The sequence below is a fragment of the Paraburkholderia aromaticivorans genome (assembly GCF_012689525.1).
GTDB lineage: Bacteria > Pseudomonadota > Gammaproteobacteria > Burkholderiales > Burkholderiaceae > Paraburkholderia > Paraburkholderia aromaticivorans_A.
On record NZ_CP051515.1, the window covers coordinates 3,276,390 to 3,334,060 of the forward strand.

At 60.3% G+C, this 57,671-nt stretch carries 49 protein-coding genes, 5 pseudogenes and 1 riboswitch (2 of these 55 cut by a window edge); of the genes and pseudogenes, 26 read left to right on the forward strand and 28 right to left on the reverse strand.

All coding sequences use genetic code 11. From position 1 onward, the window contains the following. A protein-coding gene (locus HF916_RS26475) for an efflux transporter outer membrane subunit (RefSeq protein WP_168791695.1) crosses the window boundary here: on the forward strand, positions 1-129 show its 3' end. 1,395 nt of this gene lie to the left of the window's left edge; 129 of the gene's 1,524 nt are visible here — the last part of the coding sequence; its start codon lies beyond the left edge, outside the window; it ends in the stop codon at positions 127-129. A gap of 83 nt (positions 130-212) precedes the next feature. Here the strand turns inward: HF916_RS26475 and speD are convergent, their stop codons facing one another. Next, on the reverse strand, positions 213-587 hold the full coding sequence (speD, locus tag HF916_RS26480) for an adenosylmethionine decarboxylase (RefSeq protein WP_168791696.1): 375 nt from the start codon (positions 585-587) through the stop codon (positions 213-215). 14 nt (positions 588-601) lie between these two features. Next, positions 602-745, reverse strand: a complete 144-nt coding sequence (locus tag HF916_RS26485; protein ID WP_168791697.1) for a hypothetical protein — start codon at positions 743-745, stop codon at positions 602-604. 21 nt (positions 746-766) lie between these two features. On the opposite strand from HF916_RS26485, the pseudogene HF916_RS26490 reads away from it, so the two are divergent. Continuing rightward, positions 767-1,015 (forward strand): annotated as a pseudogene (locus HF916_RS26490) (hypothetical protein); the annotation flags it as partial. A 235-nt stretch (positions 1,016-1,250) separates the two neighbouring features. Here HF916_RS26490 and HF916_RS26495 read toward each other — a convergent pair. Further along, complete coding sequence (locus HF916_RS26495) at positions 1,251-1,712, reverse strand: (2Fe-2S)-binding protein (protein WP_168791698.1); 462 nt, start codon at positions 1,710-1,712, stop codon at positions 1,251-1,253. A gap of 49 nt (positions 1,713-1,761) precedes the next feature. Continuing rightward, positions 1,762-4,032, reverse strand: coding sequence for a xanthine dehydrogenase family protein molybdopterin-binding subunit (locus HF916_RS26500; RefSeq protein WP_168791699.1), 2,271 nt, complete (start codon positions 4,030-4,032; stop codon positions 1,762-1,764). Between the two features lie 378 nt (positions 4,033-4,410). Here HF916_RS26500 and HF916_RS26505 point away from each other — a divergent pair, with 378 nt between their 5' ends. Both HF916_RS26505 and HF916_RS51035 read left to right on the forward strand, forming a co-directional pair. Then, positions 4,411-4,746, forward strand: coding sequence for a type II toxin-antitoxin system RelE/ParE family toxin (locus tag HF916_RS26505; RefSeq protein ID WP_168791700.1), 336 nt, complete (start codon positions 4,411-4,413; stop codon positions 4,744-4,746). Further along, positions 4,743-5,018, forward strand: a pseudogene (locus HF916_RS51035) (helix-turn-helix domain-containing protein); the annotation flags it as partial. The gene HF916_RS26505 and the pseudogene HF916_RS51035, both read left to right, overlap by 4 nt. Before the next feature lie 215 nt (positions 5,019-5,233). Here HF916_RS51035 and HF916_RS26515 read toward each other — a convergent pair. The 4 genes from HF916_RS26515 to xylA form a co-directional block, all read right to left on the reverse strand. After that, entirely contained in the window at positions 5,234-6,433 is a 1,200-nt protein-coding gene (locus HF916_RS26515) for a sugar ABC transporter permease (RefSeq protein ID WP_168791702.1), read from the reverse strand. Further along, positions 6,430-7,989, reverse strand: coding sequence for a D-xylose ABC transporter ATP-binding protein (xylG, locus tag HF916_RS26520; protein ID WP_168791703.1), 1,560 nt, complete (start codon positions 7,987-7,989; stop codon positions 6,430-6,432). Before xylG ends, HF916_RS26515 begins: the two co-directional genes overlap by 4 nt. A gap of 79 nt (positions 7,990-8,068) precedes the next feature. After that, entirely contained in the window at positions 8,069-9,097 is a 1,029-nt protein-coding gene (gene xylF / locus HF916_RS26525) for a D-xylose ABC transporter substrate-binding protein (RefSeq protein ID WP_168791704.1), read from the reverse strand. Positions 9,098-9,268: 171 nt separating this feature from the next. Continuing rightward, positions 9,269-10,591 (reverse strand): xylose isomerase, encoded by a 1,323-nt coding sequence (gene xylA, locus HF916_RS26530; protein ID WP_168791705.1) that lies wholly within the window; start codon positions 10,589-10,591, stop codon positions 9,269-9,271. Positions 10,592-10,863: 272 nt separating this feature from the next. On the opposite strand from xylA, the gene HF916_RS26535 reads away from it, so the two are divergent. The 6 genes and pseudogenes from HF916_RS26535 to HF916_RS26560 all read left to right on the forward strand — a co-directional run. Then, positions 10,864-12,081 carry a XylR family transcriptional regulator gene (locus HF916_RS26535; protein ID WP_168791706.1) on the forward strand — a complete coding sequence of 406 codons (1,218 nt, stop codon included), beginning with the start codon at positions 10,864-10,866 and terminating at the stop codon, positions 12,079-12,081. 33 nt (positions 12,082-12,114) lie between these two features. After that, entirely contained in the window at positions 12,115-13,200 is a 1,086-nt protein-coding gene (locus HF916_RS26540; protein ID WP_168791707.1) for an aldose epimerase family protein, read from the forward strand. 170 nt (positions 13,201-13,370) lie between these two features. Continuing rightward, positions 13,371-13,673, forward strand: a complete 303-nt coding sequence (locus tag HF916_RS26545; protein WP_168791708.1) for a DUF4148 domain-containing protein — start codon at positions 13,371-13,373, stop codon at positions 13,671-13,673. A 776-nt stretch (positions 13,674-14,449) separates the two neighbouring features. Next, on the forward strand, positions 14,450-15,526 hold the full coding sequence (locus tag HF916_RS26550) for a polyamine ABC transporter substrate-binding protein (RefSeq protein ID WP_240975630.1): 1,077 nt from the start codon (positions 14,450-14,452) through the stop codon (positions 15,524-15,526). A gap of 24 nt (positions 15,527-15,550) precedes the next feature. Next, on the forward strand, positions 15,551-16,006 hold the full coding sequence (locus tag HF916_RS26555) for a cupin domain-containing protein (RefSeq protein ID WP_240975509.1): 456 nt from the start codon (positions 15,551-15,553) through the stop codon (positions 16,004-16,006). Positions 16,007-16,323: 317 nt separating this feature from the next. Next, a pseudogene (locus tag HF916_RS26560) lies at positions 16,324-16,822 on the forward strand (DDE-type integrase/transposase/recombinase); the annotation flags it as partial. A 53-nt stretch (positions 16,823-16,875) separates the two neighbouring features. Here the strand turns inward: HF916_RS26560 and HF916_RS26565 are convergent. Further along, the gene (locus HF916_RS26565) at positions 16,876-17,799 is read right to left on the reverse strand and encodes a LysR family transcriptional regulator (protein WP_168791710.1); all 924 of its coding nucleotides are present in this window, start codon (positions 17,797-17,799) and stop codon (positions 16,876-16,878) included. A 429-nt stretch (positions 17,800-18,228) separates the two neighbouring features. On the opposite strand from HF916_RS26565, the gene HF916_RS26570 reads away from it, so the two are divergent. The 3 genes and pseudogenes from HF916_RS26570 to HF916_RS26580 all read left to right on the forward strand — a co-directional run bounded on the left by HF916_RS26570 (position 18,229) and on the right by HF916_RS26580 (position 20,969). Continuing rightward, entirely contained in the window at positions 18,229-18,939 is a 711-nt protein-coding gene (locus HF916_RS26570) for an SDR family NAD(P)-dependent oxidoreductase (RefSeq protein ID WP_168791711.1), read from the forward strand. Positions 18,940-19,105: 166 nt separating this feature from the next. Further along, positions 19,106-19,651, forward strand: a pseudogene (locus tag HF916_RS26575) (DUF4863 family protein). After that, positions 19,608-20,969 (forward strand): MFS transporter, encoded by a 1,362-nt coding sequence (locus HF916_RS26580; RefSeq protein WP_240975510.1) that lies wholly within the window; start codon positions 19,608-19,610, stop codon positions 20,967-20,969. Before HF916_RS26575 ends, HF916_RS26580 begins: the two are co-directional and overlap by 44 nt. 219 nt (positions 20,970-21,188) lie before the next feature. On the opposite strand, the gene HF916_RS26585 is transcribed toward HF916_RS26580, so the two are convergent. Further along, positions 21,189-22,082: a LysR family transcriptional regulator gene (locus HF916_RS26585; protein WP_168791712.1), complete on the reverse strand. Its 894-nt coding sequence runs from the start codon at positions 22,080-22,082 to the stop codon at positions 21,189-21,191. A gap of 149 nt (positions 22,083-22,231) precedes the next feature. Between HF916_RS26585 and HF916_RS26590 the strand changes: the two genes are divergently transcribed. The 5 genes from HF916_RS26590 to HF916_RS26610 all read left to right on the forward strand — a co-directional run bounded on the left by HF916_RS26590 (position 22,232) and on the right by HF916_RS26610 (position 27,708). Further along, complete coding sequence (locus tag HF916_RS26590; protein WP_168791713.1) at positions 22,232-23,005, forward strand: glucose 1-dehydrogenase; 774 nt, start codon at positions 22,232-22,234, stop codon at positions 23,003-23,005. 51 nt (positions 23,006-23,056) lie between these two features. Beyond that, positions 23,057-24,247 (forward strand): YncE family protein, encoded by a 1,191-nt coding sequence (locus tag HF916_RS26595; protein WP_168791714.1) that lies wholly within the window; start codon positions 23,057-23,059, stop codon positions 24,245-24,247. A 32-nt stretch (positions 24,248-24,279) separates the two neighbouring features. Next, a complete protein-coding gene (locus tag HF916_RS26600; RefSeq protein WP_168791715.1) occupies positions 24,280-25,272 on the forward strand; it encodes a 2-hydroxyacid dehydrogenase in 993 nt (330 codons plus the stop codon). Positions 25,273-25,279: 7 nt separating this feature from the next. Further along, positions 25,280-26,107, forward strand: coding sequence for a shikimate dehydrogenase (aroE, locus tag HF916_RS26605; protein WP_168791716.1), 828 nt, complete (start codon positions 25,280-25,282; stop codon positions 26,105-26,107). 167 nt (positions 26,108-26,274) lie between these two features. Continuing rightward, entirely contained in the window at positions 26,275-27,708 is a 1,434-nt protein-coding gene (locus tag HF916_RS26610) for an MFS transporter (RefSeq protein ID WP_240975511.1), read from the forward strand. Positions 27,709-27,778: 70 nt separating this feature from the next. Here the strand turns inward: HF916_RS26610 and HF916_RS51040 are convergent. Next, positions 27,779-27,943 (reverse strand): annotated as a pseudogene (locus HF916_RS51040) (tyrosine-type recombinase/integrase); the annotation flags it as partial. A gap of 259 nt (positions 27,944-28,202) precedes the next feature. Between HF916_RS51040 and HF916_RS26615 the strand changes: the two are divergent. Beyond that, complete coding sequence (locus HF916_RS26615; RefSeq protein WP_168791717.1) at positions 28,203-29,330, forward strand: aminotransferase class V-fold PLP-dependent enzyme; 1,128 nt, start codon at positions 28,203-28,205, stop codon at positions 29,328-29,330. Here the strand turns inward: HF916_RS26615 and HF916_RS52090 are convergent. The 10 genes from HF916_RS52090 to HF916_RS26665 form a co-directional block, all read right to left on the reverse strand. After that, the gene (locus HF916_RS52090; protein WP_431311417.1) at positions 29,233-29,760 is read right to left on the reverse strand and encodes a hypothetical protein; all 528 of its coding nucleotides are present in this window, start codon (positions 29,758-29,760) and stop codon (positions 29,233-29,235) included. The two genes, HF916_RS26615 and HF916_RS52090, sit on opposite strands and share 98 nt — an antisense overlap. 295 nt (positions 29,761-30,055) lie before the next feature. Next, positions 30,056-30,829, reverse strand: coding sequence for a hypothetical protein (locus HF916_RS26625; RefSeq protein WP_168791719.1), 774 nt, complete (start codon positions 30,827-30,829; stop codon positions 30,056-30,058). After that, positions 30,826-31,569, reverse strand: coding sequence for a tetratricopeptide repeat protein (locus tag HF916_RS26630; protein ID WP_168791720.1), 744 nt, complete (start codon positions 31,567-31,569; stop codon positions 30,826-30,828). The genes HF916_RS26625 and HF916_RS26630 overlap by 4 nt, the downstream gene beginning before the upstream one ends. 32 nt (positions 31,570-31,601) lie before the next feature. Further along, complete coding sequence (locus tag HF916_RS26635) at positions 31,602-34,607, reverse strand: tubulin-like doman-containing protein (RefSeq protein WP_168791721.1); 3,006 nt, start codon at positions 34,605-34,607, stop codon at positions 31,602-31,604. A 64-nt stretch (positions 34,608-34,671) separates the two neighbouring features. Continuing rightward, the gene (locus tag HF916_RS26640; RefSeq protein ID WP_168791722.1) at positions 34,672-35,658 is read right to left on the reverse strand and encodes a DUF4384 domain-containing protein; all 987 of its coding nucleotides are present in this window, start codon (positions 35,656-35,658) and stop codon (positions 34,672-34,674) included. A 43-nt stretch (positions 35,659-35,701) separates the two neighbouring features. Then, complete coding sequence (locus HF916_RS26645) at positions 35,702-37,027, reverse strand: caspase family protein (protein WP_168791723.1); 1,326 nt, start codon at positions 37,025-37,027, stop codon at positions 35,702-35,704. Between the two features lie 116 nt (positions 37,028-37,143). After that, positions 37,144-37,884: a hypothetical protein gene (locus HF916_RS26650; RefSeq protein WP_206001862.1), complete on the reverse strand. Its 741-nt coding sequence runs from the start codon at positions 37,882-37,884 to the stop codon at positions 37,144-37,146. 410 nt (positions 37,885-38,294) lie between these two features. Continuing rightward, positions 38,295-38,444 (reverse strand): hypothetical protein, encoded by a 150-nt coding sequence (locus HF916_RS26655; RefSeq protein ID WP_168791725.1) that lies wholly within the window; start codon positions 38,442-38,444, stop codon positions 38,295-38,297. A 166-nt stretch (positions 38,445-38,610) separates the two neighbouring features. After that, positions 38,611-40,071, reverse strand: a complete 1,461-nt coding sequence (locus HF916_RS26660) for an amino acid permease (RefSeq protein ID WP_168791726.1) — start codon at positions 40,069-40,071, stop codon at positions 38,611-38,613. A gap of 210 nt (positions 40,072-40,281) precedes the next feature. Next, complete coding sequence (locus HF916_RS26665; protein WP_168791727.1) at positions 40,282-42,207, reverse strand: potassium transporter Kup; 1,926 nt, start codon at positions 42,205-42,207, stop codon at positions 40,282-40,284. A gap of 398 nt (positions 42,208-42,605) precedes the next feature. Further along, positions 42,606-42,772, forward strand: a riboswitch (yybP-ykoY riboswitch). Positions 42,773-42,781: 9 nt separating this feature from the next. Here HF916_RS26665 and mntP point away from each other — a divergent pair. Continuing rightward, on the forward strand, positions 42,782-43,351 hold the full coding sequence (gene mntP / locus HF916_RS26670) for a manganese efflux pump MntP (protein ID WP_168791728.1): 570 nt from the start codon (positions 42,782-42,784) through the stop codon (positions 43,349-43,351). Positions 43,352-43,498: 147 nt separating this feature from the next. Beyond that, on the forward strand, positions 43,499-43,819 hold the full coding sequence (locus HF916_RS26675) for a pyrimidine/purine nucleoside phosphorylase (RefSeq protein ID WP_168791729.1): 321 nt from the start codon (positions 43,499-43,501) through the stop codon (positions 43,817-43,819). A 127-nt stretch (positions 43,820-43,946) separates the two neighbouring features. Here the strand turns inward: HF916_RS26675 and HF916_RS26680 are convergent, their stop codons facing one another. The 3 genes from HF916_RS26680 to HF916_RS26690 all read right to left on the reverse strand — a co-directional run bounded on the left by HF916_RS26680 (position 43,947) and on the right by HF916_RS26690 (position 48,711). Further along, complete coding sequence (locus HF916_RS26680; protein ID WP_168791730.1) at positions 43,947-44,318, reverse strand: DUF6697 family protein; 372 nt, start codon at positions 44,316-44,318, stop codon at positions 43,947-43,949. 491 nt (positions 44,319-44,809) lie between these two features. Further along, complete coding sequence (locus HF916_RS26685) at positions 44,810-47,920, reverse strand: bifunctional diguanylate cyclase/phosphodiesterase (protein WP_168791731.1); 3,111 nt, start codon at positions 47,918-47,920, stop codon at positions 44,810-44,812. Next, a complete protein-coding gene (locus tag HF916_RS26690; protein ID WP_168791732.1) occupies positions 47,917-48,711 on the reverse strand; it encodes a substrate-binding periplasmic protein in 795 nt (264 codons plus the stop codon). The genes HF916_RS26685 and HF916_RS26690 overlap by 4 nt, the downstream gene beginning before the upstream one ends. Before the next feature lie 270 nt (positions 48,712-48,981). On the opposite strand from HF916_RS26690, the gene HF916_RS26695 reads away from it, so the two are divergent. The 4 genes from HF916_RS26695 (at position 48,982) to HF916_RS26710 (ending at position 53,302) form a co-directional block, all read left to right on the forward strand. Next, complete coding sequence (locus tag HF916_RS26695; protein ID WP_168791733.1) at positions 48,982-49,458, forward strand: YybH family protein; 477 nt, start codon at positions 48,982-48,984, stop codon at positions 49,456-49,458. An 81-nt stretch (positions 49,459-49,539) separates the two neighbouring features. Next, positions 49,540-50,601, forward strand: a complete 1,062-nt coding sequence (locus HF916_RS26700) for a catalase family peroxidase (protein ID WP_168791734.1) — start codon at positions 49,540-49,542, stop codon at positions 50,599-50,601. Next, on the forward strand, positions 50,598-51,134 hold the full coding sequence (locus HF916_RS26705; protein ID WP_168791735.1) for a cytochrome b: 537 nt from the start codon (positions 50,598-50,600) through the stop codon (positions 51,132-51,134). The genes HF916_RS26700 and HF916_RS26705 overlap by 4 nt, the downstream gene beginning before the upstream one ends. 269 nt (positions 51,135-51,403) lie before the next feature. Next, positions 51,404-53,302: a S9 family peptidase gene (locus tag HF916_RS26710; protein ID WP_168791736.1), complete on the forward strand. Its 1,899-nt coding sequence runs from the start codon at positions 51,404-51,406 to the stop codon at positions 53,300-53,302. Positions 53,303-53,346: 44 nt separating this feature from the next. Here the strand turns inward: HF916_RS26710 and HF916_RS26715 are convergent, their stop codons facing one another. Next, positions 53,347-53,877 (reverse strand): MarR family winged helix-turn-helix transcriptional regulator, encoded by a 531-nt coding sequence (locus tag HF916_RS26715; protein ID WP_168791737.1) that lies wholly within the window; start codon positions 53,875-53,877, stop codon positions 53,347-53,349. Between the two features lie 106 nt (positions 53,878-53,983). Here HF916_RS26715 and HF916_RS26720 point away from each other — a divergent pair, with 106 nt between their 5' ends. Continuing rightward, on the forward strand, positions 53,984-54,778 hold the full coding sequence (locus tag HF916_RS26720; protein ID WP_168791738.1) for an SDR family NAD(P)-dependent oxidoreductase: 795 nt from the start codon (positions 53,984-53,986) through the stop codon (positions 54,776-54,778). 118 nt (positions 54,779-54,896) lie between these two features. Here HF916_RS26720 and HF916_RS26725 read toward each other — a convergent pair whose 3' ends face one another. The 3 genes from HF916_RS26725 to HF916_RS26735 form a co-directional block, all read right to left on the reverse strand. After that, positions 54,897-55,856: an alpha/beta fold hydrolase gene (locus HF916_RS26725; protein WP_240975513.1), complete on the reverse strand. Its 960-nt coding sequence runs from the start codon at positions 55,854-55,856 to the stop codon at positions 54,897-54,899. Positions 55,857-55,873: 17 nt separating this feature from the next. Further along, positions 55,874-57,286 carry an NAD(P)-binding protein gene (locus HF916_RS26730; RefSeq protein WP_168791739.1) on the reverse strand — a complete coding sequence of 471 codons (1,413 nt, stop codon included), beginning with the start codon at positions 57,284-57,286 and terminating at the stop codon, positions 55,874-55,876. A gap of 131 nt (positions 57,287-57,417) precedes the next feature. Continuing rightward, positions 57,418-57,671 carry the final stretch of a glutathione S-transferase C-terminal domain-containing protein gene (locus HF916_RS26735; protein WP_168791740.1) on the reverse strand. Its footprint extends 463 nt past the window's final position, so the window shows 254 of its 717 coding nt (coding positions 464-717); its start codon lies off the right edge, out of view — the gene reads right to left on this strand; it ends in the stop codon at positions 57,418-57,420.

The window sequence follows — 57,671 nt, forward strand, 5'->3', positions numbered from 1 at the left end:
GTCAACCTGTTCCTTGCGCTCGGCGGCGGGTGGGAAGTTGATCCGCAGAACGCGTCTGGTGGTTCCACGCCTGTGGTTGCGGTGCCGGTCAAGACAACGCCAACGGCGGCTGCAGCGAAAGCGCCTTAAAGCGGCTGTTGATTTTGATTTTGATTGTCTAATGCGAGCCGCTTATCAAGCGGCCGCTTTAGACAATCCGCTTGCCGATCTATCTACCGCAGCGGCACAACCCCACGCTCACACGTGCGCACATTCCGCACTTCCGCCTTTAGCTCGCGAGCGATCTGCGCGACCGCGTCTTCAGCACGCGCCTTGCCGCACATGAAAATATCGAGCGCGGCGAAGCGATGCTCCGGCCACGTATGAATCGTGACGTGCGACTCCGCGAGCAACACGATACCCGTCACACCATGCTCGCCACCAAAGTAATGAAAGTGCGCCGAGAGTACGTTGGCGCCCGCAGCTTTAGCTGCGTACACGAGAATCGCCTTGAGCGCCGCGGCATCAGGCAGCATGTCCACCGCAATACCGCCGAGATCGGCCAACACATGCGTGCCATGGGCATCGCACGGCGTGTGCACGGACATGGCCGAAACCGCGCTCACTTGTGCGACCCGTACGACGAATAACCGCTGCGCGCGGAGGTCCCGCCATAACCGCCGCCACCACCGCTTCCGGTCATCGACGTGCAACTGAACATGACGATCACGACGAGCACGTAAAGCACGTATAAGAATTGCCTCACGCTCACCTCGACTCTTCGTGGAAGGCCGCGATCGATCTGCTGCCCGCGTACGGCCGCGATCTGTGGCGTCATGCCGCGGCCCTGGAAATCACCGTGCGCGGTCACGCCATGGCCACGCCGGATGTCGGCTTCCTGAGCCGTCCGGGGTTGCTCGCCTTGCGCGACGTGGACGGCCCGATCCTGTTCGCGCATGCCGATTTGTCAGGCATGTCGCTGTTCGAAGAGGCGTCTTATTGGGGCGTGCTGGCCGCAAACCGCGTCTTGCGATGATGCACACAGAGCTTACGAATTATTTTTGGTTAGCTTTCTTTTACCTTTCATTTCGGGTTAAATACCTGTCACCAACCACTCATTACGGGGACATGTATGTCGCAATTCATGAAAAGCGCAGCCACATTAGGCGGCTGCATTGGCATTTTCACGGCGGTCGTCGCCGTGGTGGAATTGCTGGCAGGTTGAGCGTGCGCGGCGGGTTCTTTCGTTAGCGCGAAATGCGTCGGCGGCGTTACGCGGGGCGGCGCTTTGCCGCCGCCTGGTGGATTGCCGCCCGTACCCGGGGGTAGGTGCCGCAACGGCACACGATGTGCGACATCGCCGCGTCGATGTCGGCGTCGGTCGGCTTGGGAGTGTGCCTGAGCAGCGCACAGGCCGCCATCAATTGCGCGCTCTGGCAATAGCCGCACTGCACCACGTCGAGATCGATCCACGCGGTCTTCAATGCTTGTGCTTCAGGACCCTGCAAACCCTCAATGGTCGTGATCTTCTGCGTGTGCAGGCTCGACATGAGCGTCTGGCAGGCGAAGCCCGGTTCGCCGTCCACATGAATCGTGCACGCGCCGCAAATCCCCACGCCGCAGCCGAACTTGGTGCCGGTCATGCCGAGTTCACAACGCAGCACCCACAGAAGCGGCATGTCCGGCTCGCTCTGTACCGCCACCGCCCGGCCGTTGATGTTCAGTGATCCCATCGGCTGTCTCCTTCGTTCTTACTACCTGCGTTTTTTGATTCGGCGTGCTTTACGCGAGCTTCAACGGCAACGAGCGCAAGCGCTGGCCGGTCAGCTTGAACACCGCATTGGCCACTGCCGGCGCGACCGGCGGCACGCCCGCTTCGCCCACGCCTTGCGGATGCAGTTGGCTCGGCACGATGTCCGTGTCGATCACCGGGCAATCGTCGATCCGCACGACCGGGAAATCCAGAAAGTTTTTCTGCTGCACCTGGCCATCGACGAGCGTGATCTCGTCCTGCAACGCGGTGGATAAACCGAAGACGACCGCGCTCTCCATCTGCTGACGGATCAGATTCGGATTCACTGGCAGACCGCAATCGATCACGCAGACCACCCGATGCACACGAATCTTCTTACCCGGCCCGATCGACACCTCCGCGACCTGCGCAACCACGCTGCCGAACGCCTCGTGCAGCGCGACGCCCCGCGCGCGCGGCGCGCCGTCGGCGGCATGTGTCAGCGGATGCTCCCAGTCCGACAAAGCCGCCACGCGTTTTAACACCGCGAGATGCCGCGGATGCTGCTCGAGCAGCGCGGCGCGAAACGCAATCGGGTCTTTACCGGTCGCTACCGCGAGTTCATCGGTAAAGCCCTCGGTGAAAAACGCCTGATGCGAGTGACCCACCGAACGCCAGAACCCGACCGGCACCGGCAATTCGACGATCTTGTGCGCGACGCGCGCAGCGGGCCATTCGTAGGGCTGATCGAACGCGCCTTCGCAGGTGGTCTTGTCGATGGGAATGCGCGGCGCGCCGTAGTAGCGCGCGAGCGCTTCCGGCACGATCGCCTGACTCGCCGATGTGGCCTGCCACGCCACCAGTTTGCCGTCGTTGTCGAAACCGGCCTTCAGCCGCGACAGGCACGCCGGACGATAGAAGTCGTGGGTGAAATCCTGGGCTCGCGACCAAAGGGTTTGCACCGGGCGGCCGCCGCCCTCGCGCGCAATCGCCGCGGCCTGGGCGATGAAATCCAGTTCCAGGCGACGTCCGAACGCGCCGCCGAGCAGAAGCGTTTGCACGTCGACTTTGTCCGCGTCGAGGTCCAGCACTTTCGCCACATGGTGCCGCGCGAGGCCGGGCATTTGCGTGGAGACCCAGACGGTGGCCGCGCCGTCCGCGACCTGCACAGTGCAGTTAAGCGGCTCGACTGCGCCATGCGCGAGATACGGCGCGCGATATTCGGCGCTGACAGTGCGCACCGCGCGGCTCAACGCGGCGTCGACGTCGCCCAAGTGGTAGTAGGCGTGGCCGCCGCTGTCGTCGAGTGCTTGCGCAAGGCGGCGGTCCACGTCCGCGTTCGAGAGCTTCGCTGCCGGGCCGTCATGCCAGGTCACGTCGATGGCGGCGACCGCGTTGATCGCGCGAAACGGGTTGTCGGCGATCACCGCGACGCCGCCGGTACCGCCGCTGTACGGCGCGACGGCGAACGCCTTGATGAAGCCCGGCATTTTGCCGGCGGCCGTCGCGTCGAACTTTGCCACCGAGCCGCCCAGCGTTGGACACATCTCGACGCTCGCGTAGAGCAGGCCGTCCGGCAGCACGTCGATACCGAAGCGCGCCGTGCCGTTGATCTTCGACGCCGCTTCGATACGGCGCAGCGGTTTGCCGATCAGCTTGAAGTCGGCGGGATCTTTCAGCGTCACCTTGCGCGGCAGCGCCTGCTGCGCGGCCATCGACGACAATTCACCGAAGCTCGCCTTATGCCCCGACGGGTGCAGCACCTGACCGCCTTCAGCGCGGCATTCACCGGGCGGCACTTTCCATTGCGCGGCCGCCGCGCCGATGAGCATGGCGCGGGCCGAGGCGCCGGCTTCGCGCATCGGCGTCCATAGATCATTGATGCTCGATGAACCGCCCGTCATCATCGTGCCGGCTTCGCGCACCAGCTTGCGGGTCATCCAGACGGTGGCGCGTTTGACGGTGCTGTCGTCGTCAGGGCGAAACGGCAAGTCGTCGATGATGCTTTGCACGCTGTTATAGATCTTGTCGATGGGCGAGTCTTCGACGCGCACTCGCGACCAGTCGGCGTCCAGTTCTTCGGCGAGCAGCATCGCGAGGCCGGTGTGGATGCCCTGGCCCATTTCCGCCTTGCACATCATGATCGTCACGCTATTGTCGGCGGCAATCTTGACCCAGCCGTTGAGCGCCACTTGCGTGCCTTGCGCCGGCAGCGGCATGGACGTGGTCAAACGCTGCCCCGGCGGCAACACCGACCACCCGACCAGCAACACGCCGACAGCGCCGGCGCCGCCGAGCAGAAAGGTTCTGCGTTTCAACATGGCATGGTTCGATCAGCTTGCACGATGGCTGGGAAGCTGTGAAAGCGCGGGTCGGCGCCTGGCGTTGTTCCTCGGAATAGTAATAAGACGGGGGAGCGGATGTGGGACTTAAATGCGTGCGTTTAAGTCAGGGCGGCTTGGGGCGGGGGATGAGGAGGATGGCGGGGATGGGGGGTTGTCGTGGGGTGTTTCATTAAATGGGGAAGAGCAGGACAGAGTGGATTAGCCGGCACGTCCTATATGCGACGTCATCGGCTTTCTGATCTGGCTCAAATGTAGGCTGCGCGGAGCCCGCAAAACCGTGAGTTCAGAACAAAAATAGCGACTTCATCAAATTTTGCCGACCACCTTTTCATACAAATTTTTGTATAATCATAAATGATCGATGCGAAGCCACTCAACTTCTGCGGTAGCTCTCTGGACGACTTGCGCGAGTTCCCGCTTTCGGCGCGACGCGACGCCGGCCACCAACTCGATCAGGTCCAGCGCGGTCGCGATCCCGACGACTGGAAACCCATGAATACGATAGGCCCGGGCGCACGGGAAATTCGGATTCGCGACGCAAACGGTGCATTTCGGATCATTTACGTCGCAAAATTTGGAGACGCAATCTACGTGCTGCATTGCTTCCAGAAAAAGACGCAAAAGATCGGCAAAGCGGATCTGGAACTCGCCACCAAGCGTTACCGCGAAATGAAAGAGGCTAAGGCATGAGCAATCAAACTTTTTCGAGCGTCTGGGACGCTATCGAAGACACGCCCGAGCAGGCGGAGAACATGAAGCTTCGCTCGGTGCTGATGATGGCGATCAAAGACCATATCACCCGCACCGGCATGAGTCAGGCGGAAGCGGCCAAGCGCTTCTGCGTCACCCAGCCGCGCGTGTCCGACCTCATACGCGGGAAGATCAATCTGTTCGCGCTCGACGCGTTGGTCAACATGGCGGTCGCGGCGGACATGCGCATCGAGATGCGCGTGCTGGACGCCCCATTGAAACGCAACTCCAGCGATAAAACCGCGGCCCGCAAGAAGCCTGCTGCAACCGCAAAGAAACCGGCAACAGTGAAGAAGCCAACCGAAAAGGGACCCACACGGCGTAGCAAACTCGGCGCCGCCGTCGCCGTGCTGGTGCGCTGATAGGTAGCTCGCGCGTCGCCTCAGCGGAAAGCAGACGCGCCGCCGCACTTCCCCGCCTTCTACTTTCACCGCCGGTTCGACCCCGACACGACATCGATCCACACGGCCAGCACGAGAATGCTGCCCTTCACGATCATCTGCCAATAAGCGTCGACGTCGAGCATCGACATGCCGTTGTCGAGGCTCGCCATCACGAGCGCGCCGATCAGCGCGCCGTAGACCGTGCCGGAACCGCCGCGCATCGACGTTCCACCGATAAAGCACGCGGCAATCGCATCGAGTTCGCCCATCGATCCCGCCGATGGCGAACCCGCAGCCAGCCGCGCCGTATTGACGATACCGCCGAACGCGCACATCAGCCCCATCAGCGCGAAGATCGCCAACTTCACGCGATTGGTGTTCACGCCCGAAAGCCGGGTCGCTTCGAGGTTCGAACCGACCGCGTAGATGCGCCGCCCGAACACGGTCTGCGTGGCAATCCACGTGAAGATACCCAGCAGCGCGAGCAGCAACAGAACCGGCACCGGAATACCGCCGTACCGATCGAGCGTCGCAACGAAACCCGCGAGAATCACGCCCGCGCCGACCACCTTCACGACGTCCTGCCAGAACGGCACCACCCGCAATTGATAGCGCTCTCGATTACGGCGCTGCCGTATCGTCAGAAACGCCAGCAGCAGAAACAGCACCACCGCGAGCGTATCGCCCGCGAGCCGCGGCAAATACCCTTGGCCGACGAACACGAAACTCTCCGACACCGGCGCAATCGTCGAGCCGCCTGTCACGCCGAGCAGAATGCCCCGATACGCGAGCATGCCGCCGAGCCCGACAATGAACGAAGGCACGCGCCGGTAGGTCGACCACCATCCGTTGAACATGCCGACCAGCACGCCGAGCAGCATCACCACCGGCAACGTGACGCCGATCGGCCAGTGACGGTTGACGTCGAGTATCGCCGCCACACCGCCGAGCAATCCGAGCAACGATCCGACCGACAGATCGATCTCGCCGGCGATGATCACGAACACCATTCCGCACGCGAGCATGCCGGTAATCGACATCTGCCGCAGCAGGTTCGACAGATTGCGCGGCGTGACGAACGCACCGTGCGTGAGCGCCGAAAAGAAAATCCAGATCGCGGCCACGGCGATCAGCAGCGCGAGAATCTTGTAGCGCGCGAACAGTTGCTGAATGCGCTGCGGACCGCCGAATGCGCCTCGCGGCGCGGCTTCGTCGGCGCGTTGGGAAGTAACGTCGGGGGTCATGCGGCACTCGCTGCGGTTGGGTTCGGGGATCGCTGCACGGGACGGATCGCGGCGCTGAGAATGTCCTCCTGCGTGAGGCCGTCGTTGACGAAATCGCCTCGCAACTCGCCTTCGCCGATCACCAGCACGCGATCGCTGATGCCGAGCACTTCGGGTAATTCGGAGGACACCATCACGATCGACATGCCGCGCTGCGCCAGTTGAAGGATCAGCTTGTAGATTTCATATTTCGCGCCGACGTCGACGCCACGCGTGGGCTCGTCGAGAATCAGCACTTTCGGATTGGTCAGCAACATGCGTGTCAGCACGGCCTTTTGCTGATTGCCGCCCGACAGACTCGCAATCGACAACATGGGATGCGCGGCGCGCACCGAAAGCCGCTTCATTTCCGTGTGAATCGTATCGAGTTCAGCAGCGGAGTCGATTCGCCCACCCGATGCAAAGCGCTGCAACACCGCCAGCGTGATGTTGTGGCCGACGCTCAGCCCCGGCACGATGCCGTGGCGTTTGCGATCTTCCGGCACCATGCCGATGCCCGCGCGAATCGCATCGACGGGCGCGCGAATCTTGAGCGGCTTGCCGTCCATCACCACGGTCGCCTCGCTCACGCCGGGATACGCGCCGAAGATCGCCTGCATCAACTCCGTGCGCCCCGCGCCGACCAGACCGGCCACGCCGAGAATTTCACCATGCCGCAGCGCGAACGACACATCGTTCACACGCTTGCGACGCGGATTGGTCACATCGAAACACGTGACGTGGCGCGCTTCGAAGATCACGTCGCCGATTGGATGCGGCTCGCGCGGAAACAGGTTCTTGATCTCCCGGCCCACCATCAGCGAAATAATGCGGTCAGTCGTGAGGGCGCGCATCGGCTCGGTCGCGACGTGACGGCCGTCGCGAATCACACTGATCGTGTCGCATACGGCCGCCACTTCATCGAGCTTGTGCGAGATATACACACAGGCCACGCCGCGCCGCTTCAGATCGCGCACGATGTCGAGCAGAATGCGGATCTCGGAAGCTGTCAGCGAAGAAGACGGTTCATCGAGAATCAGCAGCTTGGCGCGCTTGTTCAGCGCCTTCGCAATCTCGATCAACTGCTGATGGCCGCCGCCATAGTTCATCACCGGCTGCGCGGCATTGATTCCGCTAATGCCGAGTTCGCGCAACAGTTCGTCGGCGCGCTGGTACATCGCGGCGTAATTCATGCGGCCGCCGGGCAGCGTGATTTCATTGCCGAGAAAGATGTTCTCCGCCACCGACAATTCCGGCACCAGCATCAACTCCTGGTGAATGATGATGATGCCGGCGCGTTCGGTGTCGCGCACGCTGGCGGCTTTCAGCGGCTCGCCTTCCCAGATGATTTCACCGTCCCACGTGCCCCACGGATACACGCCGGAAAGCACTTTCATCAACGTCGACTTGCCCGCGCCGTTCTCGCCGCACAGGCCCACGCACTCGCCGGGCGCGACCGTGAGGTCGATGCCGTCGAGCGCCTTCACGCCGGAAAACGCCTTGACGATGCCGCGCATCGTCATAAGAGCTTGCGTCATTCGCTATGCCTCGCTGCAAGGCGCGCGGCGGCGCCGATGCGCATGACACGCATCGAGGTCCGCCGCGCACACGTTACGCTCATTGGCTCGCGAGCTGGGCCTGGGTATAGAAGCCGTCCTTGACGACTACATCGACATTGCTCTTGGTGAGCAACGTGGGTTGCAGGAGCACTGTGTCGACTTTCTTCTTGCCGTTGTCGTATTGCGAGTTATAGACGGGCTTCTCGCCCTTCGCCAACGCCACGGAAAGCTTGGCCGCTTCGCCGGCAATCAGCTTCAGCGGCTTGTAGACGGTCATGGTCTGCGTGCCGGCAATCACACGCTTCACAGCCGCGAGGTCCGCGTCCTGGCCCGACACCGGCACCTTGCCTGCCATATGTTGCGCGGCGAGCGCCTGGATCGCGCCGCCTGCGGTGCCGTCGTTCGATGCGACGATCGCGTCGATCTTGTTATTATTCGCCGTCAGCGCATCTTCGACAATGCGCAGCGCCGTGGAAGCGCTCCATTCCGGCACCCACTGCTGACCGACCACTTTGATGTCGCCCCTGTCCATGGCGGGCTTCAGTATCTTGAGCTGGCCTTCGCGCAACATCTTGGCGTTGTTATCCGTCGGCGCGCCGCCGAGCAGGAAGTAGTTGCCCTTCGGCTGCGCGTTGTAGACGCCTTGCGCCTGCAATTCGCCGACCTTTTCGTTATCGAACGAGATGTAGGCGTCTACATCGGCGTCGAGAATCAGGCGGTCATATGAAACGACCTTGATGCCGGCCTTCTTCGCTTCGGCGACTACGTTGCCGAGCGTCTTTGAATTGAACGGCACGATCACGATGACATCCACGCCGCGCGAGATCAGGTTTTCGATCTGCGAGATCTGCCGCTCTTCGCTCGCGTCGGCGGATTGCACCGACACTTTCGCGCCGAGTTTTTCCGCTGCGGCGACGAAATAGTCGCGATCGCGCGACCAGCGTTCGACGCGCAGATCGTCGATACAGAAGCCAATTTCCGGATGGTCCTTGCTTGCGTGCGCGAGCGGCGCGGCAAGCGACAGGCTGGCGAGCACCGCTCCACACACGAGCGAACTCAATACGGTACGACGCGTTGCGAATTTCATCTCTGTCTCCTTCTTCTGATAGCCGGAATACCGGATTGGACGGTCCGCGCTGCGAGCCACAAGACCGGACAAGCGACAACCCAAAGCTTCCTGTTTCGCGCGGTCGACGTGGCCGCGCGATTTTTTATATGGTGTGGCTACTTTCTAATGCATTGCTGCCTGGGGCGCCGATCAGCGTCCGCTGTAAATCGCCTGATTCACGATGTTTTCCATCAACTCCTGATGGCCGCTTGCGTGCTGCGGGTTCAGCCCGCGCGCCAGTGCATCCGCCGCCAATGTGGAGAGCGAATAGTCGCCGGAGAGAATCTTGCGGCCGAACTCTGCATCCCAGCCTGCGTAGCGTTGACGTTTGAATTGATCGAGACGGTCGTTTTCGACTAGCACTGCCGCGCGCTCGACGGCGAGCGCGAGGTTGTCGATCGCACCGATGTGGCCATAGAACAGATCTTCCGGATCGACACTTTGGCGCCGTACTTTCGAGTCGAAGTTCATGCCCCCGGTTGTGAAGCCGCCGTGTTTGAGAATTTCGTAGAAGGCGAGCGTCAGTTCCTCCACACTATTTGGGAATTGATCCGTGTCCCAGCCGTTTTGCGGATCGCCGCGATTCGCGTCGACGCTGCCGAAGATACCGAGCGCATAGGCCGTGGCGATCTCGTGATGGAACGAGTGCCCCGCGAGCGTCGCGTGATTGGCCTCGATGTTCACCCGAATCTCTTTGTCGAGCCCGTGTTGCAGCAAAAAGCCATGCACGGTCGCGACGTCGTAATCGTATTGATGCTTGGTCGGTTCCTGCGGTTTGGGTTCGATCAGCAGCGCGCCTTTGAAACCAATCTTGTGCTTATGATCGACGACCATATGCAGAAAACGGGCGAGTTGATCGCGCTCACGCACGAGGTCCGTATTGAGCAAGGTGTCGTAACCTTCGCGTCCACCCCACAGTACATAGTTATCGCCGCCGAGCCGTTGCGTCGCATCGAACGCATGGCGCACCTGCGTTGCCGCAAACGCGAACACCTCCGGATCGGGACTGGTCGCCGCGCCGGCCGCGTAACGGGGATGCGAGAACAGATTGGCCGTGCCCCACAGCAGTTTGATGCCGGTGCTCTCCTGCTTGCGCGCCAGATAATCGGCGATGCGCAAGAAGTTTTCGCTGTATTCCTTCAGGCTCGCGCCTTCGGGCGAGACGTCGGTATCGTGAAACGTGTAGTACGGCGTGCCGAGCTTCGAGAAGAATTCGAATGCGGAATCCGCTTTTTGCTGCGCCCGCTCCATCGCGTCGCCGGCTTGCTGCCAGGGACGCCGAAACGTTCCTTGCCCGAAAATATCGACACCCGGCCAGACGAACGTATGCCAGTAGCACACGGCAATGCGTAGATGTTCTTCGAGAGTCTTTCCGAGTACTCTTTTGCTTTTATCGTAGTGGCGGTACGCAAGCGGGTTATCCGATTGAGGGCCTTCGTAGCGGATCTCGGGAATGTGTTCGAAGTAAGACATCAGCGTCTCCAGTTTATGGTGCACCGCAACCCGTGCGACGTCGCCGCGCCGGTTGACAAGGTGACCCCATGCTGCCGCTTGCACGGTGCATCGGCAATTGCGAAATTGCGCAGCGCGCTTGATGTTTCTTACCGCCCTTGATTTTGTTTCGCACCGGCGCGTGATTCGGGGCCTAGAATAACCAGACGCTTAAAACCGGTGCCGCTCGAATCGCGCACCCAACAGGAGACGAAGGCGCGGCAGGTCCAACGACCCGCGCGCCGCTCACCGCCATGACCCGTCCGCAAACACCACAGACGACCCATCGGATCGCGCTGCTGTTCAACGCGAACAAGGTCTACGACCGCGAGATCATCACCGGCATCGGTAACTACCTGCTGTCCACGCGCGTGGCGTGGGACCTGTTCCTCGAAGAAGATTTTCGCTGCCGGCTGACGGGCATCGAACGCTTCGACGGCGACGGCATCATCGCGGATTTCGACGATCCCGCTGTGGGCGAAGCGCTGCGCGATTGTCCGTTGCCAGTGGTCGCCGTGGGTTCGTCGTTCGAAGATCCGGCGCACTATCCTCCGGATTTACCCTATATCGCGACCGACAACAGCAAGCTCATCTCGCTCGCCTATACGCACCTGATCGGCGCCGGTCTCGAGCACTTCGCGTTGTATAGCCTCCCGCAGGCGCAGGAGAACCGCTGGGCGCAACAGCGTGAACTCGCGTTCGCCCACTTGCGCAGCGCGGATGGACATAGCGCGGAGCAGATCGATGGCGAAATGTATCGCGGTCTCTCGACCAGCGCGCCGTCATGGAACCAGGCGACCGAACAGCTCACCGCGTGGCTGCGGGATTTGCCGAAGCCGGTCGGCATCATCGCCGTGACTGATGCGCGTGCGCGGCATCTGCTTCAGGCGTGTTTGATCGCCGGCATTCCTGTGCCCGAAGAGGTCGCGATCATCGGCATCGACAATGATCCGTTGACGCGTACGTTGACCCGTATTCCGCTTTCTTCGGTGATTCAGGGCACCGAAGAAATGGGCCGCACCGCGGCTCACCTTTTGCATCAGATGCTGCGTGGTGCGCGCTTTCCAGGGCGACGCATTCTGGTGCCGCCGGTCGGCATCAACGTGCTCGAATCGACGAAGCACCAACCGCTGGCGAGTCCGTATGTGATGCGGGCGCGGCACTTCATTCGACAGTACGCGTGCCAGGGTATTCGCACCGAACAGGTTGCCGACTATGTGGGCGTATCGCGTTCGTCGCTCGAAGAGTACTTTCGGCGCGAACGGCAGTGCACCGTGCATCAGGAAATCTTGCGTCATAAACTCGATGTCGCGAAGGCACTTCTGGCGAAGGGCGATGCGTCGAGCGCGGAAGTGGCGATCCGTTGCGGCTTCACGTCGCTGCAATACATGTACGCGGTGTTTCGCCGTGAACTCGGTTGTACGCCGCGCGAATACCAGGAGCAGGCGAATTCAACGTCCGCGCCGGGCTGAGCATGCCTATTCTCTTTTCTTCTCACTGACGACATGATCAGCATCGCACAACTTTCTTCCGAGCCGTGGGGCACATTGCGCGGCGGCGATTCCGTCCGACTCTTCACGCTGCGCAACGCGCACGGCATGAAAGTCGCTATCAGCGATCTGGGCGCGACGCTGGTCTCGTGGCATGCGCCAGATCGCGCCGGCGTACTCGGCGATATACTGCTCGGCCACGACACGCCCGCTGAATATGTGGCGGCCACCACTTACATGGGCGGACTGATCGGCCGCTGGGCGAACCGCATTGCCGATGCGCGCTTTACGCTCGATGGCATTGAGTACACGCTCGACCGCAATGAAGGCGCGAACCTGCTGCATGGCGGCTCGGTGGGTTTCCATCGCGCGCTGTGGGACGTGAGCGAGGATAACGGCGCGTTGCTCATGCGGCTGGAGTCGCCCGAAGGCGATGCCGGTTTTCCCGGCAACGTGACCACGCAAGTGCGCTATTCGCTCGACGACGACGGCACGCTGACCATCGCCTATGAAGCGATCACCGATGCCGCTACACCGCTCAATCTGACGAGTCATCCCTACTTCAATCTCACGGGCCGGCCGGGTGCCGACATTCGCGGCCACGTGTTGTCGATCGATGCCGACCGCTTCTTTGAAGTCGACGCCGCCATGATTCCGTGCAAGCTGGCTGAAGTGGCAGGCAATGCCTTCGACTTCCGGCAGAGCGCGCCGATCGGCGCACGGCTCGACTGGCCGCACGTGCAGTTGGCGACGGCTGGCGGCTTCGACCATTGCTACGTGCTGCACGATGCACGCGACGCCGACAAAAACGGCGCCACCCCGCCGATGCGCCAGGTTGCCTGCGCCTACGATCCCGGCAGCGGACGCGAATTGACCGTGTCGACCGATCAACGCGGCTTACAGTTTTATAGCGGCAACTGGTTAAAGGGCGAGACAGGACGCGGCGGCATTGCGTATCAAGCGCATGCCGGTTTGTGTCTCGAAGCGGGCGGTTTTCCGAACCAGGTCAATATGGCGGAGCAGGACGAGGTGATCGTGCGCGCCGGCGACACGTATCAGCAAGTGACCGCGTATCGGGTCGATGTACGCCAGGGCGTGTGACGCGAGTCTTCATAGATTACGACCTTCATTACATCCCGCCGACTTATTGTTTGTAGCAATACTGAATTACCGTGTTAGTAGTTTCCCTTAGACCACGCCCTTCATAGAATCCGAGCATGGTGCCGAAGATTGCTGCGGCGCCCAATAGAATATTCTCGGAGGGAAGCATCATGAAATCGCTAATCAAAGCAGTGGCGCTGGTTGTGGCGTTCGCAGCGCCAGTCGCGTCGTTCGCACAATCCGAGCAACCGGTAACACGTGCCGAGGTCGAGGCACAATTGAAGCAGATCGAACAGGCCGGCTACAACCCGGCGGTCGCAACGGACTCCACCTACCCGGCTGACATTCAAGCAGCCGAAGCACGCGTTGCCGCGCAGAACAACGCAGCAACGGGATATGGTCCTTCCACCGCCGGCTCGTCGGAAACCGGCTCCGACGTTCCCGCTGGCAATCCGAATCTGCAAGGTCAGTAGTCCGCAATCTGTTTTGCGACAATTCGGTGCGAGCGCATGGTTCAGGCATGCGCTCGTGTTTGTGCGGCGAATGCGTGACCATGACAGCGCAATGTCAGAAAGTCCTTTGACGAAAATAATGGCTCAGCTATCCTAAGGCGGCAGTTCGATGGTTCTCCGCGTGCATTCATGTGCATCGCGAGAACTTCTACTCAACGTCGCTTCGGGTTCAATCGTGAAAGTCCGTGGTCCATTGGTGAGATACCAGCGCGGTCGGGAAAGAACGATCCTGTTCGGCTGTCCGATCGCTCATCAGGGGAGCAGCTGCGCTTCGCCGTCCCGTCCCCTGTCTATCGATACCGTCTTGTCGCGTCGTTCCGTGCGTCGGCATAACGTCATTGCCGCGCCTTCAGCCATTCCTGTGCGTACCGACGAAATCGCGTCGCTTCTGCCTTAGCCCCCTTCTCTTTTCGCGAGTCTGTGTTGCATGCGGGAGACCGTTTGTTTAGCGGTCGCGCGTCTGTCATGCATTCGCCTTTTCGTGCTTCGCAAGTTTGCTTGCTAGCGCGGGGCGGCTTATAGCGCTCGCTTATCCGCATTCCTTTTAGCTCTGCTGTGCGCTTGCGCTGCGGCAGGCGGCGTCACGTCTCTTTTCGTCTTTCGCATTCTTTGTCGAGTGCGCGGACTGGGAGCGATGGTGTGCGCACGTCTGTGCTGCGGCGAAAACTGAAGCTCGATATCAAGGAGATTGCAGAATGAAGACTCGTCACGCCACGCTTCTTTCGCTGGCCGGCACGATGCTGTGCTCACTGACCGCTTTGACCGCGATGAACGCCGCGCGCGCCGCGGACACGTCGCTGAATGTCTACAACTGGTCCGACTACATTGCGAAGGACACGATCGCCAACTTCGAGAAGCAATCCGGCGTCAACGTGAAATACGACAGTTACGACAGCGACGATACGTTGCAGGCCAAATTGCTTGCGGGCAGCTCGGGCTATGACATCGTGGTGCCGACGTCGAGCTATATGGCGCGGCAGATCGAAGCCGGTGTGTATCAGAAGATCGACAAGTCGAAGATGCCGAACCTCGCCAATCTCGATCCCGGTTTGATGAAACTGATTGCGGATGCCGATCCCGGCAATCAATACGGCGTGCCTTGGGCATGGGGCACCGATGGGATCGGCTACAACGTGCAGGCAGTGAAGAAAGCGCTCGGTGGTGAAGCGCCGGTGGATAGCTGGTCGCTGTTGTTCGACCCGGCGAATCTGTCGAAGGTGAAGAGTTGCGGTGTGTCCTTTCTCGATTCGGCCGCCGATGTCTTTCCCGCCGTGCTTCAGTACATGCACAAAGATCCGAACAGTACTAATCCTGGCGACTACCAGGCGGCGTATGAAGTGCTGAAGAAGGTTCGGCCGTACATCACGCAGTTCAATTCATCCGGCTATATCAACGATCTGGCGAACAACGATATCTGCGTGGCGTTCGGTTTTTCCGGCGATGTGGGAATTGCGCGGCGACGTGCTTCGGAAGCGAAGCGTTCGTATGAGGTGCGGTTTTCTAATATCAAGGACGCTGGTTTGGTTTGGATGGATGTGATGGTGATTCCGAAGGACGCGCCGCATCCGGAAGCGGCGATGAAGTGGATGAACTACATCGAAGATCCGAAGGTGAGTGCGGAAATTACGAATGAGGTTTTCTATCCGACTGCGAATCGTGCGGCGCGGCAGTTTGTGACGCCGACTATTGAGCAGGATGCGAATGTTTATCCGCCTGAGGCTGTGCTGAACAAGATGACGTTGATGCGGCCGCAGCCGGCGCCGATCATGCGGTTGGAGAATCGGCTTTGGGCGCAGTTGAAGTCGGGTAGTTGAGGGGTTTTGTTGTTCTGAGCGTTGGTGGCTTCAGGCGAGTCTTTTGGGCGTGGCGCGGGCAGTGGGTGCATGCGCTGCGCTTCTTTTTCTATTCTTCTATTTTCTATTCGAGACATTATGGGTATTTTGAGTATTGTGGATTTTTCGGTGGCTGCTAAGGAAAGTGTTGAGTACATGCCTAAGGCTGAGGCTGTGCTGGCTGGGGAGCCTTTGCAGACTGTTCATACGCATTTTTCCAGCCCTTGTGGGCAGCTTGCGGCGGGGATTTGGGAAGGGGCTTGCGGTCAGTGGACTGTGAATTTTACGGAGAGCGAGTACTGCGAGATTCTCGAAGGGGTGTCGGTGATTCGAGATGCGGATGGCGTGGCGAAAACTGTGCGGGCTGGGGATCGGTTTTTGATTCCTGCTGGGTTTACGGGGACTTGGGAAGTTGTTGAGCCGTGTAGGAAAGTGTTTGTTTCGGTGGAGTTTAAAGGGTAGCTTTTGGTGGTTGTTTTGGTGATGCAGATGAAGGAGGCACACGCGATTGTGCATGGCGCCTCGCTTCGCTGATGCTATTGGTTGGCCGCTATCTTTTGATCAGTGACGCACGGCGACCGATTGCTGCGCTCGCGTTTTTACGATCGACGCGCTTTTGGTGGGCGCTCTTTTTCGCTTTGCGGTGTTGTCGGCGGGTTGCGATCCGCTCGCGAGCTTGGATACTTCGGCGAGAAGGCGCGTTGCGTGGCTGGCCGTGAGGCGGCTTTGAGAGACGCCCTTTGCATCGAGCGCGATAACCAAAAAAAAGCCTGCTGCCGGGCATTTCCGAGAGCGGCTATTACGCGTGGCGCAAGCGCTCGCCGTCGTTGCGGGAACGGCAGGAGCCGCGACCGGAGGCCGAGGTGCTCGCTGCGCATCAGCGCACGCGTGAAAGCTTCGGGCCCGAACGCTTGCAGAAACACCTCGATCAACGCGGCGTGCAGCCCGGCGTTCATCGCATAAAAAGGCTGCGTAAAAAGCTTGGGTTGCGTTGCAGGCAGAAACGCAGGTTCGAAGGCGACGACCAAATCGACGCACGGCCTGCCTGTGGCACCAAACCTGCTGAATCAGGATTTCACCGCAACCGCGCCAAATCAGGCCTGGTGTGGCGATATCACGTATATCGCAAACGACGAGGGTTGGCTGTACCTTGCCGGCCGGAAAGATCTGTTCAGCGTCGAGCTGGTCGGCTACGCCATGAGCGAGCGCATGACGAACCATCTGGTGATGCAGGCGTCGTTCCGCGCGGTTGCATCGCAGCGCCCGGCGGCCGGCTTAACCCGTTGGCTTCCACGCGTTCCGACCGACCTTACGAGCACCGAGGTCGAAAGCTACACATTGTCCCAGTAAGGGGGCGATCCGATCGCATCGACAAGGAAAGCGGATACCTCGCGCACTTTTCGAGACCGCAGCCTGTTCTCAGCCGAGAGAATCTGAATGTATAGCTCTTCAACGGACACGGAGATATCCCAGTCTGTCAGCAAGCTCACAAGCTTCCGATCTTTAAAGCTTGCCGGAGCGAACACCCAGCTTGGGAAGAGCACGATTCCGCGTCCTGCCAAAGCAGCAGCCACCAATACCTCGGCATTGTTGCTTCGCAACGGACCGCTTACGTCCTGCGGCTTGAAGGTCTCCTTGGACGAGCGCCTGAAATACCACCTCTGCGGTGCTTGCGTACCCTTGAACAAGAGGCAACTGTGCTGTAAGAGATCATCCGGGGTTTGCGGAGTGCCATGCAAAGCCAGGTATTCAGGGCTCGCAGCAAGCAAGTATCGATGAGCACCCACGACCTTGCCTATTAGCCCCGAATCTATTAGTTGCCCTACACGTATCGTGATATCCACACCTTCCTGCACCGGATCAATGACGCTATCCGTGAGAGTGAGTTCTACCGACAGGTCGGGATATTTGGCTTGCAGCTCATTGACCAGATGGGCGATATGGAGCCTGCCAAGCCCCATTGGCGCATTGATCTTTACCAGTCCCCGGATGCCGGCGTCTCTATGGGCGAGCTGATCGGCAGCGTTATCCAGCAGTTCTACAGCCTCACGTACTTGCGAATAGTAGCGCTGCCCCTGCTCGGTGAGCGTGACGGCACGCGTGCTCCTGTAAAAGAGTTGCTGTCCCAGTTCCCTTTCCAGAGACGCAATGAATCGTGACACCGACGAAGCCGGGACCTCGAAGTGTCGGGCTGTGGCTAGAAAACTCCCAGTCGTCGAGAGCGTCAAAAAGTAACGTAAAGCCTGGACGTTCATGGCTGACTCATAGCGAAGAGGCGCCCCGTACCTCGGAGACGCCTAACGGGCGTAACGGCACCACCGCGTCAGCCTGCCCGAGGGGCCGATCGCTGGACTGTCCCGAACGCATCGCAGGCGGACCGCTCGGCAAACCGGACCAAAAATGCTGTTTCGACAAAGATGATTTGCCGCAATGGCCAATTGTTGCAGATATCGCATCCGGCTACCATCGATTCCACTGTGATCCTATTCATCCGGTACCGCGTTTGCGATGAGTGGAGCTAAAAATCAGGAATGTCGAGGGCGCGCCCTCTGACGAATTAACTCGTCGTTCTGGCTCAAGAGCTTGCCTGCGCACGGAGCTTCTCGTTGCCACGTTCAATGGATGCCACGGAGCCATCGGTCCGATTGGCGTCACAGCCAACAACTACTTTTTTGGAGTAAAGCATGAGCACATCACAGAAGGTTGTCGTCGTTACCGGCGCATCGCAAGGCATTGGTGCCGACATCGTGAAGGCATTTCGCAAACTCGACTACCGCGTTGTTGCAACCTCGCGTTCGATCAAACCGTCAGAAGATTCGAACGTCCTGACGGTTGCCGGCGATATCGGTGATCCGGCGGTCGCCCAACGTGTCATTTCCGAAGGCGTCGCCAGGTTCGGCCGGATCGACACGCTGGTGAACAACGCCGGCATTTACATCGGCAAGCCTTTCACCGAAAACACCGCCGACGACTACGCCGCTGTGATGAACGTGAATATGGCGGGCTTCTTTTACATCACGCAACTCGCCATTGCCGAAATGGAAAAGCATTCGAGCGGCCACGTGGTGAGCGTGACGGCCAGCATCGGTGACAATGCGATCAGCGGCATCTATTCGGTCCTGGCAGCCTTGACGAAGGGTGGCGTGAACGCCGCCACGAAGTCGCTGGCGATTGAGTACGCCAAGAAAGGCATTCGCGTGAATGCCGTCGCGCCAGGCGTCATCAAGACGCCGATGCACGCACCGGAGACCCACGAAATGCTGGGTAGCTTCCATCCGCTCGGCCGTATCGGCGAGATGAGCGATATCTCCAACGCTGTCCTGTATCTTGATTCGGCATCGTTCGTCACGGGAGAAATCCTGCACATCGATGGCGGCCAGAGCGCCGGTCGCTAGGCACTACGACTCCGGGTGCCGCTAGTCGGCGCCTTTTGCGGCTATCGCAAAGCGCGCCACATGACACTTGATGCGAGGACGAGCTGGAATGTCCCAGACTCAGTTCAGTAGTAGCAGAAACTAACTTGTTGAGCGTTTCATCCCGTTTCTGCAAGAGGTCAAGGACATGACCGCGAGCACCTACGTCAAGCGACAACTGAATGCGAAATGGCGTTGAGAGTGAGTTGTACCAGGAGCTGGCACGACTGATTCGCCTCGGAGTGCAAGACGGCTGGGCGGCCGAGGCCAAAGTCGCTGCCCGCGTTACTGTCGCTCGCGGATCGGCGTGCCGAACGAGGAAAGGTACTTCTTCAGCAACACGGCGGTCCTGATGGACAGAACCGATAACGCCCAGAACAACCCGGAAGGCAGCTTCCGCGGCGGCTATCACTTGTACCCGTACGGCGAGATCAATTGGGCGGTGCCGCTCAATGAGGGCGCCGCGCTCGCGGGTCCGAACGGCTGCTGTTATGGCGGCTGGACGCCACCGGCGCCAGTGTTCCATCAGGTAGTTCCACTGCGGCAGCAGGACGATGCTCGTGGAATTCAGGCCGGCACTCTTCAGAGTGTCCATAGGAAACGACATGCATACAACATCAAACCAGGCGGCGCACCAACCGTCACTGGCGGTGCTGCTGGCAAGCAGCTTCGCCTTCATCATCGTCCAGCTTGACGTTACCATCGTCAACGTGGCGTTGCCCAAGATGGGCCTGGAGCTGGGCGCCGAGGTCAGCACCCTGCAATGGGTGGTCGACGCCTACACGCTGGGCTTCGCCGCCTTCCTGCTGTCGGCCGGCGTGGTGGGCGAAAAATTCGGCTCCAAGCGCGCGTTCCTGACCGGTTTCGGCCTGTTCACGCTGGCGTCCGTTGCCTGCGCCGTGGCGCCGTCGGTCATGGCACTCAACATGGCCCGCGCGGTGCAAGGCGTAGGCGCGGCGCTACTCCTGCCCAGTTCGTTGGCCATCCTCAATTTTACGTATGCCCACGATAAGAAAATGCTGGCGAAGGCCATCGGCTGGTGGACAGCGGCCGGCGGCGTGTCGATCGCGGCCGGTCCCGTGATCGGCGGCTTGTTATTGTCGACGGCGGGCTGGCGCAGCATCTTCTGGGTCAACATACCGATCTGCGTGGCCGGCTTCGCGCTGACGTATTACGTCGTGCCGCGCATGCCGAGCAAGGAACCGTCCCGCCACATCGACCTGCCGGGCCAACTGCTGTCGGTGCTCGCGCTGATTGGCTTCATTGGCGCGGTAATCGAGGTGCAGGCACGGGGCCTTTCCAGCCTGGTGGTGCAAGGCGGCTTTGTGCTGGCCTTCGTCGCCGGCGCCGCCTTCCTGATAGTCGAGAGCCGCGTGCGGACGCCGATGCTGCCGCTGACACTGTTTCATAGCATGCGTTTTTCGGGCGCCGTGGTGTTTGGCGTGCTGGGTAACTTCTGCTACTACGGCGTGATCTTCGTGCTCAGCTTCTATCTGCAAAAAGGGCGTGGCTATTCCGTGTTCGAGACCGGCCTGACCTTTTTGCCGCTGACGGGGACCGCGATCATTTCCAACATCGCCAGTGGGCGCCTGTCGGCGCGTACCGGACTGCGCGTGCCCATGGTGGCGGGCAGCCTGATTGCTTGCACCGGCTACGCGCTGCTTGGCACGTTCGGCATCTCGGACCACGCGACTTTCCTCGATATGCTGCCAGGCCTGGCGCTAATCCCCATCGGCATGGGACTGGCGGTGCCGGCGATGACGACGTCCATTCTGTCGAGCGTGGAACGCCACCAGGCGGGGACCGCCTCGGCCGTGCTGAACACGGCGCGCCAGGTGGGCGGCGCGACCGGCGTCGCCATTTTCGGCGCCATTATTGCCAGCAGCACCGGCGTAGGCATCATGGGTGGTGTGCGCAGCGCGATGGCGATCTCTGCCGTGCTCATGCTGGCGTCTTCCGCCATCGCGTTCTGGAGCCGGGCCGGTTTGGCGCCGGCGGTACTGGCGAGCTGAACCGACATTGCCGCCACCGGCCGGCCGGGGCCTTATTCGCCCAAGGCCAGCGATTCCCACCACGCATCTTGCCATTCCGACAACGCCGGCCAGAGTAGACCGGCGTATTAGTGTCGCGTGGACGTTGTGCTATTCAGCATGAACGCGCGATACAGAGCTAGAGCGAGAGCTTGCGCGCTCCATCACCACTACAAAGCGATCGCGAAATGGCGGACCCAACTATTTTATCTGTGCGTTGCCGAAGCATTGGTCTATCACGCCGAGTAGTGCCCGCTTGGCTGGATTGTCGAGGTCGGTATAAGCGAGCCCGATGCCCGCACGGTGATCGCGAAGTTCGAGGGGTCGGGCGACGACTTTCGGCGGCAAGGCAATAGCCGCCTCGGCCGGAATCATCCCGATTCCCAAGCCTGCAGCGACTAACGCCAGCATAGTTGTAAATTCACCCAACTCCTGAGCGATGTTGAGATCCGCGCCCTCGCGTTTCAAGGCGACGAGCAGTTCGTCGTGAAACCCGGGTGCGTACCGCCGCGCAAGCACGAAGGCGGGGTACTCTCGAAGATCCGCCGGCTGAATTAGCGGTTGCGTGGCTAGCGGATGATCGTCGGGGAGCGCTACGACAAACGGCTCTTCAAGAACGACGCGAATTTCAAGTCCGGCGCCTGCAACAGGCAGCCGTATCAAGCCAAAATCAAGCTTGTTTTCGTGAAGGGCGGCGACCTGGTCCGGCGTGGGCATGTCTTTCAACTCGAGCGTGACGCGCGGGTAGCGTGCATGCATGGTGCGAATGAGCATCGGCAAGAGCTTCGGCAGCACCGACGAGACAAAGGCGATCCGCAGCGTACCGATTTCCCCGCGAGCCGATAGTCGGGCGGTTTGCTCTGTACGTAGCGCCTGATGCAGCGTAGCGCGAGCCTCGGGCAGAAAGAGCCTTCCGGTTTCGCTCAACGCGACCTTGTGACGGTCACGCTCCAGCAGCCGCACGTCGAGTTCCTCTTCCAGTGCCTTGATCTGCATGCTCAGCGCGGACTGCACGATGTATAGCCGCTGCGCGGCCCTTCCGAAATGCAGTTCCTCAGCGAGCACCACGAAGGCTCGCAGATGCTTCAATTCCATGATCACTCCGGTTGCCGGGGCGGGTCGCCCCCCGTAATCACGGTTCATGATAACAGCGTCACAAACAAACATTGGCGCAACTGCGGCGCTTCGGATGAACTACACCTATTGGAGACACCACAAGCGCGCTTAGCAGGCGCCAGCAAAAAATGAACGAAATATTGACGTGCTTCAGCCTGAACGGACGGCGTGCCCTGATCACCGGCTCTGGGCGCGGCATCGGGCTCGCGCTGGCGCGCGGACTGGCAAGCGCCGGCGCGGCTGTCGTCATCAACGATCGCAATGAGCAGAAGGCGACAGCGGTCGCGGATCAACTGCGTGACGAAGGCCTCATCGCGGATATCGCGATTTTTGATGTGACTCAACGCGAGGAGGTTTCCTCCGCGATCGACAGGGCCGAGGAGCGCATCGGCGCGATCGACATTCTCGTGAACAATGCCGGCATTCAGCGGCGGGCGCCGCTCGAAACCTTCAGGGCCGACGACTGGAACGACCTGATGCGCGTCAATCTCGACGGTGTGTTCCATGTATCGCAAGCCGTCGCACGGCATATGTTGCCGCGCGGGCGAGGGAAGATCATCAACCTCTGCTCGGTGCAAGGCGAGCTGGCGCGGCCGGGCATCGCGCCCTATGCAGCGAGCAAGGGCGCCATCCGGATGCTCACCAAAGGCATGTGCGCGGAATGGGCCAGTCGCGGCATTCAGGCCAATGCGCTCGCGCCGGGCTACTTTGTGACCGATCTGAACCGCGCACTCGTTGACGATCCCGATTTCTCGGACTGGCTTTGCAAGCGTACGCCGGCGGGGCGCTGGGGCCGGGTCGAAGAGTTGTGCGGCGCAGCGGTGTTTCTGGCGTCGGCGGCTTCGGACTTCGTGAACGGGCAGACGATCTTCGTGGACGGCGGCTTGACCAGCGTGGTCTGAGACCGCCGCGCACGCGGTATCACAAGAAAGCAAACGAAAGGAGACATCGAAATGCGTTCACCCAATACGAACCGGATCCGCTGCGCGCGAGCGCTCGCCGGTCTGACGATTGCAGTCATGGCCTGCACATCCTATGGCGCCGACTGGATCGTCTCAGGCAACGACGGGAAGTATCAACGCGTCGAGGGCCGCGATACGTACCCCGACAATCCCAAGCCAGACACACTGACGCTGCTGGACGCGAGCCGCTTCCCGCCGCAGGTGAAGGTGCAGGTGGAAGTCGAGAACGGCATCCAGGGGCCACCGCAGGCCGTCGCGATCACGCCGGACGCAAGCATCGCCCTGGTCGCCGCGCCGACGCGCTACGACTACGCAGCCAAAAAGCTGCTGATGGACTCGTTCGTACAGGTGGTCGATCTGCAGGCGTCGCCGCCAGCCGTCGTACGGCTCGATATCGGCAGCCATCCGCAAGGCATCGCCATCGACCGGGCCGGCCACCTCGCGCTCGTCACCTGCGTCGACGGCAGCGTGGTAGTGCTCGGCATCGAGGGGAATCGCGTGACGCTTCTGGACACGCTGAAGATCACGCAGAAGCGGCTCGCCGGCGTGAGCTTCACGCACGACGCCCGCCACGCGCTGGTGGCGTTGCGCGATGAACAGGGCGTAGCCGTCCTGAATGTCGCCGACGGCCGCGTGTCCGACAGCGGCCTGCGCCTTTCGAGCGGCGTGGCGCCTTACACGATCGACGTGTCGAGCGACGGCAAATGGGCCGTCGTGAGCGATGTCGGACTGGCCGGGCTACCGTCCTATGCGGGCAAGCTGGCGGGCGACGCCGATAGCGTGACGCTCATCGACGTGTCACGTGAGCCCTTTCGCGCGGTACAGCACGTCACGGTGCCGTCGCTGCCGGAGGGTGTGGCGATCTCGCCCGACGGCAAATGGATCGGCGTACAGGCCATGGACGGCTCTAACCTGACACCGGACAACCCCGGACGCCACGCGCGCGGCAAGGTGCTCCTCTTCGCGATTCGCGATGGTCAAGCCGTGAAGGTCGGCGAGGCGCCGGGAGGCGAGGCGGCGCAGGGCATCGTCTTCACCGCGGACAGCAAGTATCTGATCGTGCAGTTCAACGTCGAAAAGCAGCTTGCGTTCTTCGCCGTCAATGGCGGGCATCTGCGCGATACGGGACACAGGATTGCGCTGACGGGCGGCCCTTCGTCGCTTCGCACGACCCCGCGCTGAAGATCGAACCATTCGGAAAGAGGACAACGAGCATGTCATCCACTAGCAAAGCACGCAGGAAGGTCGTCGTTTTTCGCAAGGTTCCAGATGATCTGCTCGAGCGGATCAGGACGCAGCACGACGTCACCGTTGCCGACCCGAGACGCGCCGAAGAACTGCCGCGTTTTCGTGAGGCACTGCACGACGCGGACGGCCTGATCGGTTCGAGCTTCAGGCTGGGCGAGGAGGAACTGGCCCAGTCGCCGTGTCTGCGGGTGATTTCGAGCATTTCGGTGGGGGTCGACAACTACGATCTCGCTTACCTGAAGCAGCGCGGCATCACCCTATGCCACACCCCGGGCGTGCTGACCGAGACCACGGCCGACACCGTGTTCGCGCTGATCATCGCGGCGTCGCGGCGTCTGGTCGAGCTGTCCAACCATGTGCGCGACGGCCGATGGACACGCAACATCGGCGAAGACCTGTTCGGCTGGGACGTGCATGGCAAGACGCTCGGCGTGCTGGGCTTCGGCCGCATCGGGCAGGCGGTGGCCCGGCGCGCTGCGTTAGGGTTTGACATGCCGGTGGTGTTCCACGATCCGTTCGACGTGCAAGTGCCGGCAACGCTCGCCGGGCACGCAGTGCGCGCGTCGTTCGATGAAGTGCTCGAGCGCGCGGACATCGTCGCGTTGACGCTGCCGCTTGCCGACGAGACGCGCGGCCTGATGGACGCAAAGGCATTCGCATCGATGAAGGCGGGCGCGATCTTCGTGAACGGCTCGCGTGGCGCGATCGTGCGCGAAGACGCGCTGCTCGCCGCGCTTGATAGCGGCCACTTGCGAGCCGCCGGCCTCGACGTGTTCGCGGTCGAACCGCTGGCGCAGGATTCGCCGCTGCGCACGCATCCGAAGGTCACGCCTTTCCCGCACATCGGATCGGCAACGCACGAGACGCGGCGCGCGATGGCCGAGCTCGCAACCGACAACCTGCTGCGCGTGCTCGATGGTGAAGCGGCCATCTCCGCGTTCGATCTCTCGAAGATATAAAGCGACCATGCCCCATTCGATTCCAACGCTTTGCGGCTCGCTTGCCGGGCAGCCGTTCACATTCAACGTCAAGGTGCACAACGCCGCTTATCGGGTGCTCGGCGTGGACTATACGTTCGTCAGCTTCGGCGTCGACGACATTGCCGGCGCGGTCAAGGCGATGCGTACGCTAGGCATTCGCGGACTGAATGTCACGATGCCGCATAAGCAGACCGTCATGGCGCATCTTGATGCACTCGATGAAACCGCGCGCGAAATCGGCGCGGTGAACACGATCGATAACCGCGACGGGTGGCTCACCGGTTACAACACGGACTGCGCGGGCGCCGTGCGCGCGCTCGAAGAGGCGACGCCGTTGCAAGGCCGCCGGATCGCGCTGCTCGGCGCGGGCGGGGCAGCTCGCGCGATCGCTTGGGGTGTGCAACGAGCGGGCGCCCAGGTGACCGTGTTCAATCGCACCGCGTCGCGTGGACAGGACTTGGCCCGCGACTTCGGCCTCGCTTTCGGCGGCGATCTGGGCGACTTCGATCCCGCCGCGTTCGATGGCGTCGTCAATGCGACGGCCGCCGGTTTCCGCGCGCCGGACGTCAATCCCTTGCACGCCGGACAGCTTGCTCCGCATCTGTTCGTGATGGACGCCGCCTTCATTCCCGTGCGGACGAAGCTGATACGCGAAGCCGCCGCCCTCGGTTGCCGGGTGGTCGACGGGACTCGGATGCTGCTGCATCAGTTCTGCGGACAGGTCGAACTGTACACCGGCAAGGAGGCGCCAATCGACGCGATGAGCACGGCCTTGCTCGACGAGATAGAGCGGGTCGGCGAGGAGGGCAAGTAGTGACGAAACAGTAGAACGGAACCGGAGATCCAGCACCTTGCGACAAGACAAGGGCGGATCTCGCCTTGGCAGATTTGGCCACAGGCGGCGCTCCCGCGCCACGATGCGGAATGAGCCGTGCGGATCACGACGTGACCCGAAGCGGCATCCAAACTGGAGGAGACGAAATGAAGCACCACCAAACCGTTGCCGCTGCCCCGAGTGCCGCTCACAGCGACGCAGTCGTCGGCAAGCACGAGGTCACGACCGCTGACCTGTACCGCGCGGCGTGGGCCGCATCCATCGGCAGTGCGCTCGAATACTACGACTTTGCGCTGTATAACCTTGCATCGGCGCTGATTTTCGGACCGCTGTTTTTCCCGTCGAGCGACCCGGGCATCGGGCTGATCGCTAGCTTCGGCGCCTACTTCCTCGGTTTCGCGATCCGGCCTGTGGGCGGCATTGTCTTCGGTACGCTAGGCGACCGTTATGGACGCAAATTCGTCCTGATGTCGACGATCCTGCTGATGGGCGTGGCGAGCACGCTGATCGGCCTGCTGCCCACCTACGCGACCGCCGGTGTCTGGGCGCCCATCCTGCTGGTCGGCTGCCGCTTGTTGCAAGGACTCGGCGCGGGCGCGGAGCAGGCGGGAGCGGCCGTGCTGATGGCCGAGTATGCACCGGCAAAACGTCGTGGATACTTTGCGGCTTTGCCGTTCATGGGCGTGCTGCTCGGGACAGTGATGGCGGCCGCGATCTACTTCGCGCTGGTGCGCGTCGAGGACATTTCGCAAAGCTGGCTCTGGCGCGTGCCGTTTCTGCTGAGCGTCGTCATTGTTGCTGTGGCGATCTGGATCCGGCTGAAGCTCAAGGAGTCGCCGTCGTTCACCAAGCTCGAAGCCCGCCAGCAGGTCAACGACAGTCCGTTGAAACACCTCATCAAGCATTCGAAGCCGACGCTCCTCAAGGTCATCGGCATGCGGATGGCGGAGAATGGCGGTTCGTCGATCTATCAGTCGCTCGCGATCAGCTACATCGTGACAGCGACTGGCCTCAAAGGACCGATCGGGCCGGTCGCGCTGCTGCTCGCCGGCGCGACAGGGGCCGTCGTCATTCCGCTTACCGGCATGGTGAGCGACCGGTTTGGACGAATTCCCGTCTACCGTGCCTTCGCTTTGTATCAACTCCTGTTGGCCTATCCGACCTGGTGGGTGCTGAGCCAGGGCAATGCAACCGCAAGCATCGCCATGCTGTGCGTCGCGCTGGCCGGCGTCTGGGGTATGTTTGCCACTCAGGGCGCGCTGCTTCCAGAACTGTTCGGCGCGCAACACCGCTATGCCGGCGTCGCGGTGGGCCGTGAGGTGTCAGCCGTCGTCGCTGGCGGTGTGGCGCCGCTCATCGGCGCATCGATCATCGCCTGGGCGACGACGCACTGGGGCGGCGCGCAAGGCAGGATCCTGGCGTGGATTCCGCTTGCAACCTACGTGGCGATCCTGAGCCTGATCGGCGTGGTGACGACCTACTACACGCCGGAGACGCGCGGCCGCGACCTTGATGATCTACGCGACGCCGCAGACGACCCGGCGGTGTTGGACGGAGAACACGCCGCTCGGCGGCTTTAGTCGGCACGAACCCCGCCGCAACATCGATTCGTGCGGCCAGCACACACCGGACCAGAGTGCAGTCTGCTCCGATCTCAAGCGCGTCATCGTCTTCGATGCCAAGGTACCTGATTCTGCTTTCAATCTTGCTATGGCCGAGCGGCAACTTGACGGCTCTGAGGTTCTTTGTGCGTTTGTAAATCAAGTTTGCCTTCGTACGGCGCATCGAATGTGTGCCGTAGACTGTCGGATCAAGGTCTCACGGGATTGTTCGGTCTTCATGGCACACTCCCACAAGAAAGATGGGCGTTTCATTGTGAAACCACGCTCCGGCGAAGGTTCACGATCGCGCCGATTGTTGCCACCGGAGCATTCACAACCGGCGTGACTCGACGGCTGGTCCATGCCGGAACTTGCTGGATGGGTAACGGAGGCGTCTCGGCCGATGCCGTTGCAAGTGGCTTTCGTTAGAATCTGTTTTCGATCCTTATACTCGTCTATAACCGGAGACAAACGTGCCAGGCTTACTTCCCGATGTCGACCGCGAGGGACTCCTCGAATATTCAGTCGTTTACACCGACCGATCAATCAATCACATGTCGCAACTCTTTCAAGGAGTCGTACGCGATATTTCCGACGCCCTGAAAAAAGTCTACAACGCAAAGTCGGCCGTTGTCGTCCCGGGCAGCGGGACTTTCGGCATGGAAGCCGTCGCCCGGCAGTTCGCGACGAACAGGAAGTGTTTGGTCATCCGCAATGGCTGGTTCAGTTTTCGCTGGTCGCAGATTTTCGACATGGGCGGCATTCCCTCTGAATCGATCGTGCTGAAGGCGCGACCGGTCGAACAAGGGAGACAGGCTGCGTATGCACCCCCACCGATCGAAGAAGTGGTCGCTGCGATCAGGGAAAACAAGCCGGATCTGGTCTTCGCGCCACATGTCGAAACCGCATCCGGGATCATGCTGCCGGACGCCTATTTGCGCGCGGTGGCCGACGCTGTGCACGCCGTCGGCGGCATGTTTGTACTGGATTGCATTGCCTCCGGCACGGTCTGGGTCGACATGAAGGCGAGCGGTGTTGACGTCCTGATCAGCGCGCCGCAAAAGGGATGGAGCGCGTCACCGTGCTGCGGGCTGGTCATGCTTAGTCCGCTTGCCCGCGAAAGAATCGACGAAACTACTAGCACCAGTTTCGCTTGCGATCTCCGCAAATGGTTGCAGATCATGGAAGCCTACGAGAACGGCGGGTTCGCGTACCACGCAACGATGCCCACGGACAGTCTCGCGACGCTGCGCGACGTCATGAAGGAAACCGAGGCATACGGCTTCGACAAAGTGAGAGCGGAGCAGCTTGAACTCGGCGCGCGCGTTCGCTCACTCCTGGGTGCCAGGGGTTTCAAAAGCGTGGCGGCCGAAGGTTTTCAGGCTCCGGGCGTCGTAGTCAGCTACACGGACGATGACGGCATACGATCCGGCAAGAAATTCGCCGATGCCGGCTTGCAGATCGCGCCTGGCGTTCCCCTTCAATGCGACGAGCCTGAAGACTTCAAGACCTTCCGCGTCGGATTATTTGGCCTGGACAAACTGCATGACGTCGAAGGCGCGGTCGCCAGGCTTGCCAAGGCGTTGGACAGTATTCTTTAAAGCGGTTGGGGATCGGCCTAAGGCCGCGCCCGGCGCTGTGGAGCGGGCTGATGCTGTGGCGACTGTCGCCGAGGTCAGTCGGAAAAGAGCGCCGAGGCGTAGGCCGGCGCGGTTTGCCGATTCGGCGTAAGGTCTTTTCACAACGGTTGAGCACGAAATCGACGTGCGCCTCAGCAAACTCCGGGCGACTAACCGCGCGCTCGATCTCGCAGTAGTTGGTCCAGATGTTCTGTTGCGAGGTGTCGCTGGAAAACGACGGCTGAAACATACCTGATCTCAGATTCTCCAACTGAGCTCTCAGATGTTTATTTTGAAGCGCTGGCAGCCGGCGCTTGATCAGTGCATGCACGATCAGCAGCAGCGTGATGGTGCGCTGCTGTCCATCTACGATATTGTTTTTGTTCTCTTTATGATCGTGATGGAGCACCACCGTCCCCAACCAATAGGCTGATTTGGTGATGCTGCGCGATGTCGCAGAATAACTGGGTCACGTGCAGCCGAGTCCACTTGTAAGGACGCTGGTACTGCGGAATGGCCAGTGTGCTATCGGCCAGTAAGTCGTGAACCTTCAGTACCTTTTTTGGAAGAGACTTCACTCCCTGGGTCGTGACGCTCATACCCGTTACGTCCTCTAAATCAGAATGGAGCGCATCGCCGTCGCATCGCTTGCGGCCCGCCTGCCCCGCCGGAAAATCGCCAGCTTGTCGAAACGTGCTACTCCTATTTCAGCGGTACCGGGCAACCAGAGCACGGTAACGTACATCATCCCTCAAGCCGCTTAATTCCGGGGCGCTGTCAAGAAAAGCAAACCCTCGATAACCTGACTTGAACGCATCACCAAGCCGACTGATGGCGGCATCATAGTCGCCGTCGTGTGCTGCGACTAACGCGAGCTGTGCCTGCGCGGCCCCGCCTCCAGTCGCGACTTTGTCCATGCCCACAGAAGGCGAAACGGTTGACTGACCAACGCGATAACGCGGAGCACCGGATATAACTTCGGGAGGTTCGGCACTCACGCTTTTCGGTTCGCGCCCTTTTACTTCCACGTCTGCCGACTGCTTACTCAACTCCGAAGCTTGCGTCGCGGAGGCGGACCCATTTGCCGAAGTCTCTGCAGCGTTAGCCAGCAGCGCCGATGCGTGAACGTCCTCGCCGACGCGACGATAGTAGATGGGTCCAACAAGAGGTATCTTCAGATACATCCGGTCAGGGCCATCGAAGTAAAACGTAAGTCCGACGCCGTACGACAAATCGATCGTCACAGCATCCGTCTTTCCCGCAATACCTTTGATCGGAAGGCTTGCCCCCGTATCGGGACTGACGATCTGCGTGCTGGACACTACGATATCAAGGCCAACCGGCAACTGCACGCTATCGAAAGCAACGCGTTCAGCGTGCCAGTGGCCGATGATCGACGGCCCGACGGATTTCGAACATCCGCAGACAATTGCTAACGCCGCGAACAGCGCGGCGCCTCGCCGATAACCGGAGATGTTCACGTCGTCGTACGATACTTTTTGATCAACGCCGTGAAGCGTGGGTCGTTCCGGATAGCGTCGAGATCGGGGTCCTTCTGCATCTCGTCGAAGTACGAGAATCCGTTCAGAAAACTGGCTTCCAGTTCCTTGAACGCGTCGTCTGTACGGCCTTGCTTCAGCCTCAGCACTGCCATGTTGTAGTAGACCAGCGACTGCTTCGGATCGCGAGCGGCAGCATCGCTCAGTTCTTTCTCGGCATCATCAAGCTTCCCCTGAGACATCTGGGCAATGGCGACCTTGACCATCTCCTTGGCAGCCACCTGGTTGCTTGCCGACTCGGCGCCCGATGCGTCTCCGTTCGAGAGCTTTGCATCACTATCTTTGCGTTGGGCAGTGATATCCGCATCAGACGGGGAGATTCCAACGGATGCCGACTGTGGCGGCGCGCTCGCAGGTGCAGCCGCGGCCACGACGGCCGAAGCCGTAGCAGCCTGAGCTGACACAACTGCATCGGGACTTGCGGAGTGCGACTTCTTGTAATACAAGCCACCGCTGACAGCGCCGATAATCACAACGACTGCCGCGCCAACACCCGCGGCGACCAGCTTCTTATTGGGCCCCGTTTTCGTTCCTGCAACCTCCGACACCAGCAAAGTCGAGCATTCGGGGCACTTCAAGTCTTCACCGGGCAAACGAACAAACACTTCACGCGCATTCGCTCGGTCGCAGTCACCGACGGTGGGACATTTATAGTTTGGCATGGTTACACCTACGATTCAGTTAATGCAGACGGTTACTCAGCGACTGCAGGCAGGCCAATGATTTCCCGCACCGGCTTCTGCATCGCGCTAATTGCCAGATATTCGGCGTCCTGGTCGTCCTCGCCCGCTTCGTTGAAGCGCGCAGTCGCGAAGTCGATGTACTCTTCGAAAAGCTTCTGCTTGTCATCCTTGTGTTTCAACTCAGCGTCGACCTTTCGGCTTACTTCGCGCTCGATCATGCCCTGCAACTCAGCAGAGTGATCCTCGTCGATAACCGACTGCCAGGTAGAACCACGCAGGACCTTGGACGCGGGAAGTCCATTGGCCTTATAGATGAAAGCCCACTCCTGCTCGCCTGTTGTCCTGTTCTGACGCTCCTTGATGAGGTTCATCAGACGGGCCACCAGCAGGACGGGTTTGCGCTTCGCTTGCGCGCTGACTTCGGCCGTCGACCGCGCATAAAGCGGAGGAAGTTTCTTTCCGTCACCCTGGCTGTGCAGAAGATGGGACTCGTTGAAGTCCGCGAGCAAGCCGTCGTAGTGCCGCTTCATCATAGCCAACGATTCGATGAACCGTACCGGCATCAACGAGGCGATTTTGAGTATCACAATCTCGTTCGACAGCTTTCCTGGCGCCACAACCGTATCGGACGCCGGATCTTTCTGTTCCTCGAACAGCTTCGTCAACGTCGCGTGGAAGTCTTTCTGGCTTTCGCACTCCGGCAGGAACACGGCAACCGTGTTCGATGTGCCGCGCGTTCCACCCGCGTTGTTGGCGACCGACCGATCGACCTCCGTCTTGTTGTACTGGATCATCGTCCCCGACTTCTCGTACAACTCGGACACGAACGCCTTCAAGGCATTCGGGTTGGCATCGTATTGCTTCTGGAGTCGCTCAACGATATTGACCTGCAACACAGGCGTCAGACTCTTGGAAATTTCTGCGTGCGCCATTTCCACGATAGTTGCAGATGTCTGCGAAATCGTTGAAATGATCGCACCAAGAGAAATTCCGCGGACCAGCCTGTCGAACGAATCCACCTCCGTTCCTGCAAGATCGATCACGGACTGACGGACCTTCTGCGTACGTGTGACCTGACTCTGTTCGTCAACGATCACAGCCTTCATGATGCTGGCGATCGCGCCACGGTCAAAAATCCGCTGCTGATAGGCGGAATCGGCTCCCGCCAACCTTGCCGCCTGCTCGTCGTGCACCTTTTCAGTTGCCGCCGCGAGGGTCTGATGCATGCCGTCGATGTGACCGCGCAGCGTCGTCAGTTCGTCCTTGATGAAGGGAATCAGGCTCACAGCGAACTTCTGACCTTCGTAGAGCGTACGGAGCGTGTAAAGGTCCTGGTGTCTTGCAGCAATGTCGGCGAACAACGCACCGCGTTTGTCCGTCAAGTGTTGACCGAAGAACCCCACCTTGTTGAACTGCGTCAGCAGTTCCTCAACGTTTTGCTGGACGACTGCCAGCGTTGCAGGCGCTTTCGTGATTTCTTCAGCGAGCACCGAGAGACGCTCATCGAGCAACGCAATGATCGCGTCAGTGAACTGGCGCAATTGCATCAGCGAATGCGTGCCAATTTTCCACCGTGCGAAAAGGTCTTTCTCGACCTGACGCGCGATGTGGCGGGCCATCTCAAGGCGAGCGTTACCCTTGATCTCATAGAACTTGCGCACGCCGCCGAGCTTTCGGTAGGTCTCGTCGAATACCTTGGCCAGTCGGGTATTCAATGCAGCTGCCCAGGTCGTCTGTTCAAGCGTCGGATCGTTGCGCACTTCGGGAGCCACGACGCTCACCACCTGCTTCCAGAATTCCTTCGCGGGTTTCCATCCGGCGTTCTTCGCATCGTCTTCGAGAATGCCAACCTCAAGCGTCAGGTGCTGGTCGCTGAGTAGCATGCTCTGCAAGGCATCGGGTTTCCTCGCCTCACTATTCCAGTCCTTCTGAACCGGTTCGTTTGCGTAACCCTCACCCTGACGGAAGTTATTGAACATCAACTGACGAGTTGCCTGTTCGGCGAAACCGTACGCCAGATACTCCTTGATCTCCTGCTCCGGAACAACGATCCGCTCGACGCCGAACGACAGAAACAGCTTGGCACGCGCCTTTCCGTCTTCTTCACTTTCGAAGTTCTTGATGTCGTTCTCGCCCTTTTCGGCACGCCCAAGACCTTCCCACTCCTTGTTCAGGGTTTTCTGGAAAATGAACTCGCCAACGATACGGGGAAGCTCGCTATCGACGTCGAACTGGATGTTGTTCTGATTGAGGTTGCTGACCAGATAGCAACCATTGAAATAGACGTCATGCGCCATAGGCGACCCGTCCAGCAGGTTCGCCGGATGATATTTGCCTACAGCCATTGCATTCAGCTCGGCCAGGGCCGCGTATCCGTTCGCGTAATACGGCGAGACGCCAGCCACGTCACGCACACGCCGCGAATCCTTCTCGGGAAGCAGTGCGTACACGAGGATCCGATGCTGCTCGGGATTGGGATACTTGTTGCGGAGCAGAGCGATTGCGTCCACCACCGACCCACTTCCCGTCCCGCCAGCGAGGCCGCAGACTACGTGGATGACTGCACCAGCACGTCCAGGACCTTGTTGCAACACGCGCATCCGGTCTTCAACGGCCTTCACGAATTGCGGCGCATTCTGTGCAAAGACAACACGACCGAGCTTGCGTCGTTGCGCAGCTCCAGCCGTAGTAGCCTGCAACACGTCGAAAATGCCACGCGGCTCGATCCAGTCTCGCAGTCCCGGAAATGACGCAGGGTCGTCAAGGGCAGCACGAACGCTGCTCGCCGTGTTGATGATGTATTGGCTGCGGGCGAGGTCGATCTCCTTGCCCAAGACCTTCCACTCGTCGTGCTTGTCGATTTCGTCGCTCGACGTATCGACGTACAGGTACTCAAACTGCGCCGCCGACGGGCTGTTCCCCTGCGCGTCCTTATTTCGCTCGATCGTCTTACGCAGATGGCGGATGATTTTGCCGCCCGATCCGCCCAGGCCGATAATCAGATGGTTATGTTCCATGTCTTTCGTATCTCAGTATCTCAGTGCAATTCGCGGAGGCATATTCCTCGAGCAAATCCGGGTGTTACTGGTGCGCGAGGTTGATTTTCAGAAACAGCGCCGAATCAGTCTTGGTGGTGTTCTTCACAACATATGAAGCAACCTGCTGGCCGGGTGCCGGAGACTGGTCATCGCTAAAGACGATTCCCTTCGATGCATAGGCGGACGAATCTGCCTGCGCGACTTTCGGAGCACAGCCGGCAGGCGAGTCGGGAGCGAAATTGATACCCTTCGAGGCAAAATCCGACGACACACTGGCCAACTGCATTGGAGCTGCATCCGAAGCAACGGGTCCGGCTGATGCTGTAAGCGACGTATCCGTAGTAGCCGGTGAGTCCGACGTGGAAGCAGCCGCTACGACCGGAGCAGCGGGACAAGATCCGGAATCTGCCGTTTTCTGCATTGGGCTCGTCACCAGGTCGGGTGCCACTGTTCGCACGCGACGCGTGATGTCGTCGTGCGCGCGCTCAGGCGACAGATACACCATCAGCTTTTCCATGCCTGGCTTGTCGTCAAACTGGAACGCGCCTTTCGCAGGGAAGAAGACCACCCCCATGGCATCCACGAAGTTATCCTGGGAAGGTTGCGGATAAATTTGCGTAATCGTGCCGTCCGGCGCTTCGTTAAGGATATAGACGTAGGACGGACGGTTCACCTTCACGCCGAGTTGAAACTTTTCGCCGCTGTGAAAAACGCGGCGGGTCAGGACATCATGCGTCGTCCCATCCTGATCTTTGAGCCTGACGAAGTAGCTGGCGCCCAGTTGCGAAGACGGGCGCTTCTTCTTTTGCGCCACCTTCACGACCGCCGCTGCCGGGGTCGTCGCTGCGGTCGAGGAGGCGTTAGCCGAGGCCACTGCGGTGTCAAGCGTGCTATCACCAGCCTTCGCTGTGCTAACCGCGACGACTGAGTCGTTCGCTGAGAAGAAAAGAGACTTGGCGGTGTAGGCTTCCTCGGCAAACGCATGCGTGGCCATCGCAGCGACGGTCAGTGCGATCAACGGATATCGCATGTTTTCTCTCCTGTATCTTGAATTTTGAAACCGGTGTCGCCTATCAGTTGACGGCGTTCTGGTCATCCGGGATTGTTGAGAACTGGCGAGGATTCTGGCTCTCCGTGCCCTTCGATGCCTCGATTGCCTTGCGAGACGTAAAGTCCTGCGCTTGACGGAAGGCGGGCCCCAACTTGCCGCCATCTGTTTTGAGGTAGGCAAACAGTGACTGGGTGAAGAAAGAACCGTTAAGAGGCTGCCCGCCGACCGGATTGACGAACGTGTGACCCGCTGACGGCCCCCATGAGCGTTGGTTTGGGCTCGTTGCAGTAATAATGGTGTAGCCGTTACGATTTCTGTCGATAACAGTTCGTACCGGTTTGCTTTGGCTGCCACCGGCTTGCTCGCCGGAGTCACCAGCAAATTGAATTCCTTTGGAAGTGAAAGCCGAGGTTGTCCACGATGCGAGTGAAATGCCCGCTTTCTCAGCCGTACCCCCGTTGGTCTTGACGATGTACTCCGTGCTCTCGTCTTTGACATCGTCGAGCATGTCGCCGCTGTAGCAAGTGTCAATAACGACACGCGTTGTATGGCTCGGTCGACGCGCGACGTTCTGTACCAGCGTATCGGGCACTGAATGGCTTTGCACGTAGAGTTTGATTTCCGTCGTGTCCCCCATCGCCATCGTCTTTTGATTGACCGAGTCGTATGCAATGATGGACATCTTGCGCTGGTCTGCACCTCCCGGAGTCGGCACGGGCTCGGTCCCGTGACTGGAGATGTAGATGAAAACGTCATCGTTCGGCCCCACTGTGCGGTCGAGCGTGTTGAGCGCATTCTCTATGTTCGCCTTTGTCGCATGCTCGTCTAGCAGTGTCGTGACGTTATAGCCCGCGCGTTTAAGGTAATCCTGAACGACGATGGCATCGTCTCGCCCCTGAATCTCCGGGATGTAGGGATCGGCAAAACGATTCAGGCCAACGACGATCGCTCGCTTGACGGGCGCTTGCGAACGCACTCCACCATCGCGCGCAAATGCTTCGAGCGCCTTTCCGGCCGCAGTTTCCCAACGCTTCTGCTTGATGTTCTGCGGGTAAATAGGCGATGTCGACTTCATGCCAACGATCGACTGCACGATCGTGAATGCCGTGTCGACGTCGTCCTCGTTCTGGTAGCTTCCGACAAGCTGCATTCTGCCGGTGCTGTCCCGCACAACCGAGGCCTGGTTGAGCCCATGCGCGTGGAACTTGTCTTTGATGCGGTCAACCAGACTCTGCGGAACGCTATACGAGTGATAGGTGTTCTGATAGCCTGGCAAACTGCTTGCCGCGCATGCGGATAGCAAAGCAGCCCCTACCAGGATCAGAGCGCGCTGGACGTACATTTTCATCGGTTAGGGACGATTGGTTGACCTGCAGGGTGCTGTGGTCGGAATGAAGACAGAGTTGGCACTGGCGGCCCGTACACTCTTGCCCGGTGTCCAAAGGACCTCCGGGCTCCACGCCGTTATTGTGAGACCTGGAATTTTTCGGATACCACCGAGGCCGGCTTGTTATCGGCGGCAACACTGAATTCGACGCGATAGAGACTACCGGGCTTCGCATCGTGAGGAATGGGGATGCGGACAGTGTCCACCACCTCACCGGGCTCGAAGGTGTGGTCTTCGGCGGTAGGGTGGCCAGGGAACAGAACGAGGGTTTCCTTGCCGTCGTCACCAATCACGTACAGCTTGCGGTCGATCGCGACCGACCGCTCTGCGCCGTCCGGCGTCATCAATGCAAAAGTGCTGTTGACGACAGCTTGTCCGTCTGCCTTCACCGGCCCGTCAATGGTGACCGAGTTGGCACGCACAACGACGCCCTGATTCGCTTTGTACTTGAGCTCTTTCTTGACCTTCTCGAACGACTTGGTGTGCTGAATACTGGATTCAGGAACCCAGGAAGGATTCTTCTTGTAGCACGTATCAATCGCCGTGTAGTACGCAGTGGCGAATCCGGCCATGCCGCCGACCGCGGCGCCGATGACAGCACCCTTCGCTGCGTCGTTCTTCTTGTTCGATACCAGCATCGCTGCGAAGCCAGTCAATGCTCCGATGCCTGCTCCCTTTGCCGTCGCCACGATCTGTTCTTTTCGAACGCATGAGTTGAGGTCGTCGGTCGCCGATTCCTGAGCATTCGCCCCGATAGACAGGATCAGCAGGCTCGTTGATACGGCAGCAACAATTGCCTTTTGCATGTTTTTGGTCATCTATCTGATTGTTCTAGTGTTTTATTGCAGCAACGTCACGACGCTTCTCTATTTACCGCGCCATCGCTACGCCTGATTTTTTAACTGGCCAGCGCTTCCCTCTCAAGTAGCGCATCCAATCACTTTCTATTTTCGGCAAAGGGCGCGGGAACTTTAGCACTTCAGTCACTTTTGTAGGCGTCGGCTTAAATTAATATTTTTTGGAGTTGCCTCGCCAACTACTTGACAGATGCGAATTCACATTCAGAAATAGCGCGCAAACGTTTGGCGCAGTTTGGGTGCGATACAGCGCATCAATTCGTGCGCCATGGCGCGCTTGCATCCGCCTGGATAGTAGCGCTCTGTGCTAACGCGAGCGGCAAGGTCGTCGCCCACAAAATTGCGGACAGGTTCGTCCGTCCGCACCTCTTCTAACTTCCCCGCCGCTCATCTGGCATATGCCGCCGCATAAAAACATCAATACCATCCACACGCGACGAAGCAAACGCCCTAACCACCACCACAACAACGATACCCAAAACCACCACCACAGCCGGAATCTCAAACAAGGTCATATCCACGACAAACCTCCTCATAAACCAGGAGCAGCCACGGCGCACCACAACATCGCCGCGGCCACACCTCACACTCCCAGTTTACGAAGCCAGGCCTCACCCACCAAACGAGCATTTTTCATCGATATGTGAGAAATACTCGCAGTAGCGCCAATACCGCGCCACCGCTCTGTTAATGCCGCTCCGGATAGCGCAACTTCGAATGATTCCGGCCATAAGACATATATATAGTCATCCCGATCACGAGCCACACGACAAGCCGCACCCACGTAACGAGCGGCAGCCCAGCCATCAGCAACAGGCAAAACAGGATCCCCAGAATCGGCACGATCGGCACCGCAGGAACCCTGAAAGGACGTGAAGCATCGGAGTCACTGCGCCGCAAATAAATCACAGCGCCGCACACAAGAATGAACGCGAACAAAGTGCCAATACTGACCATCTCTCCCAGCACGCTGATCGGCGTAAGCGCCGCCACGATCGCGACGATCGAACCAATCAGAATCTGGCTCAAATGAGGCGTCTGAAGACGCGGATGAACTCGCGCGAAAAGAGGCGGCAGCAAGCCATCCGTCGACATCGTGAAGAAAATGCGGCTCTGCCCGTACAGCAGCACGAGAATCACCGTGGTCAGTCCTGTCAGCGCACCGATCTTGATCAGAATCGAGAACCAGTTCATACCGATGGCATCCACACCCTTCGCGATCGGATCAGGAACATTCAGTTCAGCGTAGGGCACGAGCCCAGTGAGTACCCCCGCAACGAGGATGTACAAAATCGTGCAGATGATCAGCGACCCCAGAATACCGATCGGCATGTCCCGTTGCGGTTTTTTCGCTTCCTGCGCCGCGGTGGAGACCGCATCGAAGCCGATGAACGCAAAGAACACCACGGCCGAGCCACGCAGAATCCCGCTCATGCCAAAGTTACCGAACTCGCCGGTATTCGCGGGAATAAACGGATGCCAGTTCGCCGGCTTGATGAAGAACACGCCGATCGCGATAAAAGCCACCACCACCACCAGCTTGACCGCCACCATGACGTTGTTGAGCCGCGCGGATTCCTTCGTACCGAGCACGAGCATGGTGGTAAGAATGGCGATGATCACTACCGCGGGCAGATTGACGATGCCTGTCGCGGTGGTGCCATCGGCTAGCTTGATGACGGTGCCGGGTGCGGTCGCTAGAACGGGCGGGATATTGATCCCCACGTTATGCAGCAAGCTCACGATATAACCGGACCATCCGACCGCGACCGTGGCGGCGCCCATCGCGTATTCGAGGATCAAGTCCCAGCCGATGATCCACGCGAATATTTCACCCAGCGTGGCATAGGTGTAGGTGTAACTGCTGCCGCATACCGGCAACATCGCAGCCAGTTCCGAATAGCAGAGGCCGACGAACGCGCACGCAATGCCGCCGAGTACGAACGACAAGATGATGCTCGGGCCGGCGAATTGCGCTGCGGCGGTGCCCGTCAGAACGAAGATGCCGGCGCCGATGATGGCGCCGATGCCCATCGCGGTGATGCTGGTGGCGCCGAGTGATTTCGATAGTGCGTGGCCTTCATCCGCGTCGGCGCTTCCTACAATATCGGCGACGGATTTTCGTGCCATGTAGCTCGTATCAGCCATGATGAGTCGTCCCGTTCAAATGGTGTTGGGCACGAGCCGACTCAGTTTGCTTCGGCTCGCGGAGCACGACAAAAACATCTGTTACTGAAGACTAGCGGGGTAGGGTAAAGGGAAATAGAAAATTCAGTGTATTCCGAATTAAAAGCAAAGTGAATATTTGATTCTCTCTCGCCCGCGGACAAAGCTTTTGCTCGCGTTCTTAGGTAATCCTCAAATCTCTACCCGTGCCCCCAACTCAATTACTCGATTGGCCGGCAGCTTCAGATAAGCCGCGACGTTACCCACGTTATGCAACATGACGGAGAACAAACGCTCTCGCCACATCGCCATGCCGCTATCACGCGTGGGCACCAGGGTCGCACGGCTCAGGAAGTAGGAAGTCTCCGCCGGCTCGAATGCCAAACCGTACGCCTTGCAAACTTCAAGTGCACGCGGTAGATCGACTTCATCCATGAAACCATACGTGATCGTGACCTGGTAGCACTCCGAATCGAGTGGATGCACGCTCACACGTTCACTGGCAGGCACCCACGGTATCTCCTCGTTGTTCACCGTCACGAAGACGACGCGTTTGTGCAGCACGCGGTTATGCATCAGATTGTTGATCAACGAATGCGGCACACCGTCAGGATCGGGCGACAGAAAGATCGCCGTGCCACCGCATCGCATGGGCGATTCCTTCAGCAGCGTCGCCAGATAAGGCTTGAGCGGCGTCGTCCCGGCTCTCACGCGCGCTTCGGCACGCATCATCTCCCAGCCTCGTCCCCAGGTCGCCATGATCGTATAGATAATCAGCCCGACCAGAAGCGGGAACCAGCCGCCTTGCATGAGCTTCATCAGGTTCGCGGAGAAGAACGCCGCGTCGATCACGAAGAAGAAACCGGTCGCAAACACGCATAGCAGCCAGTTGTAGTGCCACGCATAGCGAATGACGAAGAACGTCAGGATGGTCGTGATCAGCATCGTGCCGGTAACGGCGATACCGTACGCGGAACCGAGCGCCGTGGATGAACCGAAGCCGAGCACAGCGGCCACGACGGCGGCCAGTAACGTCCAGTTGATGCCTGGCACGTAGATTTGCCCCATCTCCCTTTCCGACGTGTAGACGACGTTCATGCGCGGCAGAAAGCCGAGTTGCATCGCCTGCTTCGTCATCGAATACGTGCCCGAGATAACGGCTTGCGACGCGATCACGGTCGCGACCGTCGAGAGCACGATCATCGGATACAGCGCCCATTGCGGAAACAGTTTGTAGAACGGATTTTGCAGCGCGCCCGGATCGGCGAGCAGCAACGCGCCCTGCCCCAGATAGTTCAGCGCGAGTGCGGGAAACACGAGGCCGAACCACGTTAGCCGGATCGGCTTCGCGCCGAAATGTCCCATGTCGGCATACAGCGCTTCCGCGCCGGTCAACGACAAAACGACCGCGCCCAAAGCAACGAACGCCAGCCACCGATGATGCAGGCAGAACGCCAGCCCCGTGAGCGGGTTGAGCGCGACGAGAATCGCGGGCGCCCGCATCATGTTGACGACGCCCACCACGGCAAGCACGATGAACCAGAGCACCATCACCGGCCCGAACACGATGCCGATGCCGGCCGTGCCACGCTTCTGCACCAGGAACAGCGTGACCAGCGCAACCAGCGTCACGGGAATCACGCAGGTCTTGAGAAACGGTGCGGCCACTTCGAGACCTTCGACCGCGCTCAACACCGAGATCGCCGGCGTAATCACACTGTCGCCGTAAAAGAGCGCGGCGCCCATGATGCCGATGCCCAGCAACGTATGGCGCAAGCGCGGCCGCGCCGCGACCGACGACGCAGCCAGCGCCAGCAGCGCCATAATGCCGCCCTCGCCGTGATTGTTCGCGCGGAGAATCAACGTGACGTATTTGAGCGAGACGACGACGATCAGCGACCAGACGATCAGCGACACGATGCCGACCACATTCAGCGCGTTGAGCGACAGTCCGTTGGCGGGATCGAACACCGTCTGCAGCGTGTACAGCGGGCTGGTGCCGATGTCGCCATACACCACACCCAATGCTGCAAGCGCGAGTGCAGGCATCGCCGGGCGGTGATGCCCGCGCCCGCCGGAATTGCCCGCATCGGGCGCGGCGGATACTGACTGGCTCATGTCTCGCTCCAGTTTCGCGTTCTCGCGGTGCAACATAAGGCCTGGGCCGGTGCACGTGCGGAACCGATTCATGCTTTTATCAGGCCTCGTTTTTTTCGAGGAGTCGCCTGCGTCCCACGCAACAGTCAGCATCGAGGAAGCAACTTCCGTACGAGGAACGCGCGTCCCATTGCCCTGACGCCTAACGCGCATTCATATTGTTCTGATGTTTTTTTGCGTACGCTGCCTTCCGCGAACGTGACCTGTCTCTTTTCCTGAAGGACGGTGTGCCACTAATTCAACATATACCATCGGCCGTTTGCCACGCTACTCATACGTGAAGTAGCGACAGATTTATTTCGTGGGCACGCATGCACGGCGCAGGCAGCATTACATAAGCCTTTCGTCATGGTATGCTCGCACCTGTCTTTGGGGAGTAGCCGGCTTCTACCCAGAAGCGCCTGCATCAACATGCTCGGTCGCGCAGACCGTGGTGCAGGTAGCCCTTTGGTTGGCAAGACCATCGACACACTACGCGACCGGTCGGGCGCGGCGGTGTGTCGCGGTTTTCCGCCCGACCTCGAGCCCTCCTCTCATGAATCCTGTCGCAACGCTGTTCCTTGCTTTCGCCATGTCCACCGACGCCTTTGCGGCCGCAATCGGCAAAGGCGCCACGCTCAATCGCCCTCATTGGCGCGAGGCTGTCAGGACGGGACTCATCTTCGGCGTCATCGAAGCGCTGACGCCCCTGGTCGGATGGTTTCTCGGCAAAGCTGCAGCGCAATACGTCTCGGCATGGGATCACTGGATCGCGTTTTCGCTGCTGTTGGTCCTCGGCGCCCGCATGGTGTTCAACAGCTTTGCCGACAAGGAAATCGAGGAGACGAAACCGTCGACTCATTCATTCTGGTTGCTGGCGCTGACCGGCTTTGCCACGAGTATCGACGCCATGGCGGTCGGTGCGAGCCTCGCTTTCGTGGACGTCAACATCTATTCCACGGCCGCCGCGATCGGTCTCGCCACCATGGCGATGGTCACGATCGGTGTGATGCTCGGCCGCGTCATCGGGCATGTGGCGGGCAGACGTGCGGAGCTGGCGGGTGGCGTCATGCTGATCGGTATTGGCAGCACGATCCTGGCTGAGCATCTGAAGATCATTGGCTAGACGGTGCTTGACGGCCGCCAGCGGATCTCCGTTTCTTTCGGCGCAATCGACGTCTGACGCCGCCGACCGCCTGTATGATGGCGGTTCGCGCTCGACCTAAAGTCCACGCAAACGCATCCATTCACGACAACCCAGAGGAAGATTGGCATGACGGCCGCAACGCAATTCGATCAGGTTTCCATTGTTAAACGAGCCAACGTCTACTTCGACGGCAAGTGCGTCTCGCACACCGTGCTGTTCGCCGACGGCACGCGCAAAACGCTTGGCGTGATCCTGCCGGGCGCGCTCAACTTCGGCACCGACGCGCCGGAACTCATGGAAGTGCAGGCCGGCCAATGCCGCATCCGCCTCGAGGGCAGTGACGAGTGGAAGACGTATGGTGCGGGCGAGTCGTTCTCGGTACCCGGAAAAAGCCGCTTCGACATCGACGTGATCGAAACGCTCGACTACATCTGCAGCTATCTGTAAAACGTGTCGCGTCGCACGACGTTGGAAGAACGCGCGTATTCAAGCGCGTCATTGATAATCGCCGGTTGGGCACGAGCCACCACCCAACCGACGAAGGGACAAGTACGGATCGAAGATTCCGTTGAGATCAACGGCGTTTCATCTTGATCACGCGCGAAATCTGACCCAGCGTGAATCCACTGTTCTCCACGTACTTTGCGTAGTCAACGGGAGCAGTAAACGATTCCTCGGTGACGTACTCGCCCATGTAACGGAATCGGTCAGTTGCCGTTCGGACAAAAACAGGCAGTGGCTCGGTCTGTCGCGCAAGCGTTCGGCCTGCCGCTCGTGAGGCGGCGCTACCATCGCAGACGATCACATCCGGGGCATACGGGTTGAGATCCTGACGCAATCGCGCGGCGACGACCTTTCCGCCCTTCACGGGCAAGAATGCCTGTTTGCATCCTCCCGTCACCCGATGAATATCTTCCCGAGAATACTCTTTGCCAATATCAAACATGATTTTTCTCCCAAGAATGACGCCTGGCTATAAAGCAGTGGCATCAAGCGGAGCGATGATATCGACCTGTATCTAAATCCCTCGTATAAAGCGCGAGCTTCTTGATAAAGAAAGCATGCAGATTGCAGCGGGTTGCATCCGGGGCTCGCCGCGCGCTCCGATACGCCGCATTAACGGTACATGCCCTTCGGTTTTATAAGTTCGTTATACGGTTGGTGAGAGAATCACGAAGTCACAGCGCGAGGTTCTGCATGCTTCGATTGAGATTTCGTCAATACGAGAACAATGCAGTAGCCGCTATCTCTATCGCCGCAATCGTATCGTTCGCGTTCTTTTCGTAGACGGTTGCCGCAAGCGCTTGTAGGAACACGCCGAGGGATGTTGGGGCGAAAACCGCACGAAGTGCATGGATCGCCCATACGCCGAGGATGGGTTTCTACGAGCGCTTGCGTCAGCGTTGCGCTACTGACCACGCGCTACTTATCTCGCGTTCATTCAGCCACGCACTGACGTGTCTCGACGCTGCTCAACAGCGCTTCAAAATCCTCGATGGGAAGCGGGCGGCAGAAATAATAGCCCTGATACGCGTAGCATCCCGCTGCAGCAAGGAAATCCCGCTGAGCCTCCGTTTCGACGCCTTCGGCGATCACGCCCAAACCGAGGCTGCGCGCAAGCGCCACGATAGTTCTGGCAATCACAGCGTCGTTGGGATCGACGAGGACGTCGCGCACGAATGAGCGGTCGATTTTCAACTGATCCAAAGGCAGGCGCTTCAAATAGGACAGCGACGAATAGCCGATGCCAAAATCGTCGAGTGCAAAGACGATGCCTTTCGCTTTCAGCGCGCTCATCTTCTCGATGATGTCCTGCACGTTGTCGACCAGCACGCTTTCCGTCAGTTCCAGTTTCAACCTGTCGGGCCGCGCGCCGGTGCGACCGATGATCGTCAATACGTTGGCCACGAAATCGGCTTCGCGGAACTGCTGGACGCTGACGTTGACCGCAATCGTGAGATGCGCCATATCAGGCCGCGTTGCCCATTGCGCCAGTTGCGCGCAGGCAGCCTCCAGCACCCAGCTTCCCAGCGCCAGGATCAGTCCGGTCTCTTCGGCCAGCGGAATGAACTCAGCAGGCGGCACGATACCGCGCTGCGGATGCTGCCAGCGCACCAGCGCTTCCGCGCCCGTTACGCGGGTACCGACGACCTGCGCCTGGTAGTGGAGCAGGAACTGATTGTCCTCGATTGCATTGCGCAAGCCTGCTTCCAGCGCGGCTCGCTGCACCACGACGGTCTGCATGTCCGGGTCGAAGAAACGCACGGCATTGCGTCCTCGCTCCTTGGACTTGTACATCGCGAGGTCGGCCTGCTTGAGGAGTTCGTCGATCGAGGCCTGATGCCCTCTGAACACGGTGGCGCCGATGCTCGCGCTAGTGCGGTATTCGATCTTGCCAAGCTGATACGGACTGCCCAGCACGGCGAGGATTCGTTCGCCCACGGCCTCCGTCTGGTTGGCCGCCTCCTGCCGGTTCTTGTGCAGATTGCCGAGCACCACCACGAACTCGTCGCCGCCCACTCGGGCCACGGTGTCGCTTTCGAGTACGCTGTCTGCCAGACGCTGCGCCACTTGCTGCAGCAGCAGATCGCCTTTGTCGTGACCCAAGGTGTCGTTCAACGTCTTGAAGTGATCCAGGTCGATGAACAGCAGCGCGCCACACGCTTCGTTCCGGGCGCTGGCCGTGATTGCCTGCCTCAAGCGATCCAGCAGCAGCGTGCGATTGGGCAATCGGGTCAGCGCATCGAAGAAAGCCAGTTCCTTGATTCGCTCTTCGGCGATCTTGCGTTCGGTAATGTCGTGATGCGTACCGACATAGTGACTGACGATTCCGTCTTCGCTCATCACAGCGGAGATCGTGAGCCATTTCGGGTACACCTCGCCGTTCTTGCGGCGATCCCAGATTTCTCCTTGCCATCCGCCGGCACCGTGAATCGCTTCCCACATCTCCTGGAAGAATGCGGCGTCGTGGCGGCCGGACCGAAGCACGCGCGGTGTCTGGCCCACGATTTCCTCGGCCGTATAACCGGTACATTCGGTGAAAGCCGAGTTCACGCGCAGAATGGTGGCGCTCGCGTCGGTGATCATCATCGGTTCCATCGAGTCGAATGCGACAGCGGCAATGCGCAGTTCAGCCTCGACCTGTTTGCGCTCGGTAATGTCGCGGCCGCTCGTGCGAAAGCCGATGAATTCGCCCTTGGAATCGGTAATCGGAACCCAGGACGCCGACAGCCACATGAGCGAACCGTCCTTGCGAACGCAGCGAAACTCGAGGTCATCGCCGCGCAAACCCTGTAGCGCCTTCTGGAATTCAGGTGCCACGCGGGGAATGTCCTCGGGATAAATCACGGTGCCGGCAAAATCCGGTAAGGCCATGCACTCGTCGACGGTATAGCCGATGTACGCCTCCACCGCCGAGTTGATCCAGCGCGGCTTGCCGTCGGGTCCCCACCAGATTTCCCAGTTGACCGTACAGTCGGCAATCGCGCGGAATTTCTCCTCGTTCTCGCGCAATTCTTTTGTCATTGCCGAGGCAAGCCGCATCGCGCGGCCGCGGCCGGTCATCATTAGCCAGGTGAGCAGCGCCAGCAGCAGGCTGAGACCCGTGCCGGTGCTGGCGATCGGGAGCGCGGCGTTACGGCCGAAGCGAGCCTTGAAGTCGTCCTGGGCGCTCATCGACAGTGTCCAGTCATGTCCGCCGACAACCAGATATTCGTTGGCCGACATGTCCGCAGCCCGATGATGGCCAGGCGCCTCAGGCGTTCTGTGCAAAAGCGCGGCGGCCGACGTTTCGACGCCATCGTAAATAGCGATGGTGAGGCCGGGCGGCTGCTCGCCGTACAGGCTGGCGATGACATCGTGCATGCGGAACGACGCGAACACCCAGCCCACCAGGTGCGCGCGGCGCTGTGCGACGCTGTCTTGCGGCTGGCCTCGTGCATAAATCGGCAGATACATGATGAAGCCGGGGCGAGCATTGCCGCCGGCATCCACCGAGAGGCGGACCTTCCCGGAAAGGGTCGCCATGCCGGAGTCGCGCGCCTTCTCCAAGGCACGCCGCCGCACCGGGTCGGCCCATGCATCGAAACCGGGCGCCGCGCGATTGATGCCGATGAACGGCTCGCGCTGGATGATGGGCGCGTAGTTTTCGCGCGAGCCTTTGGGCTCGATCGCGTAGTCGGGCACACCCTGCCGGCGGATGGCCGCTATATGCTCGATCTTTTGCGTCGCCGGCACCCACGCGACAATGCCGATGGCCTGGATGCCGGAGAAGTTGGCGTCGAGGTTGAGCGTGCCGACGTAGTCACGAAACCGGTCGCGGTCGATCTCGCCTGTCGAGGCGAACAGGCTCTGCACGCCACGTAGCAAGAGTTCATACGTGCCCATGCGCTGCTCGATGCGGCTGACCGCATCGCCCAGCGAATAGTTGAACTGGGACAGCAGTTCATGACGGGCGGCTTGCCGCTCATGGTCCCACAGCATCCACGTCACGCTGAGCGCGGCGGACAGGACCAGAAACGGAAGCAGGACGAGGCGCGCCCAGTTCACGGCTGCGTCTTGAAATCGACCATCGAATCGGCGAGGTCAGGTTTGAAATACTTCTCGAAGATGCGCCGCACGGTGCCGTCCGCGCGCATCTCATTCACCAGCGCGCGCCACTTTTCCCGCTCGGCTGGCGACAGTGCCTTCTTCGACATGATGAGGCCGTGACGGACGGCGGGATCGTCGAATTCCACGATGGTGGTCACGTCGCGGATTTTCTTCTCATCGATTGCAGGGTAATCGAAAGGCTCGATGATCATGCCTTGAATGCGCCGGAGAATCAGCGCCTGATACAGCGGATCCAGACCGCCGGCCTGGCTGACACGGTTTTCGGCCGACAGCTTGTCGACCAGCCGGTTGGCCGATTCGCTATAGCGGAAGCTGCGGATGACGCCGAGCTGAAACTGGTCGTTGTGTTCGAAGTCGGCCAGCCGATGAATTCCGGCGTCCTTGCGCACCAACAGATAGTACTTGTTGCTGAAGTACCAGGCGAAATCCGCGTATTCATTACGCTCGTCGTTGGCAATGCCCGACAGGCTGAAATCCAGTCCGCCCGATTCAATCAGCTTCCAGATCCGGGCTCGCGACATCAGGCTGACTCTGATCTGGCAACCGCTGCGGCGGATCAGTTCGTCAGCGAAGTCCTTGTCGATCCCGGTGTCCGTGTCGACGGAATAGAGCAGACCGTGATCATGTAAAGCGAGCGTAAACGAACGCGAACATTCGGGACCCGCGGCCATGGCGCTGCCCACGCAGCTTAGCGCCAGCAACAAACCCCCGAGGCAATGTCGAATCACAGTGTCTCCGTCGTACGAAGATGACTTGAGTACCGCATTCAATTTTCCCGACGATGACGCCGACGAGATCCTGCTATTTGGTCACTTTGAATGCGGCTAATGAGATGCCATTTTTTTACGGACTGGCCAGCATACACCTGTCCGGCTGGGCCAGCGGAACATTCAAACCGAAGGCGCTCTTCACGCGATATCGGCAATGGGCTGCAGTTCTTGAGGCGACGGTTGTTATTTTTTGCGTGGGAGCGGATTCTGTCGATTTGGAGAACTTCCATGATCAGACGCCTGCTTGCGATTGCTGCGATGTTAGCGGGCGTTGTCGTGGCGGCTCCGGCTCGCTCTGACGCAGGTTCGGACAAAGCGGCCATTACGGCGCGACTGCAAGGTTGGGCGGAAGCGTTCAATGCCCGCAATGCTGCTGGAGTTTGCGATGTGTTCGCGCCGGACCTAGTTTCAACCGTCCCAGAAGTGCTCGATGGTAACCGGGATGCGCTCTGCGCGAAGCTCGCCGCGCTGCTGGCCAAACCCGAGTTGAGTCTTCATTACGACAGTCCAGACATTCGCGAGATCATCGTTTCCGGCGATATCGCCGTAGTGCGACTGTTCTGGACACTGACCGCCCGCAAGGGCGGCGAACAGAGCGTAACGCATGAAGCGGGGATGGATATTTTCAAACGGCAAGCGGATGGCAAGTGGTCCATTGCCCGATTCATGTCGTTTGGCACGACGCCGAATAAGGTTCTTGAGTAAGCGCGAGCCGCCAACCAATGGCACTATTCTCCCCACCCTGCTAGATTTCTACTCAGCCGAATCATTGATCGGGAGAGATCGATGGCCGACAGACCGACTTCTAACGCCTCCGCCGTCCGTTCGCTGGTCCTGATTGCAGTCGTCGTGGCCGCGCTGGTCGCGGCCTTCGCCTATACGGCCGGCTGGCTGTCGCCGGAGCGACTTACGCCGGCAAAGATCGTCAACGGTCTCGCGCCGCCGGGTGGCGCGGCGCTCGGCTTCCGGCGCAATCATGCCAAGGGCATCTGCTTTACCGGCACCTTCGAATCGACTGGTGGAGCTGCGGCCCTCTCCAAGGCGCCGATGTTCGCGCCTGGCTCGTATCCGGTCACAGGACGATTCAACCTCGGTACGCCCGACCCCAAAGCGCCGGACGCCACGGTTAGGGTGCGAGGCCTCAGCCTGCGCATCGTCGGACCGGATGGAAGCGAATGGCGCACGGCGATGATCGACACGCCCTTCTTCCCGGTCGCCACGCCGCAAGCGTTCTACGCTCTGCTGCAGGCCTCGGCCAACATGAGCGATCCGGACGCGATGAAGAATTTTGTCGCCGCGCACCCGGAGTTCGGCACGTTTGTCGGCTGGGCCGGCAGCGCGCCGTGGACGGCCTCGTACGCGCAGGAGCGCTACAACAGCCTCAATAGCTTCATCTTCACGAATGCCGAGGGGCAGGAGCAACCCGTGCGCTGGTCCTTCGTACCGGCCGCGCAGCCCGAGGCTGTCTCCCCCGACCAGTTGAAGGAGAAAGGCGCCGACTTCCTCGCCGCGGATATCACGCAGCGAGTGCAGAGCGCGCCGCAACGCTGGACGCTGGTCATCACCGCCGCCAATCCCGGTGACCCGACCGCCGACCCCAGCAAAGCCTGGCCGGACGATCGACGCAAGGTGGAAGCGGGGACGCTGGTGGTCAACGCCATCGAACCCGAGGCCGACGGGCCGTGTCGCGATCTCAACTTCGATCCCACGGTCCTGCCTTCGGGCATGCACGTCTCGGACGACCCGTTTCCCGCCGCGCGCTCAGCCGCCTATTCCGTCTCGTTCAACCGGCGGACCGCCGAGGATAAGGACTATCCGCGCCATCCGGCAGGAGGAGCCACGCCATGACGACCCCGATCCACGCTCGCTTCACACCGCTGCAACGCGCGCTTCACTGGCTCATGGCGGTTTGCATTCTGGCGATGCTGTTCATCGGCGTCGGGATGGTGTCCACCGTTCGGCCGGACTATCTTTCGCTGGTGTCCATCCACAAGCCGCTGGGTATCGTGATTCTCGTGCTCGCGCTGATTCGTCTGGTGGTGAGGTTGACGCGTGGCGCGCCGCCGCTGCCGGCGTCGATGCCGGAGCCGATGAAACTCGCCGCCCGCCTCTCGCATCTCGCGTTCTACCTACTGATGATCGGGCTGCCGCTGATCGGCTGGGGCATGCTGTCGGCCGCGGACTATCCCGTCATGGTGTTCGGGATACATTTGCCATCCATCCTGCCGCATAGCAACGGTTTGCACACGTTGCTGTGGAACGCGCACAGAACACTCGCGCTGTGTTTCTTTGCGCTGATCGTGCTGCACCTGGCGGCGGCGCTTTTGCACGCGCTAGTGAGACGCGACGGCGTGTTTCAGGCGATGGCGCCCTGGCATTGAGAGTGTGAGCGCGTGAACCGGTGAGACGTACCAACACCTCCGGCGATTGAAGCGATGCGGGCGACCTGAACAGGCCGCCCGCGTCAAACTCTACTGAGTTACCGCATCGACACGCTTACCGCACCTGCCCCTGCTTCCAGGCAATCAGCAGTTGGTCTACTTGACCGTTTCGCCTTGCGGCTTCTCGTTCGCCAGCTTCTTCCCGCCTCATCAACGAGACGCCGCCGGTTATAGGCTCATGGTCAAATGCGGGTTTTGAGGAGGACTGCATGAGTGCCGTCAACGATAAAGAAGCCGCTGACCGGACCGTCAAGCTCTATTCGGTACGCGACTTTTTCCGCAGGCCCGAGAAACACCAGTTCACGATTTCGCCGGATGGCCGGCATCTCTCGTTTGTGACCCGGCACGCGGGCCGCCAGAACATCTTCGTTCAGGAAGTCGGCCCCGATGGCTCGCCGCTTGGGGACGCGCGGGCGCTGACCAACGAAACCGAACGCGACGTACCCGGCCACGCCTGGAAAGGAAACGACCGCATTCTGTTCGTCAAGGACTTTGGCGGCGACGAAAACTATCACGTGTTGTCCGTGCCGATCCATGGCGGCGAACCGGTCGACCTGACCCCGTTCGACGGCGTCAAGGCAAGCATCGTCGACGATCTCAGGGACGATGACCGCCATATCCTGATTCAGATGAACCGGCGCGACCCGCAGGTATTCGACGTGTTTCGCGTCGACGTCGTCACGGGCGCGTTCACCCCGATCGCCGAAAACCCCGGCAACATCATGGGTTGGATGACCGATCACGCCGGGAGCCTGCGCGTCGCGACGGCCTCGGACGGCGTCAACACGACCCTGCTCTACCGCGATACCGAGACCGAACCGTTCCGCCCGATCCTGACCGCGGACTTTCGCGAAACGGTGTCGCCGCTGTTCTTTACCTTCGACGATCAGCGTTTGTACGTGCTCTCCAATCGAGGCCGGGACAAGACGGCCATCTTCGAGTTCGACCCGCAGACCGCGCAGGAGGGCGAGCTGCTGTTCGAAACCGAACACGTGGACGTGAGCGGCATGACTTTTTCGACACATCGGCGCGTATTGACTGCCGCGTGGTATGTCGATGACCGCCTGCATCGGCATTTCTTCGACGAGTGGGCTCGCTCGATCCACGAGGATCTGGCTCGTCAGTTGCCCGGCCAGGAAATCGCGATCACGAGCATCACACGCGACGAGTCGCGCGCGATCGTGCACGCTTCGAGCGACCTGTCGCCGGGCTCGATCTGGACATACGATATTGCCAGCCGTCATCTGTCCAGGCTCACTGAGCTCATGCCCTGGCTCGACGCCGGGGACATGGCGCGCATGGAACCGATCCGCTTCGTCGCGCGCGATGGGTTGCAGATCAACGGCTATTTGACGATGCCCGCGGGCATCGAACTCGGGCAGACGCTGAAGCGCCCGCTTCCATTGATCGTCAATCCGCACGGAGGACCTTGGGCGCGCGATTCGTGGGGATTCAACTCCGAAGCGCAATTGCTCGCCAATCGCGGCTATGCCGTCTTGCAGTTGAACTTCCGCGGATCGACGGGCTATGGACGCGCGTTCTGGGAAGCGAGCTTCGGTCAATGGGGCAAGTCGATGCAAAACGACATCGACGACGGTATCGACTGGCTCGTCGCGCAAGGTCTGGTCGACCCCGCGCGCGTGGGCATCTACGGCGCAAGTTACGGGGGCTATGCGGTGCTCGCCGGCGTAGCATTCACACCGGCGCGCTATGCGGCTGCGGTCGACTATGTCGGCGTCTCGAACCTGTTCACGTTGCTCGAATCGTTGCCACCGTATTGGAAGCCGATGCTCGACATGATGTACGAGATGATCGGCAACCCGCAAACCGAAACGGGCAAGCAGGCGCTGCACGATGCATCGCCGCTATTCTTCGTGGATCGGATCGTGACGCCGTTATTCGTCGCGCAAGGCGCAAACGATCCGCGAGTCAAGCAAGCCGAAAGCGACCAGATCGTGAACGCGCTGCGCGAGCGTGGGATCGACGTCAAGTACATGCTCAAAGACAACGAAGGGCACGGCTTCCGCAACGAAGAAAATCAGTTCGAGTTCTACGAAGCCATGGAAGCCTTCCTCGCGCAACATCTGGGCGGCCGCTCGGCGGCGTAGCGTCGAAAGATCAGCGCCGGCCGGTGGTCAACACCGGCCGGGGGCTATTCTCCGTGATAGGCCGCGAGAAACTCGTCGGACGCCACTTCGTCCGCGAGCGCCCGCAGCGTTGTCGCCGAGTCGCGGCCCAACACGTCTTCCACGCGATTGTTCGCTTCAGCCCAAAGCACCAATGCCTCCGACAGGCGCTTCTTGCCAAGGCGTGTAAGAACGCCGTGTTTTGTCCGCCTATCCTCGGCATCCTGGCGCAATTCCACCAGTCCGTCCCGCACCAGCGGCCTTAGCGCATGCGTCAAAGCCGAAATCTGGATGGCGAGCCGAGCCGCCAGGTCCTGCAATGTCGGTCCCTGTTCGCTGCCGCTGGCGGAGAAGCGTTCAATTTCGGCTATCAGGCCGATCTGGGTGGCTTTGAGGTCGAGCGGCGCCAGCGCCTCGTCATATAACTGGCCCAGTCTGCGCGCGGCGCGCCGTAACGCCGTGTTCGTGCACGCGAGCTCGCCGAGGATATCCCGCTCATCAGTAGCTGGCCGATCCGGATCGTCCGCGTTCGCCAGTGAAACAATTTTCTTTCCCATACGCATAGGATGGTTGAGTACTGCACTGTTGACAAGAGGGCGACGTCTGGTTATATACTTGAGCCCTCAATCATTATAGTTGAGTACCAAACTAACGGAGTCACATATGACCAGTTCACGGAAAATTGCTGTTGTCACCGGAGCGTCGTCCGGTATCGGTGCTGTCTACGCGGACCGCCTTGCCGCGCGCGGCTATGATCTCGTCCTTGTCGCACGGCGCGCCGATCGCCTCGAAGCGCTCGCTGCGAAGGTATCGGCAGCACACGGCGTCAAGGTCGATTCAGTTGTCGCGGACCTGACGAACGACGCTGATCTGGCACGGGTCGAGAAGATTCTCGCCACTGATCCGGCCGTGCGCGTTCTGGTCAACAACGCAGGTCTCGCGCGACTGCGGCCGGTCGCACAATCCTCCGCCGAGGACACGCGCTCGCAGATCGCGCTCAACATCACCGCCCTCACCCGGCTGACGCAGGCCGCCGTGCCGGCGTTCGTGTCGCGAAACGAGGGCGTCATCGTCAATATCTCCTCTGTGCTGGCGATCCACTCGATTCCCGTCAGCGCCGTCTACAGCGGGACCAAAGCTTTCGTTCTGCAATACACTCGTGGCCTCCAGCAGGAGCTCGCAGAGACTGGCGTTAAGGTGCAGCTCGTCCTTCCGGCATCGACGTCAACCGAAATCTGGGATGAATCGGGCATCCCACTTTCGGCGCTGCAGAAAGAGTCGGTGATGACGACGGAGAACCTCGTCGATGCGGCCTTGTCCGGATTCGATCAGGGCGAAACCGTCACGTGGCCGTCGGTGGCCGACGCGAGCCTGTGGGATACCTACGACACTGCCCGCTCGGCGTTGTTTGCCGCAACGCAGGTCGGCAAGCCGGCCCCGCGCTACAAAATCGGTTGATGATCTTCGGGGGCGCAAAGCGCTTCCGACCAGCGTCGTTCGCCGCAGTTGCGAGGGCGCTGGCCAAACCGGCAAGCAGACTTCGAACGGTCCCGAACACGGCAGGGACCATGTCGATTTACAGTCCTTTCAAGAACGCGACTAGCAAGTCGTTCACTTCGGCCGAACGTTCGCGCTGAATCCAATGACCCGCGCCATCGAGAATATGGCAGCCACGCAATCCGGGTAGCACGCGTGTCAGATTCTCGATACGCGCCTGCGAGCCGGGAAACTTGAGAACGTCGTCTCTCGCGCCCGCCACGAACATCGAAGGCTGCCGGATCACGGCTCCTCGCCATGCGGCCATCAGTTCCGATGAGCGTCGAATACCGCGGTACCAGTTGAGACCACCTCTAAAACCCGTGCGCGCGAATTCGCCCACCACATAAGCGATCTCTTCGTTGGTGAGCCAAGCTGGCAGCGTCTCGGGGTCGACCGTGCTGTCGAGAAAACCTGCGCCGGGCGCCAGTATCCCGGCCACGACGCGTTCGGGTCCATCGCCCGACATGCTGAAAGTGATGCGTCGAATCGCAGCTTCGGGGTCGGCCTCGAACTCGCGCTCGGCCACACCGGGCGTCTGGAAATACTGCATATAGAATGTTCGTATTCCTTGACGATCCAGTGCACTAAGCAAATCCTCCCGCGCAGGCGGATGAAACGGCACGCTCATGCCGACAACGGCACGGAACAGATCTGGCCGCAACATCGCGGCGTTCCACGCGACCGGCGCGCCCCAATCGTGGCCGACGATCACCGCCTCACTCTCACCGAGCACGTTGACGAGCTCGACCATGTCGCCCACAAGATGCAGCATCGTGTACGACTCCGCATCCGGCGGCGCATCGGTGCCGCCATAGCCGCGCATATCCGGTGCGATGGCGCGGAAACCCGCGGCGGCGAGCGCCGCCAACTGGTGTCGCCAGGAGTACCAGGACTCCGGAAAGCCATGACATAGCAGCACTAGCGGGCCGCTGCCCTGGCTGGCCACACGCATGCGCAGTGTGCCCACCTGCAGCGTCTCGAGGCGAAGTTCGTGCAAGGTCTGCTCCATGAGGTTCAGTTTAGCGTGGCAAGCAACGCCGGCAGTCTGGCTGCGGCCGCCGCGGCCTTGGCCCCGCTCTCCTGCAACAACGCGAGCTTGGCGGAGTCGTCGGGCCGCATGCCACGCATGATCGCATTCTGGCTGTTCAGCCGGCATTGCGACAGCCACGCGTTCAAGCCCGCGTTCTGCCGCCAGTTCGTCATATTGGCAAGGGTCACAGCCCACATGCGCAGCCAGTCGACGGGATGCTCGGGACTCGGCACGAGGCGGCACAGTGCGTTCTGCTCAGCCGGATCCGCGACGTGGCTCTCCACATATGCAATCAGCGCGGCGCTGAACACCGGTTGGCACCAGCGCACCATCAGCAGATTGATCTGGTCGCCGTCGAACATAGGCAACGCGGGCGGCATCTGGATCGCGCTGGCGGAGCAGTCGATGTAGAGCGTATCGGGGTCGGCGGGTAGCGAGCCTCGATCGAGCGTGATCTGCGTCGGCTGCACCGATTGCAGGTGACCGAGACGCACGATGTCTTCGATACGCCGCAGCTGTTCCAATTCCGCTTGAGAAATGATGGCGCACCGGTACATGCTCGGTTCGACTGTCTTGTCGATGCGCACGAGCAGGCCGCGCTGCTCCAGCCTGGCGAATAGATCGGGTATTGAAGTCGCCTCGGCGATGGCTTCGAACTGGCCGATCGTGCTGCCGATCGTCCGCTCCAGATTCTCCGCGCCAGGCTGCGTGTTGGCGCGATCCAGCAGCCACGCATCGCGCGGCATGATCCAGCGGATGCGGGACGGCGCCACGCCGTTTTGCAGCAGCCAGAGGCAGGCGTCCATTCCGGTTTTGCCGGAGCCCACCACCGTATAGCAGGCATGCGGACGCTCAATGTCGGGCAATCGATTCAACGGTATGCAGTTGACGTCCGGCGCAACCGTGTACTTAGGAGGATGCGTCGACGGCACTGCTGTCCGCGCATGGGTGGCGTTCACGAGTTTCCTGCGCGCAACGACTTGCCGCTCATCGCCATTCATCAACGACTTGAAGCGATGCGTGCCGTTGACGCTCGCGCTGTATTCGCTCATCGGAAACCATTGAACGCGGCCCGAGGGCAGGAAGCGCTGCCGCATTACCTGGTCGAAATGGCTTAGCACTTCCGCGCCGCTCGCCAACTCGTACATGCCGGTGTTCAGGCCAGTCTCGTCCTTGGTCCAGCTGCTCAGCTCGCGCGAGTTCACGCCGTAGAAGGCGGACGGCTGATGCAGAGCGACGAATGGATAGGCGTCGTTCCAGTGACCGCCAGGACGATGGTGTCGGTCGACCATCACCACATGGGCATCGGTCTCGCTGAGCAGCGTGTCGACGAAAGCCATGGCGGTCGCGCCGGCGCCGATGACGAGGTAGTCGGTTTCGATCGGTTGAGTGTCCATTGTCTCTCGCTCCCGATGCGCGTTGCGGCGGCAACGCATTGCCGATGAAACATGTCGGCGCAGTATGTAAGCGCTCCAGCGAATCAATCAACCCCAATGGACCATTTTGCCGAGTTGCCCATTCGCCCACCTCAAGGGGATACCCGCACGCGTAGCTCGAGGTTGATCCGCTCGTGAATCGCCTCGCAATGGCGAACGAGCGCGGGACGCGAGAGCACGTACTGCTTCAACGGCGTGTCGATCCGGTAGAAGTAGATGTTAGCGACGAAGCCATAGATCGCCGCGTCGACGGTGGTCGGCTCGGGCCCGAAAACAAATCCGTCGTTGCCGAGCAGGTCCGCCACGACACGCAGATCGTCGATAGCTCTCGCATAGACCTGCTCCG

Coding starts and splice junctions, on each gene's coding strand:
- speD (WP_168791696.1), bottom strand. CDS start 587: ATGTCCGTGCACACGCCGTGCGATGCCCATGGCACGCATGTGTTGGCC.
- HF916_RS26495 (WP_168791698.1), bottom strand. CDS start 1,712: ATGGGATCACTGAACATCAACGGCCGGGCGGTGGCGGTACAGAGCGAG.
- HF916_RS26500 (WP_168791699.1), bottom strand. CDS start 4,032: ATGTTGAAACGCAGAACCTTTCTGCTCGGCGGCGCCGGCGCTGTCGGC.
- HF916_RS26505 (WP_168791700.1), top strand. CDS start 4,411: ATGATCGATGCGAAGCCACTCAACTTCTGCGGTAGCTCTCTGGACGAC.
- HF916_RS26515 (WP_168791702.1), bottom strand. CDS start 6,433: ATGACCCCCGACGTTACTTCCCAACGCGCCGACGAAGCCGCGCCGCGA.
- xylG (WP_168791703.1), bottom strand. CDS start 7,989: ATGACGCAAGCTCTTATGACGATGCGCGGCATCGTCAAGGCGTTTTCC.
- xylF (WP_168791704.1), bottom strand. CDS start 9,097: ATGAAATTCGCAACGCGTCGTACCGTATTGAGTTCGCTCGTGTGTGGA.
- xylA (WP_168791705.1), bottom strand. CDS start 10,591: ATGTCTTACTTCGAACACATTCCCGAGATCCGCTACGAAGGCCCTCAA.
- HF916_RS26535 (WP_168791706.1), top strand. CDS start 10,864: ATGACCCGTCCGCAAACACCACAGACGACCCATCGGATCGCGCTGCTG.
- HF916_RS26540 (WP_168791707.1), top strand. CDS start 12,115: ATGATCAGCATCGCACAACTTTCTTCCGAGCCGTGGGGCACATTGCGC.
- HF916_RS26545 (WP_168791708.1), top strand. CDS start 13,371: ATGAAATCGCTAATCAAAGCAGTGGCGCTGGTTGTGGCGTTCGCAGCG.
- HF916_RS26550 (WP_240975630.1), top strand. CDS start 14,450: ATGCTGTGCTCACTGACCGCTTTGACCGCGATGAACGCCGCGCGCGCC.
- HF916_RS26565 (WP_168791710.1), bottom strand. CDS start 17,799: ATGAACGTCCAGGCTTTACGTTACTTTTTGACGCTCTCGACGACTGGG.
- HF916_RS26570 (WP_168791711.1), top strand. CDS start 18,229: ATGAGCACATCACAGAAGGTTGTCGTCGTTACCGGCGCATCGCAAGGC.
- HF916_RS26585 (WP_168791712.1), bottom strand. CDS start 22,082: ATGGAATTGAAGCATCTGCGAGCCTTCGTGGTGCTCGCTGAGGAACTG.
- HF916_RS26590 (WP_168791713.1), top strand. CDS start 22,232: ATGAACGAAATATTGACGTGCTTCAGCCTGAACGGACGGCGTGCCCTG.
- HF916_RS26595 (WP_168791714.1), top strand. CDS start 23,057: ATGCGTTCACCCAATACGAACCGGATCCGCTGCGCGCGAGCGCTCGCC.
- HF916_RS26600 (WP_168791715.1), top strand. CDS start 24,280: ATGTCATCCACTAGCAAAGCACGCAGGAAGGTCGTCGTTTTTCGCAAG.
- aroE (WP_168791716.1), top strand. CDS start 25,280: ATGCCCCATTCGATTCCAACGCTTTGCGGCTCGCTTGCCGGGCAGCCG.
- HF916_RS26610 (WP_240975511.1), top strand. CDS start 26,275: ATGAAGCACCACCAAACCGTTGCCGCTGCCCCGAGTGCCGCTCACAGC.
- HF916_RS26630 (WP_168791720.1), bottom strand. CDS start 31,569: ATGCCAAACTATAAATGTCCCACCGTCGGTGACTGCGACCGAGCGAAT.
- HF916_RS26635 (WP_168791721.1), bottom strand. CDS start 34,607: ATGGAACATAACCATCTGATTATCGGCCTGGGCGGATCGGGCGGCAAA.
- HF916_RS26640 (WP_168791722.1), bottom strand. CDS start 35,658: ATGCGATATCCGTTGATCGCACTGACCGTCGCTGCGATGGCCACGCAT.
- HF916_RS26645 (WP_168791723.1), bottom strand. CDS start 37,027: ATGAAAATGTACGTCCAGCGCGCTCTGATCCTGGTAGGGGCTGCTTTG.
- HF916_RS26650 (WP_206001862.1), bottom strand. CDS start 37,884: ATGACCAAAAACATGCAAAAGGCAATTGTTGCTGCCGTATCAACGAGC.
- HF916_RS26660 (WP_168791726.1), bottom strand. CDS start 40,071: ATGGCTGATACGAGCTACATGGCACGAAAATCCGTCGCCGATATTGTA.
- HF916_RS26665 (WP_168791727.1), bottom strand. CDS start 42,207: ATGAGCCAGTCAGTATCCGCCGCGCCCGATGCGGGCAATTCCGGCGGG.
- mntP (WP_168791728.1), top strand. CDS start 42,782: ATGAATCCTGTCGCAACGCTGTTCCTTGCTTTCGCCATGTCCACCGAC.
- HF916_RS26675 (WP_168791729.1), top strand. CDS start 43,499: ATGACGGCCGCAACGCAATTCGATCAGGTTTCCATTGTTAAACGAGCC.
- HF916_RS26680 (WP_168791730.1), bottom strand. CDS start 44,318: ATGTTTGATATTGGCAAAGAGTATTCTCGGGAAGATATTCATCGGGTG.
- HF916_RS26695 (WP_168791733.1), top strand. CDS start 48,982: ATGATCAGACGCCTGCTTGCGATTGCTGCGATGTTAGCGGGCGTTGTC.
- HF916_RS26700 (WP_168791734.1), top strand. CDS start 49,540: ATGGCCGACAGACCGACTTCTAACGCCTCCGCCGTCCGTTCGCTGGTC.
- HF916_RS26705 (WP_168791735.1), top strand. CDS start 50,598: ATGACGACCCCGATCCACGCTCGCTTCACACCGCTGCAACGCGCGCTT.
- HF916_RS26710 (WP_168791736.1), top strand. CDS start 51,404: ATGAGTGCCGTCAACGATAAAGAAGCCGCTGACCGGACCGTCAAGCTC.
- HF916_RS26715 (WP_168791737.1), bottom strand. CDS start 53,877: ATGGGAAAGAAAATTGTTTCACTGGCGAACGCGGACGATCCGGATCGG.
- HF916_RS26720 (WP_168791738.1), top strand. CDS start 53,984: ATGACCAGTTCACGGAAAATTGCTGTTGTCACCGGAGCGTCGTCCGGT.
- HF916_RS26730 (WP_168791739.1), bottom strand. CDS start 57,286: ATGGACACTCAACCGATCGAAACCGACTACCTCGTCATCGGCGCCGGC.